The organism is Bradyrhizobium sp. th-b2, assembly GCF_000426785.1.
Taxonomy (GTDB): Bacteria; Pseudomonadota; Alphaproteobacteria; order Rhizobiales; family Xanthobacteraceae; genus Bradyrhizobium; species Bradyrhizobium septentrionale.
The window spans coordinates 113,598-170,131 of record NZ_AUGA01000009.1; the positions used below are offsets into that span (position 1 = coordinate 113,598).

49 protein-coding genes, 1 tRNA gene and 1 pseudogene (2 of these 51 cut by a window edge) are annotated in these 56,534 nt (G+C 63.9%); 24 read left to right on the top strand and 27 right to left on the bottom strand.

The features are described 5' to 3' along the window. Positions 1-392, bottom strand: the start of a protein-coding gene (locus tag K359_RS0115735) for an ImpA family type VI secretion system protein (protein WP_029080202.1). Its footprint begins 922 nt before the window's first position; only the first 392 of its 1,314 coding nucleotides appear in the window; it begins with the start codon at positions 390-392; its stop codon lies beyond the left edge, outside the window. Between the two features lie 353 nt (positions 393-745). Between K359_RS0115735 and K359_RS0115740 the strand changes: the two genes are divergently transcribed. The 9 genes from K359_RS0115740 to K359_RS0115780 all read left to right on the top strand — a co-directional run bounded on the left by K359_RS0115740 (position 746) and on the right by K359_RS0115780 (position 14,355). Next, the gene (locus K359_RS0115740; RefSeq protein ID WP_029080203.1) at positions 746-2,614 is read left to right on the top strand and encodes a type VI secretion system Vgr family protein; all 1,869 of its coding nucleotides are present in this window, start codon (positions 746-748) and stop codon (positions 2,612-2,614) included. A gap of 5 nt (positions 2,615-2,619) precedes the next feature. Then, positions 2,620-3,183, top strand: coding sequence for a hypothetical protein (locus K359_RS0115745; RefSeq protein WP_029080204.1), 564 nt, complete (start codon positions 2,620-2,622; stop codon positions 3,181-3,183). A gap of 12 nt (positions 3,184-3,195) precedes the next feature. Then, complete coding sequence (tagH, locus tag K359_RS0115750) at positions 3,196-4,572, top strand: type VI secretion system-associated FHA domain protein TagH (protein WP_029080205.1); 1,377 nt, start codon at positions 3,196-3,198, stop codon at positions 4,570-4,572. Between the two features lie 48 nt (positions 4,573-4,620). Then, complete coding sequence (tssK, locus tag K359_RS0115755) at positions 4,621-5,958, top strand: type VI secretion system baseplate subunit TssK (protein ID WP_029080206.1); 1,338 nt, start codon at positions 4,621-4,623, stop codon at positions 5,956-5,958. 302 nt (positions 5,959-6,260) lie between these two features. Beyond that, complete coding sequence (gene tssL / locus K359_RS0115760) at positions 6,261-7,475, top strand: type VI secretion system protein TssL, long form (RefSeq protein WP_256375156.1); 1,215 nt, start codon at positions 6,261-6,263, stop codon at positions 7,473-7,475. Positions 7,476-7,520: 45 nt separating this feature from the next. Next, a complete protein-coding gene (gene tssM, locus K359_RS0115765; protein ID WP_029080208.1) occupies positions 7,521-11,069 on the top strand; it encodes a type VI secretion system membrane subunit TssM in 3,549 nt (1,182 codons plus the stop codon). Further along, the gene (tagF, locus tag K359_RS0115770) at positions 11,066-11,767 is read left to right on the top strand and encodes a type VI secretion system-associated protein TagF (RefSeq protein WP_029080209.1); all 702 of its coding nucleotides are present in this window, start codon (positions 11,066-11,068) and stop codon (positions 11,765-11,767) included. Before tssM ends, tagF begins: the two co-directional genes overlap by 4 nt. A gap of 6 nt (positions 11,768-11,773) precedes the next feature. After that, on the top strand, positions 11,774-12,550 hold the full coding sequence (locus K359_RS0115775) for a PP2C family serine/threonine-protein phosphatase (RefSeq protein ID WP_029080210.1): 777 nt from the start codon (positions 11,774-11,776) through the stop codon (positions 12,548-12,550). Then, positions 12,547-14,355, top strand: coding sequence for a serine/threonine-protein kinase (locus K359_RS0115780; protein ID WP_029080211.1), 1,809 nt, complete (start codon positions 12,547-12,549; stop codon positions 14,353-14,355). The genes K359_RS0115775 and K359_RS0115780 overlap by 4 nt, the downstream gene beginning before the upstream one ends. Positions 14,356-14,363: 8 nt before the next feature. Here the strand turns inward: K359_RS0115780 and K359_RS0115785 are convergent, their stop codons facing one another. Both K359_RS0115785 and K359_RS0115790 read right to left on the bottom strand, forming a co-directional pair. Continuing rightward, entirely contained in the window at positions 14,364-15,344 is a 981-nt protein-coding gene (locus K359_RS0115785) for a DUF4424 domain-containing protein (protein WP_029080212.1), read from the bottom strand. An 89-nt stretch (positions 15,345-15,433) separates the two neighbouring features. After that, on the bottom strand, positions 15,434-15,715 hold the full coding sequence (locus tag K359_RS0115790; protein ID WP_029080213.1) for a hypothetical protein: 282 nt from the start codon (positions 15,713-15,715) through the stop codon (positions 15,434-15,436). Between the two features lie 156 nt (positions 15,716-15,871). Here K359_RS0115790 and K359_RS0115795 point away from each other — a divergent pair, with 156 nt between their 5' ends. From K359_RS0115795 to K359_RS0115805, 3 genes are all read left to right on the top strand, one after another. Continuing rightward, the gene (locus tag K359_RS0115795) at positions 15,872-17,593 is read left to right on the top strand and encodes a hypothetical protein (protein ID WP_029080214.1); all 1,722 of its coding nucleotides are present in this window, start codon (positions 15,872-15,874) and stop codon (positions 17,591-17,593) included. Between the two features lie 140 nt (positions 17,594-17,733). Then, positions 17,734-19,512, top strand: a complete 1,779-nt coding sequence (locus K359_RS0115800; RefSeq protein ID WP_035976638.1) for a caspase family protein — start codon at positions 17,734-17,736, stop codon at positions 19,510-19,512. 5 nt (positions 19,513-19,517) lie between these two features. Further along, on the top strand, positions 19,518-20,180 hold the full coding sequence (locus K359_RS0115805; protein WP_245284623.1) for a DUF4384 domain-containing protein: 663 nt from the start codon (positions 19,518-19,520) through the stop codon (positions 20,178-20,180). Between the two features lie 217 nt (positions 20,181-20,397). Here the strand turns inward: K359_RS0115805 and K359_RS0115810 are convergent, their stop codons facing one another. From K359_RS0115810 to K359_RS0115820, 3 genes are all read right to left on the bottom strand, one after another. Further along, positions 20,398-22,164 (bottom strand): caspase family protein, encoded by a 1,767-nt coding sequence (locus tag K359_RS0115810; protein ID WP_029080217.1) that lies wholly within the window; start codon positions 22,162-22,164, stop codon positions 20,398-20,400. A 644-nt stretch (positions 22,165-22,808) separates the two neighbouring features. After that, entirely contained in the window at positions 22,809-25,217 is a 2,409-nt protein-coding gene (locus tag K359_RS0115815) for a calcium-binding protein (protein ID WP_029080218.1), read from the bottom strand. Positions 25,218-25,409: 192 nt separating this feature from the next. Then, a complete protein-coding gene (locus K359_RS0115820) occupies positions 25,410-26,330 on the bottom strand; it encodes a LysR family transcriptional regulator (RefSeq protein WP_035976640.1) in 921 nt (306 codons plus the stop codon). A gap of 129 nt (positions 26,331-26,459) precedes the next feature. On the opposite strand from K359_RS0115820, the gene K359_RS0115825 reads away from it, so the two are divergent. Then, the gene (locus tag K359_RS0115825; RefSeq protein ID WP_029080220.1) at positions 26,460-27,815 is read left to right on the top strand and encodes an MFS transporter; all 1,356 of its coding nucleotides are present in this window, start codon (positions 26,460-26,462) and stop codon (positions 27,813-27,815) included. Between the two features lie 33 nt (positions 27,816-27,848). Continuing rightward, positions 27,849-29,093 carry an amidohydrolase family protein gene (locus K359_RS0115830; RefSeq protein WP_029080221.1) on the top strand — a complete coding sequence of 415 codons (1,245 nt, stop codon included), beginning with the start codon at positions 27,849-27,851 and terminating at the stop codon, positions 29,091-29,093. A gap of 342 nt (positions 29,094-29,435) precedes the next feature. Here the strand turns inward: K359_RS0115830 and K359_RS52090 are convergent, their stop codons facing one another. The 3 genes and pseudogenes from K359_RS52090 to K359_RS66190 all read right to left on the bottom strand — a co-directional run. Next, entirely contained in the window at positions 29,436-31,304 is a 1,869-nt protein-coding gene (locus K359_RS52090) for an autotransporter outer membrane beta-barrel domain-containing protein (RefSeq protein WP_371261160.1), read from the bottom strand. Further along, positions 31,282-32,172: an autotransporter-associated beta strand repeat-containing protein gene (locus K359_RS52095; protein ID WP_198031150.1), complete on the bottom strand. Its 891-nt coding sequence runs from the start codon at positions 32,170-32,172 to the stop codon at positions 31,282-31,284. The genes K359_RS52090 and K359_RS52095 overlap by 23 nt, the downstream gene beginning before the upstream one ends. 75 nt (positions 32,173-32,247) lie before the next feature. Continuing rightward, a pseudogene (locus tag K359_RS66190) lies at positions 32,248-32,292 on the bottom strand (hypothetical protein); the annotation flags it as partial. Positions 32,293-33,186: 894 nt separating this feature from the next. On the opposite strand from K359_RS66190, the gene K359_RS0115840 reads away from it, so the two are divergent. Next, positions 33,187-34,377 carry an adenylate/guanylate cyclase domain-containing protein gene (locus K359_RS0115840; protein WP_029080222.1) on the top strand — a complete coding sequence of 397 codons (1,191 nt, stop codon included), beginning with the start codon at positions 33,187-33,189 and terminating at the stop codon, positions 34,375-34,377. Positions 34,378-34,450: 73 nt separating this feature from the next. Here K359_RS0115840 and K359_RS0115845 read toward each other — a convergent pair whose 3' ends face one another. Beyond that, positions 34,451-34,846, bottom strand: a complete 396-nt coding sequence (locus K359_RS0115845) for an NUDIX hydrolase (protein WP_029080223.1) — start codon at positions 34,844-34,846, stop codon at positions 34,451-34,453. Between the two features lie 340 nt (positions 34,847-35,186). On the opposite strand from K359_RS0115845, the gene K359_RS0115850 reads away from it, so the two are divergent. From K359_RS0115850 to K359_RS0115855, 3 genes are read left to right on the top strand one after another with little or no spacing between them, the layout of a single operon-like run. After that, complete coding sequence (locus tag K359_RS0115850) at positions 35,187-35,483, top strand: hypothetical protein (protein WP_029080224.1); 297 nt, start codon at positions 35,187-35,189, stop codon at positions 35,481-35,483. 13 nt (positions 35,484-35,496) lie between these two features. Beyond that, complete coding sequence (locus tag K359_RS58855) at positions 35,497-35,676, top strand: hypothetical protein (protein WP_084518414.1); 180 nt, start codon at positions 35,497-35,499, stop codon at positions 35,674-35,676. Next, positions 35,639-35,866 carry a hypothetical protein gene (locus K359_RS0115855; protein WP_029080225.1) on the top strand — a complete coding sequence of 76 codons (228 nt, stop codon included), beginning with the start codon at positions 35,639-35,641 and terminating at the stop codon, positions 35,864-35,866. Before K359_RS58855 ends, K359_RS0115855 begins: the two co-directional genes overlap by 38 nt. Positions 35,867-36,308: 442 nt before the next feature. Here K359_RS0115855 and K359_RS0115860 read toward each other — a convergent pair whose 3' ends face one another. From K359_RS0115860 to K359_RS52100, 3 genes are all read right to left on the bottom strand, one after another. Next, positions 36,309-36,518 carry a hypothetical protein gene (locus K359_RS0115860; protein ID WP_029080226.1) on the bottom strand — a complete coding sequence of 70 codons (210 nt, stop codon included), beginning with the start codon at positions 36,516-36,518 and terminating at the stop codon, positions 36,309-36,311. 252 nt (positions 36,519-36,770) lie between these two features. Continuing rightward, entirely contained in the window at positions 36,771-37,157 is a 387-nt protein-coding gene (locus tag K359_RS0115865; protein WP_029080227.1) for a VOC family protein, read from the bottom strand. Between the two features lie 15 nt (positions 37,158-37,172). Then, entirely contained in the window at positions 37,173-37,532 is a 360-nt protein-coding gene (locus K359_RS52100; protein ID WP_035976643.1) for a MerR family transcriptional regulator, read from the bottom strand. A 249-nt stretch (positions 37,533-37,781) separates the two neighbouring features. On the opposite strand from K359_RS52100, the gene K359_RS0115875 reads away from it, so the two are divergent. Then, a complete protein-coding gene (locus K359_RS0115875; RefSeq protein WP_029080228.1) occupies positions 37,782-38,579 on the top strand; it encodes a lytic transglycosylase domain-containing protein in 798 nt (265 codons plus the stop codon). Positions 38,580-38,666: 87 nt separating this feature from the next. Further along, the gene (locus K359_RS0115880; RefSeq protein ID WP_084518404.1) at positions 38,667-39,089 is read left to right on the top strand and encodes a hypothetical protein; all 423 of its coding nucleotides are present in this window, start codon (positions 38,667-38,669) and stop codon (positions 39,087-39,089) included. A 73-nt stretch (positions 39,090-39,162) separates the two neighbouring features. Here K359_RS0115880 and K359_RS0115885 read toward each other — a convergent pair whose 3' ends face one another. Continuing rightward, complete coding sequence (locus K359_RS0115885) at positions 39,163-39,549, bottom strand: YciI family protein (protein ID WP_029080230.1); 387 nt, start codon at positions 39,547-39,549, stop codon at positions 39,163-39,165. Positions 39,550-40,096: 547 nt separating this feature from the next. Between K359_RS0115885 and K359_RS0115890 the strand changes: the two genes are divergently transcribed. Continuing rightward, a tRNA-Gly gene (locus K359_RS0115890) sits at positions 40,097-40,170 on the top strand. Positions 40,171-40,175: 5 nt separating this feature from the next. Here K359_RS0115890 and K359_RS52105 read toward each other — a convergent pair. Continuing rightward, a complete protein-coding gene (locus K359_RS52105) occupies positions 40,176-41,204 on the bottom strand; it encodes a GlxA family transcriptional regulator (RefSeq protein ID WP_051346147.1) in 1,029 nt (342 codons plus the stop codon). A gap of 150 nt (positions 41,205-41,354) precedes the next feature. Between K359_RS52105 and K359_RS52110 the strand changes: the two genes are divergently transcribed. Both K359_RS52110 and K359_RS0115905 read left to right on the top strand, forming a co-directional pair. Next, positions 41,355-42,044: a DJ-1/PfpI family protein gene (locus tag K359_RS52110; RefSeq protein WP_035976644.1), complete on the top strand. Its 690-nt coding sequence runs from the start codon at positions 41,355-41,357 to the stop codon at positions 42,042-42,044. A gap of 75 nt (positions 42,045-42,119) precedes the next feature. Beyond that, complete coding sequence (locus tag K359_RS0115905) at positions 42,120-42,476, top strand: DUF6616 family protein (protein WP_156928514.1); 357 nt, start codon at positions 42,120-42,122, stop codon at positions 42,474-42,476. A 51-nt stretch (positions 42,477-42,527) separates the two neighbouring features. On the opposite strand, the gene K359_RS0115910 is transcribed toward K359_RS0115905, so the two are convergent. The 8 genes from K359_RS0115910 to K359_RS0115945 are packed head-to-tail and all read right to left on the bottom strand — an operon-like array spanning position 42,528 to position 50,954. Beyond that, positions 42,528-43,583, bottom strand: a complete 1,056-nt coding sequence (locus K359_RS0115910) for a low specificity L-threonine aldolase (RefSeq protein WP_029080232.1) — start codon at positions 43,581-43,583, stop codon at positions 42,528-42,530. A gap of 17 nt (positions 43,584-43,600) precedes the next feature. After that, on the bottom strand, positions 43,601-45,238 hold the full coding sequence (locus tag K359_RS0115915; protein WP_029080233.1) for an iron ABC transporter permease: 1,638 nt from the start codon (positions 45,236-45,238) through the stop codon (positions 43,601-43,603). Beyond that, positions 45,235-46,296, bottom strand: a complete 1,062-nt coding sequence (locus K359_RS0115920) for an ABC transporter ATP-binding protein (RefSeq protein ID WP_029080234.1) — start codon at positions 46,294-46,296, stop codon at positions 45,235-45,237. The genes K359_RS0115915 and K359_RS0115920 overlap by 4 nt, the downstream gene beginning before the upstream one ends. A gap of 4 nt (positions 46,297-46,300) precedes the next feature. After that, on the bottom strand, positions 46,301-47,308 hold the full coding sequence (locus K359_RS52115; RefSeq protein ID WP_084518405.1) for an extracellular solute-binding protein: 1,008 nt from the start codon (positions 47,306-47,308) through the stop codon (positions 46,301-46,303). A gap of 31 nt (positions 47,309-47,339) precedes the next feature. Next, positions 47,340-48,518, bottom strand: a complete 1,179-nt coding sequence (locus K359_RS0115930) for an alanine--glyoxylate aminotransferase family protein (protein WP_063618932.1) — start codon at positions 48,516-48,518, stop codon at positions 47,340-47,342. Further along, positions 48,515-49,012 carry an alpha-IPM isomerase gene (locus K359_RS0115935; protein WP_029080236.1) on the bottom strand — a complete coding sequence of 166 codons (498 nt, stop codon included), beginning with the start codon at positions 49,010-49,012 and terminating at the stop codon, positions 48,515-48,517. The genes K359_RS0115930 and K359_RS0115935 overlap by 4 nt, the downstream gene beginning before the upstream one ends. Then, entirely contained in the window at positions 49,009-50,271 is a 1,263-nt protein-coding gene (locus K359_RS0115940) for an aconitase/3-isopropylmalate dehydratase large subunit family protein (RefSeq protein WP_029080237.1), read from the bottom strand. Before K359_RS0115940 ends, K359_RS0115935 begins: the two co-directional genes overlap by 4 nt. Positions 50,272-50,273: 2 nt before the next feature. Further along, a complete protein-coding gene (locus K359_RS0115945; RefSeq protein ID WP_029080238.1) occupies positions 50,274-50,954 on the bottom strand; it encodes an RraA family protein in 681 nt (226 codons plus the stop codon). Positions 50,955-51,045: 91 nt separating this feature from the next. Here K359_RS0115945 and K359_RS52120 point away from each other — a divergent pair, with 91 nt between their 5' ends. Continuing rightward, positions 51,046-51,780 (top strand): IclR family transcriptional regulator, encoded by a 735-nt coding sequence (locus tag K359_RS52120; RefSeq protein WP_051346150.1) that lies wholly within the window; start codon positions 51,046-51,048, stop codon positions 51,778-51,780. A gap of 51 nt (positions 51,781-51,831) precedes the next feature. On the opposite strand, the gene K359_RS0115955 is transcribed toward K359_RS52120, so the two are convergent. The 4 genes in view from K359_RS0115955 to K359_RS0115970 are tightly spaced (at most 22 nt apart) and all read right to left on the bottom strand, a layout consistent with a single transcriptional unit that may run on beyond the window. After that, positions 51,832-54,201 (bottom strand): xanthine dehydrogenase family protein molybdopterin-binding subunit, encoded by a 2,370-nt coding sequence (locus K359_RS0115955; RefSeq protein WP_029080239.1) that lies wholly within the window; start codon positions 54,199-54,201, stop codon positions 51,832-51,834. A gap of 14 nt (positions 54,202-54,215) precedes the next feature. Further along, a complete protein-coding gene (locus tag K359_RS0115960) occupies positions 54,216-54,674 on the bottom strand; it encodes a (2Fe-2S)-binding protein (RefSeq protein ID WP_029080240.1) in 459 nt (152 codons plus the stop codon). A gap of 22 nt (positions 54,675-54,696) precedes the next feature. Next, positions 54,697-55,572: a xanthine dehydrogenase family protein subunit M gene (locus K359_RS0115965; RefSeq protein ID WP_084518406.1), complete on the bottom strand. Its 876-nt coding sequence runs from the start codon at positions 55,570-55,572 to the stop codon at positions 54,697-54,699. Continuing rightward, on the bottom strand, positions 55,569-56,534 hold the 3' portion of the coding sequence (locus K359_RS0115970; protein ID WP_029080242.1) for an ABC transporter permease. Its footprint extends 48 nt past the window's final position; only the last 966 of its 1,014 coding nucleotides appear in the window; its start codon lies beyond the right edge, outside the window; its stop codon occupies positions 55,569-55,571. Before K359_RS0115970 ends, K359_RS0115965 begins: the two co-directional genes overlap by 4 nt.

The window sequence follows — 56,534 nt, forward strand, 5'->3', positions numbered from 1 at the left end:
GCGCGAAAGGCATAGTCGCCGTCCTCGCCCCTCGGGTGAACCGCTTCCCATTGTTCGCGGAGCAGCAAGGTGGTCGCCTTCAGGCAGCTGAGAAAGCCGTCGAGATCGCGGTTCAGGATGGAGAATTTGGCGAGCAGCATGGTCAGCCGCAGATCGCGGGTGCGTGCCAGGAGGGGCTGCGCGGCGGCGAACTGGCCGGCAATATCGATGGCCTTCGGGTCGAAGCGTCCGCGCTCTCCGTTGGCGTTGACGACCTCGAAATACGACATCGGCAGCAGCGATTCCGCACCTGCGAAGAAGTTCAGGTACTGGACATCCCCGGTCGCATCGAGGTCAGGCCCGCAGGGATCGTCCGGGGCTATGGGCTGGGTCAGGGATGTGACATCGAGCATGCAAAGATGGTCCGTCTGCGGGGCCCTGGCCCCCTTTTGCCAAGTCCGTCACATGTGGCGGATCAGGCGGGGATCATGATCCTATTGTCTGTTAGGTCAGATCAACGATGACCTCGGTTCATTCCCGGCGGCCACGACCGTTTCGCGTGAACCAACAAGCTCTTGGAGCCGACTACAAGAGTGCCGGGATGGTTCCATCGGGCGCGTCCTTTGGCGCGTCAGGAGAGGGCGACACCGGGCGGACTTGTCGGTCATCCCACCGATGGCTGGCTCGGATTCGGTTGTTTCGTGCTTGACGACCTGATGCGCCGGTTGCGCGGATCGTGCGGTCAACGAAGGAGTTTAACGCCCACATGGGCCAGCTTACCCAGGATACCCGCCTTTGCGAGCTCAAGACCCCCCTTGGCAAGGACGTTCTGGTTTTTGTCAGGTTCGAGGCCTCTGAAGGTCTGAGTGAACTGTTCGAATATCGTATCGAGTGCCTCAGCGAGGACGCCGATCTCGACTTCGATCGCGCAATCGGCCAGCAGTGCACGCTCACCATCAAATTGCACGGGAAGGAGCGCGAGTTCAGCGGCATCCTCACGGAAGCGCAATGGCTCGGGGTCAAGAACGACTATTTCAGCTACCGGATCGTGCTGAGGCCCTGGTTATGGCTGCTGTCGCGCACCACCGATTGCAGGATTTTTCAGGACAAGAAGGCGCCCGACATCATCAAGGACGTCTTCAACGAGCGCGGCTTCACGGATTATGAGTCCAAGCTTACCGAAGAGGGCTCATGTCCGAAGCTCGAGTATTGCGTTCAGTATCGCGAGACCGATCTGGATTTCGTGTGCCGGCTGATGGAACAGCACGGCATCTACTACTTCTTCAAGCATGAGGGTGGCAAGCACACGCTGGTGCTGGCTGACTCCAAGTCCTCGCACAGCCCAATCAACGGTCTCGCAAAGATACCCTATATCCCGCTGACCGGATCCGACCGTCGCGAGGAGCAGCATATTTATGAGTGGGTTTCCGAGCGCCGGTTTCGCACCGGCAAGTTCGAGCTTAACGACTACAACTACCAGAAACCCAACGCGCAGATGATCAGCGACGCCAAGGGCTCCGAGCACTACACACGATCCGAGATGGAGGTCTACGACTATCCCGGCAAGTTCAAGGAGAAATCCGACGGCGAGCGATACGCCAAGATTCAACTCCAGGCCGAGCAGGCGATGGATCGGCGCCGCCGCGGCAACGGCGACGCCGTCAGCCTGTTCCCCGGCGGACTAACCAAGCTCGAGAAGCACTCGAAAGACTCGCAGAACGTTGAATATCTCGTCGTACGAGCAGCTCACTCGTTTTCCATCGAGTCCTATCGCACTGGCGGTCCCGGCGACGGCGGACAGCACGTCTACTTCGGCAGCTTCGAATTTCTGCCAAGCGATCGGCCGTTTCGATCCCCCATGATGACGCCGAAGCCGAGGATCAATGGTATCCAGACGGCCAAGGTCGTCACCAAGGACGACAATTCGAGCGAGGAAATCGACGTCGAGTCGCTGGGCGAAATCTATGTTCGCTTTTTCTGGGATCGAAAGAAGAAGCGGTCGTGCCGGTTGCGCGTGGCCCAAGTCTGGTCCGGCAAGCGCTGGGGCGGTCAGATCATCCCGCGCGTCGGGCAGGAAGTCGTCGTGGAATTCCTGGAAGGAGACCCCGACCGGCCGTTGGTGATCGGCACGGTGTATAACGATGAATACAAGCTGCCCTACGATCTGCCGTCCAAGAAGACGATTGCGGGATTGAAGTCCGACTCGACCAAGGGAGGAGGCGGTTATAACGAATGGAACTTCGAGGACAAGAAAGGGTCCGAGAAGATCACCCTGCACGCCGAAAAGGACCACGACGTAACGGTCCGCGACACCGAGACCAGGACCATCGGTGAAGCCGCGTTCGGCGGCGATACCCGCAAGACCACACTCAAGAACGGCAATGACAAGCTTGATATCGAATTGGGTGGTCAGCACATCAAGCTGGCGATGGATCAGTCCGTCAATGCAGGGCTGAGCATCACGCTCATGGCCAATGTCAACATCACCCTCCAGGTTGGTCCCAGCCAGATCATCCTGACTCCCGCCGGAATCGTCATCAACGCCCCGACCATCACCATGACCGCGCAGGCCGCCATGGCACTCGCGGCCGGCGGCCCGTTGGTTGCCCACGGCACACCAACCATTGTCGGCTGACGGCCATGGGTCAGGTTCGGTTCAGCACAGTCCGCGATCTGTTCGAAGCCTATCCGCTGGCGCGCTACGACGTCGGCAAAGCCTCCGCGGACAAGTTGTCGCTGGATTTCCTGCAGGAGGCCGCTGATGCAGGCAACTGGCACCAGGCTGTATCCTTCTGCGCGTATCTGCTCCCCAGGCGCGTGGCCGTCGCTTGGGGATGTCGCTCGTTGCGCCAGATGTTCGACCATTTCGACGGCAACGAAGGCAGGTCGCTCGGCTTTGCGGAGACCTGGGTCCGCCAGCCAGACGAGCAATCGCGTAACAAGGCGTTGGCGGTCGGCAATGCCAACGATCCCGAGCAGCCGGCGACTTGGCTGGCGCTGGCGGCGGGCTGGTCTGGCGGAAGCGTGGTCCCAGCGGAATTTGCCCCGGTCGAAGCCAAGCCAGATCAGACGGCGCGGGCGGTTCGCGCAGCTCTTTTGATCGGACTTTGCCGGCTCACCCGCGAGTCCAGGGACCGGATAATGACGGCCTGCCTGGAGGATGGTATTCAGTTGGCACGCGGCGAACCGCGCCCTCTGCGCTGACGAGACGATGTGATGGTGCTTCGCTTCAACATCGAGAACGAGCCCAACCTCCCCGATGGCGGACCTGTGTCATTTACGGTCACCGGAAGGCGCTCGGTCGATATAGGCCGCGATCGTCATCTCGATTGGACATTGCCCGATCCGTCTCGGATGATTTCGGGGAAGCATTGCGAGGTCCATTTTCGCGACGGCGGCTATTGGTTGCACGACGTCTCGACCAACGGCACGTTTCTCAATGGGGCCGACCAGCGCATACGGGGAGCGCATCGGCTGCGCAATGGCGATCGGCTCGTCATCGGCCACTATGTCATTGGCGTTTCGCTGGACCTGGACGAGCGTGCCGAGGGCACTCCGAGCCATGGCGCGCAGCAGCAAGCTCCGCCCGCGCAGCAGCACGCCGATTACCAGGAACTGTGGGCTCCCGGTCGCGACGTGCCGCCGCCAATCGACCCCCAGCAGTTGAGAAAGCCGCGCGAAGCAGCGCGGCCGGTCAATGCGGAATTCCTGGACTGGGCGGCGAGCGTTCCGCCGGCGGGCGTCGACCCCGTCCGGCATTCGCCGCAGATGCTTCCACGGGAGTCGCCCCTGCGCGACGACATGAGCTGGGCAGCCGGTCCCGCCGCCATGCCCAAACCGCCGGTCGACGTGCTGCACGCGATGCCGACGCCGCGCCGACCATCGGTCTGGGCCGATGATGAAGCGGCTGCCTCGCCACCGCCGGCGCCGCCACCGGCAGGGCATGCGGGAGCGCCGCGGCCGCAGATGGTCGAGCCGGCACCGGCCACGGCCGCGTCGATCGGCAATCCCGAGTTTGCGCGCCTGGTGGCACGTGCTGCGGGACTGCCGGACAATTTCTTTGCCGACAAGACCGAGGCCGAACTCGCGGAGCAGCTGGGCATCATCCTGCGCATGACCGTGGAAAACTTGATGGCTCTGCTGCAGGCGCGGACCCAGGCCAAGCAGCTGACGCGCAGCACCAGTCAAACCACCATCCAGGCCATCGAGAACAATCCGTTGAAGTTCTCGCCGACAGCGGAAGACGCGATGCGTATCCTGTTCGGGCCGCCGACGCGCAGTTACCTCGATGCGCCGCATGCCTTCGCGCAGGGCTTCAAGGATCTCAAATCCCATCAATTGAAGACCTATGCGGCAATGCAGCATGCCGTCAGCGGGCTGATCGCCAGTATCGATCCGACGCTAATGGTGCGCGAGCTCGAGCTTCAGCGCGGCGCAAGATCCTTTTTCGGCTCGAATAAGAGTAAGTTGTGGGATGAATTCCTGACGCGCTGGAAGGCGCATCTCGGTCGCGACGAAAGCGCGCCGATCGATACCTTCATGCTGCATTTCTCTGAATATTACGACCGCGCAGACAAGTCGGGGTCAAAGTGAACTGTCGGTGACGATGCCGTCGCCGATCATTGCCAAGTGGATGCAGGAATGTCCTGGTACAGCAAAGTTTTCTGGTCGGAAGGTCTGTTTCTGCGGCCGCATCATCTGCAGCAGAACGATCGCTATCTCGAGCATCTGCTGGAAAAGCGCGTTCGTTACACAACACCGTACCCGTGGGGCTTTGCCCAGCTCGAGATCGACAACGACCTTACTCAACAGAGCAAATTCGCCGTGCGCAGTGCGACCGGCGTCATGCCTGATGGAACGCCGTTCGATATCCCTGCTGACAGTCCGATCCCGGAAGCCATCGAAGTGCCGGATTCGGCCGCAGGCCAGATCGTCTGGCTGATGATGCCGGTCGCGGCGCCCAATACGCGGGAGGTGGATGAGGATCGCACCGACAGCGCCAGTCGTTACGTTCGGACTTCCGAAACGTTTATCGATTCGACCTCGGCGCTGCGCATCGAGGAAGAGATCGACATTGTTTATCCGCGGCTGTCGTTCGAGCTACGCAAGACCAGCAAGCCGGGATACATGGGTCTCGGGATCGCCCGCATCCTCGAGGTACGCGACAAGAATATCCTGTTCGACGACAAGTTTGTGCCGCCGATGCTGGTCTGCGCCGCACATCCGGTCGTCGATGGCTGGCTCAATCGCATCATTGGCTGGGTTGAGACCAAACTCGACGAGCTTGCACGCTACGCGGTCGATCCTTCGTCCGGCGGCGGTTTGCAGAGCGTCGATTACCTGGTGCTGCAGGTTCTGAACCGGACCATTCCCGTACTGACTCATTTCAAGCGGTCCGGCAGCGTACATCCCGAGCGGCTGTACGAAGAGCTACTGAGGTTTGCTGGTGAGCTTGCGACCTTCGCGACGACCGAACGACGCGCGCGGGACTACCCGGCATATGATCACGACAACCTCGAATACGTCTTCACGCCGCTGGTGCGCGACATCCAGGATTTCCTGAGCGCGCGGCTGGGCAGGCGGGCGATCCGTCTGGAGATCATCGAACGCGCCCAGAACGCATTCGTATCGCCGATCCGCGATCGCGCGTTGTTCCGAAATGCGACCCTCGTGCTGGAGGTCGCCGCGCGGCGGCCACTGGTGGAGATTCAGAACGAATTCCCGCACCTGTTCAAGGTCGGGCCCAATACCAAAATGACCGAGATCGTGCACGCAAACCTGCCGGGTTTGACCTTGGTGCATCTGCCGACGCCGCCACCGCACATCCGAGCCATCACAGACCACGTTTATTTCTACCTCGATCGCAAGTCGCCGCTGTGGCCCGAGTTCAGCACTGCGGCCTCGATCGGGATGCATTTTTCCGGCGACTGGCCGGAGCTTGAGTTGTACCTTTGGGCCATCCTGGAAGAGCGGCCATGACCGACAGGGACAAGCCGGTTAATCCTTTCGGTCGGGGTGAGCGGACCATCATCCGTCCGAACCCCGGCGGGAAGATGCCGCCGGCTCCGGCTCCTCAATCTCCGGCGGGCGAGGGACCTGCAAGCCGTCCAGCGTATTCGCCATCGCCCGTGGCTTCGCCTGGTGCCCCTTCGTCGCCGTCATTTTCTCCTGTACCGCAGGGCGCAAGCTACGCCGCCCCGCCGACCAGCCAACAGTCCGAGGAATGGATTTCGACACCGGCGCAGGCTCAGGCGCCGCAACTCTTGCCGCCCGGACCGCCCTTGCGGGTCGACGATCTGGTTGCGCCAAATGCCAATCCGGTGATGCGCGCCGGCGGCCCTTTGCTGCAGTTGCTTGGCCGGCTGCGAGTAGCGTTGATGCGGGCGTCATTCGCGAGCCTGATGGAGCAGGTCGCCGACGCCATCAAGTTCTTCGAGAAGGATATCCGCTCGGCCGGCATTTCCGAGCACCAGGCCAATACGGCGAAGTATATCCTGTGCGCCACCGCCGACGATATTGTGCAGCACATTCCGACCGACGACCGACACGTCTGGGCCCAATATTCGATGCTCAGCCGGTTCTTCGGCGAACGCGTGGGCGGCGTACGCTTCTTCGAGATCCTCGACCATTTGAAGACTGATCCGCTGGTCAACTATCCGGTGCTCGAACTCCAGCACGCCTGCCTTGCGCTCGGGTTCCAGGGCATTCACCGGACGTCGCCGGGCGGGCTTGCGAACCTCCAGGTGATCCAGCGCAACCTCTACGAAACGCTGCGCCGGGTTCGGCCCAAGCCGACCAACGATTTGTCGCCGCACTGGCGCGGACAGGCCTTGGCCGGTCGGCGGAAGCACCTGCGTGTTCCCGTTTGGCTGGTGGCGGCCGTGGTCGCCGCGTTGCTAACGGGATCCTATTTTGTCCTGCGGACGTTGCTGGCTGGTCGTGCAGAGAATGCTGCGGAAGTCGCGCTGGCACTGCATCCCGGCGATCCGATCGAGCTGAAGCGCCGGGTCGTTGCGCCGCCGCCACCTCCGCCTCCGCCGCCACCCCCGGACCGCATCACCCAGCTGCAGCGGATTCGCAACGCGCTTGCACTGGAGAAGACGGCTTGCGCCATGACGGCGGATCAGACGGCGAGCTTCATCGTGATCAGGGTCTGCGACCTCGCATTGTTTGCCTCGGGCCAGGCAACCATCCTGGATGGTTTCAAGCCGATCGCGACCCGGGTTGCGGCGACGCTCGACAAGGAGCCCGGCCGAATCCGGGTGGTTGGCCATACCGACAGCTCGCCGATCCGCACCGTGCGTTTCCCCTCGAATTTCGAATTGTCGGTGGAACGCGCCAAGGCGGTTGCCGCCGCGCTGAAACCCGGCCTGGCCGATGGTTCGCGCGTCGACGTCGACGGCAAGGGCTCGGATTCACCAATTGCCAGCAATTCGACACCCGAGGGGCGCGCCAAGAACCGTCGGGTCGAAATCTTCATCGAACGTAGCGAATAGGCGGACGTCACAAGCTCACGCGATAAGCGACAGGTACCGGTAAATATGCTCGCCAAGGACATTCTACGCATCGTTCTCTACGGAGTCGGGCTCAGCTCGCTTGGGGCGGTGATCTACCTTGCCGGTCCCTTCATTGCTTTCGGCGACTGGCATCCGTTGGAAAACCACATCATTCGCCAGATCGCGATCCTGCTGCTCGGCGCCGCGGCAGCAGGTGTCACCGGTCTTCATTTCTTCAAGCGACGCAAGAAAGCCAAGGAAATCGCCGACGGCGTCAGCGGTGCGGATCAGGCTGTCAGCGACGAGCCGGTGCTCAAGGAGCGCATGAAGGATGCGCTCTCAACACTTAAGACTGCGAGCGGCAACAAGTCCGGTTATCTCTACGATCTGCCCTGGTATGTGATCATCGGCCCGCCCGGCGCCGGAAAGACCACGGCGCTGGTGAATTCGGGGCTCAAGTTTCCGCTCGCGCGAGGGGCAACGCCGGCGGCGATCGCCGGGGTCGGCGGCACTCGCTACTGTGATTGGTGGTTCACCGAGGAAGCGGTGCTGATCGATACTGCCGGTCGCTACACAACCCAGGATTCAAACAGCAAGGCCGACAAGGAAAGCTGGATCTCCTTCCTGGATATCCTGAAGAAAACTCGATCGCGCCAGCCGATCAACGGCGTTCTCGTCGCAATCAGTCTGGAAGACGTGCTGACGCTGCCGAAGCAGGAACTCGCGCTTCATGCCGATGCCATTAGGATGCGGCTCCTCGAGCTGCATCAGCGGCTGAAAGTGAGCTTCCCGGTCTACGCGCTGTTCACCAAGGCCGATCTCGTCGCCGGCTTCACCGAATATTTCGCGTATCTCGGCGAGGCCGGCCGGCGCCAGGTCTGGGGCGCCACTTTCCAGACCGCCGACAAGACCCAGAACCTGGTGGGGCAGGTCCCGGTCGAGTTCGATCGCCTGCTGGAGCGCCTGAGCGAGGAAACGCTCGACCGTCTGCAGGACGAGCCGACGCCGCAGCACCGGGTGCAGTTGTTTGGCTTCCCGGCGCAAATGGCGCGGCTCAAGCCGCAGATCCACGATTTCCTCAACCAGATTTTTGAGCCGACGCGATATCACGTGAACGCCAATCTGCGTGGGTTCTATTTCACATCGGGCACTCAGCAGGGTACGCCGATCGATCAATTGATCGGATCGCTGGCGCGTACATTCGGCGCGGAGGAAGTCGGTGCAGGAGCCTACTCCGGAACCGGCAAGAGCTATTTCCTCGCCGATTTGATTTCGAAGGTCATCATCGGTGAGGCTGATTGGGTCTCGACCGACCGTGCTGCGGTGCGCCGCGCCCTGATCCTCAAGACCGCGGCGCTGTCGGTGATCGGTTTGGTGGCGATCGGACTGATCGGTGCGTGGCTGACCAGCTACAAGCGCAACTCCGACCTGATCGAGCAGAGCTTGCAGGCGGACAACGAGTATGCCGCCGCCGGTGCGCCGCTCATCAAGCAAACGCTGATCGCCGATCACGATCTCGACAAGGTGCTGCCGCTGCTCTATCGGCTGCGGAACGCCCCCGCGGGCTACGCCTCACGGAATGAGCCGGTAGCACTCTCGGCGCGCTACGGGCTCAGTCAGCACGCGCGCCTGTTATCGCCTGCAAAGGCGGCCTATCACACCGCGCTTGAGCGCATGTTCAGGCCTCGGCTGTTGTACCGTTTGGAGGAGCAGCTCAATGCGCGCATCGCCGAGCCTGCCTTCGTCTATGAGGCGCTGAAGGTCTACCTGATGCTCGGCGGCCTGCAATCCCCGGACCGCGAGCTCATCCGCTCCTGGATGCAGCGCGACTGGGCGGACAACCTTTATCCTGGCGCGACCAACGCGGAAGGACGGCGTCTGCTGGATGAAAATCTCATGGCAATGTTCGACCTCGAAACCGAACAACCGCCGCTGGTCGAGCTTGATGGCCGGCTGATCAAGCAGGCCCAGAATTCATTGGCGCGCCTCAGCGTATCGCAACGTGCCTACGAGTTCCTGAAGTCGGAGGCTCGTGGATCGGCCGCTGGCGACTGGATCGCCAGCCGCCGAGGCGGACCTGATGTCGCAGTCGTGTTCGAAACCACGACCGGGCAGCCCTTGGACAACGTGCGGGTGCCCGAGTTCTTCACCTATAACGGCTTCAATCAGAAGTTTATCGCTCGACTGCCCGGATTGTCGGAGCGCATGAAGCGGGAGCGGTGGGTCTTGGGTGACGCCGGCCAGCAGTCGGCAATTGACCAGCAGTATGACAACCTGGCTGGCGATCTGCTCAGCATCTACTCCAATGATTTTGTAACGGCGTGGCGTACTGCGCTCGGCAGCCTGCGTCTGAAGAAATTGCTCGCCGACAAGCCGAAATACGAGGTGCTGAGGGCGCTTTCGGCGCCGACCTCGCCGATGCGGCAAATCCTGGAATCGGTGCGCGATGAGACCATGCTGACCAAGGAACGCCCGAAGCCGGCGAGCACCGGAACGCCGGCCGTGCCGCCTGCGGTGACCACGCCGGCGCTGTTCAACAATGCCCAGGATGGTACACCGGGCGCGACGATTGAGTCGCAGTTCAAGCCCTACCATGCAGCGCTTGAGGGGGAGAGCACCCGCCGGCCGATCGACTCGACGATCGCAAACCTGAACGACATTGCGCAAAATCTGACGCTGATGATCGAGAATCCGCAACTGACGGCGCAGGCAACTGCGGGGCTTCAGACCCAGGTTGCTGCGCTGCGCAACAATGCCTCGCGTATGCCGCCGCCATTTTCAGATATGCTGCGGGCGGCAGCCGCGGAGTTCGAAGGCAGCATCGCCGCCTCCACGGCCGGTCAAATATTGCAGTCGCTGCGCGATCAGGTCACGCCGGTCTGTCAGCAGACGGTGACCAACCGCTACCCGTTTGTACGCAGCAGTGGTCAGGAAGTCCCGCTCGCTGATTTCGCCAAGCTGTTCAGCCCGAACGGCATCATGGACAAGTTCTTCACCCAATTCCTGGCGCCTTATGCCGATACTTCGCGCTCGGACTGGGTCTGGCGGAAGGAGAGCCCCGTCGGACGATCGTTCTCGCCCGACACGTTGAAGCAGTTCCAGAATGCCGCCTATATCCGCGATGCGTTTTTCCAGACCGGAGGCGGCGTGCCGGCAGTGTCCTTTGCGATCCGACCGCCGGCTGCGGCCGGACCGGGCATCACAGTCAAGACCGAGATCGGTGGCACGACGATCAACAGCCCCACCACACCAGGACCAGCCGCAGCTCCCTCCATGTTTGGCGCGCCGCAACCCGCCGCTCCGTCGCCGCCGCAGAGCAATTCGCCGACGACGGTCCTCTGGCCCGGCCCATCGCCGCGGACGGCAATTTCGGTCAGCAACGAGTCCGGCTCGCCATCCGTACTTGAGCGCATCGGCCCCTGGTCATTGTTCCGAATGCTGGAGGCCGGCTCGCTGGTCGCCAAGGCGGAAACCGCCAGCGCAACCTTCATTGTTGCCGGACGTGAGCTCAACTATCAGATTTCCACCGGATCGTTGCGCAATCCGCTAAACCTGTCAGTGCTCCGCGAGTTTCGTTGCCCGACCGGAATATGACCATGCGATGCGGCTTATTCGGCAAGATCGGCGCGAAGCGCGATTTCATCGCGATCGCGACGCCGCGCAGCTTCCTGGAAGTCTGGGAGCCGTGGGTGCAGGCTGCCATCTCCGCGAGCCGCCATCAACTCGGCTCCGCCTGGCAGGAAGCATTCCTGACCGCGCCGGTTTGGCGGTTCTGGCTTGGCGGCGCGATCTGCGGCACCACCGTCGCAGGAGCGATCATGCCGTCGCTTGACGGGGTGGGGCGATACTATCCGTTGACGTTGCATGCGGTGCTGGATGGTGACGCCGCGCTGCCGCCGCCGAACATCGATCCGCAGGACGAATGGTTTGCGCAAGTGGAGACATTCCTGCTCTCGACCCTGGACCGGGCGGCGACGTTCGAGCAGATCTCCGATGCGCTGGATCGTCTCGCGCTTCCGCGTCTGCGGGCGTCAGGGACTGATGGAGCGCCAATCGTGTCGCTGAGTGACACGACGCTGGGAATGGTTTCGTCGGCCGATGGGTTTGCCGAGTCGTTCGGCACGCTCTGCGGCGCGAACCCTCAAATCTATGCCGCGGCTAGTTTCTGGTGGACCGCCGGAGGCGAAGGGTTCCCGCCGATCGCACTCTGTTGCCGCGGATTGCCGGATCCGTTTCACTATTCCACGCTGCTGACCGGCGACGTCAGCCGCGCGGTAGCCGGGACGGGATGACGCGCGATGGTACACGTCCCGTCCTTGTTCGATGTCGGTAGCGTCACTCATGCCGGACGGGTGCGGGCGCGGAACGAGGATTCGTGTCTGGTCAGAACCGACGTCGGCCTATGGGCGGTCGCTGACGGCATGGGCGGTCATGAGGCAGGCGATCTTGCCAGCCGCATCGTGGTACAGTCGCTTGATGCGATCGCCGCGCCGGACTCCGCGGCGGACCTGTTGGCGCAATGCGAGGCGCGCCTGTTCAGCGCCAACCAGCAGATTTTGGCACTCAGCCAGGCAAGGCAGGGTGCCACTGTCGGGACCACAACGGCAGTCCTGCTCGTACGCGACGACCATTATGCCTGCATATGGGCGGGAGACAGCCGGGTGTACCTGATCAACCGCCATGGCATCACCCAGGTGTCGCACGATCACAGCGAGTTGGAGGAACTGATCGCCGGCGGCGCGCTATCGCGCGAAGAGGTCCAGGATTGGCCGAACAATGCCATCACCCGGGCTGTCGGCGTTGTCGCCGACCCCGAGTTCGAGGTGGTGACCGGTCCGGCCGAACCGGAAGACATCTTCGTGATTTGCAGCGACGGCTTGACCCGACACGTGCAGGATGACGAGATTCAGCAGCACGCGGCCACTCGCCTTGCCCAGACAGCATGCGACGACATGCTTGCGCTCGCGCTCGATCGCGGCGGGCTCGACAATGTTACGATCGTGATCGTGCGATTGCTCGCGCCACGATCCTCAGAGCCCACGAGGACGCCGCTCGATCAGGAGCCGCGAGCATGACCGCGAACGATCCGTTTCGATCATCCTACCGCGGTGTGCCGGCCGGCACCCGGCTCAACGGCATTTACGAGATCGAAGCGATGATCGGGGCAGGCGGTATGGGGGAAGTCTACCGATGCCGCGAGATCCAGACCGGATCGCCCGTTGCGGTCAAGATGTTGCTGCCCGACATGGTCGATAACGAGGCGGCACTTGCGCTGTTCCGCCGGGAGGCGGCGGCACTTCACAATCTTCCGCATGAAGCGATCGTTCGCTACTTCCTGTTCACGGTCGAACCCGTGCTGCAGCGCCCGTATCTCGCGATGGAATTCGTGAACGGGCGCTCGCTGTCGAACATGCTCGACGATGGGCCGCTGACCTTCGAAGCGCTGATCAAGTTGATGCAGCGGGTCGCATCGGGCCTGCAGGCCGCTCACGAGCACGGCATTATCCATCGCGATGTCTCCCCCGACAACATCATCGTGCCGCTCGATGATATAAGGCGGGCGAAGATCATCGACTTTGGTATCGCTCGGTCGACCCAGATGGGTGACAAGACCATCATCGGCTCCGGCTTCGCCGGCAAGGATAATTACGCGTCGCCGGAACAGGTCGGCTTGTACGGCAATGATGTCACCGCGAAGTCCGATGTCTACAGCTTTGGTCTCGTGCTGTTCCAAGCCTTGACCGGGCAGAAGCTCGATATGGGCGGAAGCCAGTTTCAACTGGTCGAGAAACGTCGGCGTGTGCCCGATCTCGGCGCAGTGGATCTGCGTATCAGGCCCCTGCTCGAGAGGATGCTGCAGCCGGACCCGGCCTTGCGCCCGACCATGGCGGAGGTCGCCAACTGGGCGCCGGCGGCTTCGGCTCAGCCGTCTGCCGTACCGCTCCACGGCTTCGATCCATTGGGGAAGCCGGAAGCCGGGACGTCTGCGCAGCAGGAGCGGGTGCCATCGACCACGCGGAACTCTCGCCGCATCTGGCTCGGCGCCTGCGTCGCAGGGCTGCTGCTTCTGCTGGGGGGCGGTGGGTACAGCTTCTATAAATTTGTCTGGTCGTCATCAGGTCTGGCGGCCTTGCCGCCACCGCCGAAACTCGCCGCGACACCCGCGCCGCCGAGGATCGAGCCTGCTCCGCCACAGCCAGCACGTCAGGAGCCGGTGAAGCTGCCGTCTCAGCCGACGGTGACGCCGTCTTCGTCGCCCGATGGGCCGGGTCGAGCCGAGCGCATCCGGAGATATGTCGCCCAATATGCGGGCGGCGACTGCTTCTTCATCCTGCCTGTTGCAGTGAGCGCAAGCGCAGCTGTCATTGAGGGATTCGGCGCCTCGACCGCCCCGTTCGATACCTTCGACAAGGCGTTTCGAAAGGAGCAGGGATTTGAGGCTTCGGTCGGCGTCAGGCAGGTGAATCCAGCACAATGTCCGGCCGTCAAATTCTTGAGTCAGGTCGGAAGCGATCAAGCGCGTGCGCCGCGCATCAACCTGTCAGCGACGGAGCTGAAGGCCGGCGAAACCCTGAACGGGACCATCGAGAATTTTGCCAACCGGGTGGTGGAACTGCTCATGGTCTCGGATCGAGGCGAGGTGCAAAGCCTGTCCTATCTCCTGAAGCCGGGCATCGACTCGCTTTCTTTTGCCCTGCCGATGGCACGCTCAACCGGTCCGCAGCTCCTGTTGGTCGTTGCGGCCCCACGTGTTCTGGACTCGCTGCGCCAGCCGCGACCGATGGCGGCCGACACATTCTTCCTGCAAGCGATCAGCGAAGCTCAGCGCGGCAATGTGACCCTCACGGCGGCTGCACGCTATGTGATGCTCACGAATTGAGCTGTTCTTCAGAACTTGCCGATCATCAAGATCTTCAGGTCGGCATCCGGCTTGAATTCGCTTGCCGTGAATTGACGCGCGTTGCTGGCAGGTGACGGCTTGAGCTGACCCGGACAAAAACTGACCAGACGGTCGTCGCCGCCCGGATCGATCGTCAACGTGAAGGACCGGATTGGACCCGCCCAGTTCGCACCCGTCTTGAGCACGTAGGAAATGCGCCGCTCCTGCAGCTTTGCCGCGTTGTCCTGGCTGTTGCCGGTGCGCTTGTCCAATTCGGCAAGGAACGCATCCGTGACGCAATACTCTTTCCTGTACCGCTCGACTTCCGGACCTAGCGCTGCGCTGCGACGCAGACCCGAGCGCAGGACCGTGTCAGGGCTGGAGCCGACGCTCGGGCGATACTGATGTTCGACGATGACGGTACGCGCGGGTGGAAATACTTGCTCGCGAACAGCGGAAGTCTTGGTTATCCAGCCGGGCGTGTATTGCTGGCGGCCGTTGTCGCTCATGCCGGCAGGCATGAGAAGGCCGTCATCGATCAGCTTCGTGCGGGTTGTCGCCGGCAGGTCGGCCACCCGGATCTCCCGATCACCGAGCGGCAGCAGGGGCAGCTTGAACTGACGGAGAAGGGCGGTGACATCCTTATTGCCGACCATGGCGCGCTGGTCGATGGTCAGCGGCACCGGGTTGCCGTCGATCCTGGTCTCGAACTCAACGAAGTTGACCGGATTGCTCGATGGAAGCGCAATGTTCTCGGCCTCGGACAGGTCGATATCGGGCAGCGGAAAAGCGACAGTGAGTGCAACCGGCTTGCTCGTCTGGTTGACGAATTGGTAGCGAACGCTGACCTTGTCCAGCCCGATACGAAGCTCCTCGCTCGCCATGGTCACATCCTTGGTGCGAACGAATTGCAGCCCGCCGATGGACAATTCGGCGGCGGAATCGTTTGCCCGCGCGGGCCAGCTGGTTGCGGCCAACAGGGCGATCATCAGGGCGCGCGATCTCAAGGACGGCCCGCTTAACGCTCCATTTGCCATGCCGGCCTCCATGCGGCGCCGCAGCGTCTGCCCGTGTGGGGTCAATCGATCGCCTGGTAAAGCTCTCCCCATTCCGGCTTCCAGACGCCATCCCGGTCGCAAACCACGATCGCGAGCTTCATGTCGTTGGCGAGCCGGATTGCGCCGCGAAAGGCGTCCTGGGCGGGCATATGGGCGCTGACCTGGTCGCTGCTCAGGCGTCCCCCGCTTGCGGCGGCTGGCAACACGATCGACCCGGAGGCGCCCCCATCGTCGCGCCTCAAAACCAGAGTAATCGCGTCGGGCTGGATTTCGCTGACTTGCTCAAATCTGTTTTTGGCCATGATTTTGCACTGCAAGCTGAAGGAGTTCGGACTATCACCGTCCAGTGAAAGAGTTGAACGGGATTGGGGTTGCTCGCCACTAATTGACGCTGCGCTTGCGCAGTCTTGGATTAGTCGGACTGACGCCGCATTCGGTTCGGTTACATTGAGGCGGATATGTTTCGTCGATCTAGCTGGATCTGGCTCCCTATCGTCGGCGCGGCCTTCGCTGCAACCGGTGCAAAGGCCGACGATGCCGTCGTGCGAAGCTTTGCCGGCGGTTCGGCTGCCTCCATGGTAGGGATCGTCCCGGCCGGCCAGGACGTCGAACTCGGGGGCCCGCAAGCGCTCAGCGCTGACGGGCAGGGAAACCTGTTTGTGCTTGATCAGGTCAACGGCCGCATTCTGCAGTTCGACCCCAAGCAACCGAACACTGCGCCTGACATCCTCAAGATGCCTGGCGATGTCCAGCCCACCGACCTCGTCGTCCGTAACGACGACATCATGGTCTGGGACGGCGGCGTACGGATGCTGAAGGCGGCACCGGGACAGTCCACGCGCGGGGTAGGTGGAGACGTGATCCAGCTTGAGGAAGTTTCGTCCCGCGGCACGGACGACCAGGTCGCCGTTTCGGCCTTCGCCCAAATGGGCTCGCAGGCGCTGAGCAGTCCAACCGACTTGCTCGATCAGAATACCCGCGCGGCCATCGTAAGGACGACGCGACAGCCCGACCGGCAGTATATCGCCTCGCGCAGCAAGGGATCGGTGATCGCTGATATTATTCCCGACAAGGGCAATGCCAGCGTTCGGGTCGAGATCCAGACCATGGTCAGCAACGAGACCATCGGTCAGCTCGGCCTGCGTGTGCGCAACCAGCTCGGCACCGTGGAGTTTCTCGAGATCGACAACAGTGATCGCTTCTACGTGCTGGCCGAGGACATTCCGCCGTCGGGCAAGAATGCCTCCACATTCGTCGCACGCTATGCCTCGAACGGACGCCTGGAGGGCATCTACGAGTTGCCCTTGGAGAACACGCCCGTGACCCGGCGGTTCGTCACTGTCTCAGGCGACGGCGATGTCTATTTTCTGCGTACCAAGCCGGAGGGCGTTGAGGTGGTTGGTGTCGGCTTCCGGCCCATGGGGAAGGTATCCGTCATTGACGTCAGGCCATCGCGCACTCCGGCCGCACCGGCGGCGCAGCCGGATATCAAGTTCAATGCGACCGCCGCCGTGCGGCCGTCCAATCGCCAGCAGGCGATCGAGACGGCCTTCGCCTTTGAGGGTGTCCAGTGGAAGTTGACACAGGCGAACTACGGTAGCGATCCCGACAGCCAATGCTCCGGTTTCAGCCGTATTCGCCGGCCGTGGTATCTGCAGGGCAAGGTAAACCAGGAAGTGCGCGGCGTGCCCTATTGCTGGGGTTGCCACGGTTCGCTCGCGAACTTCCGGCAGCGGATCGAAAGCGGGACGCTGGCAGGCAATGTCTGCACCCGTAACGAGCCACGGCCGGATGTGGCCGGCGTCGACTGTTCGGCATTCGTCAGCGCCGCGTGGGGACTTTCCGTCCACTACACGACCGCCGCCATCCCCGCGATCGCTGCACCCGTGACGAACCCCTGGGACCTCAAGCCTGGTGACGCCCTGAACAAGCCGGGTTCCCACGTGATGTTGTTCCTGCGGTTCACGCCGGATCGCAAGGCGGAGGTCATGGAATCCTCGACGGGCGGCTGCAACGGTCGCGTCTGCCGCAACGTCTATCCGTTGGCAAGCCTGCTGGCGCGCGGCTACGTTCCGGTCCGCTTTCGCGCCTTCGCAGATGATCAGACGACTGTTTCCGCGAACGCCTATCAGGAGAGCGAGGCGCCGGCAGGCCGCAAGACAGCGAACAAGCGGCGCTGAACCTGGGAACTTGCTCGGGCTACAGATGAACATGGATCACTGCCTGCGGGCTGGTTTCTGGAGGTCTGGACGGCATCCTGCCGCTCTACCTTACCGGTGTGGTTCCAGGGCAGACCTGCTTGATATCGAGGTGGATCACGATGCGAAGGCTCAAGGGCTTTGATCAAAAGACCGGTTGGCTGTGTAGCGCCATCCTGCTCGCTACGTTGGTCGGCCTGCCACTCCAGCGCGCGCATGCGGCGGGAGAACTGTCGATAAGTAACCCGGACGGTGCGGCCCTCCGGGCGCTCGTCATCGGCGTCGACGACTACCAGCATGTACGCAAATTGAAGGGCGCGGTCGCCGACGCCAATGACATCGTGTCCAGCCTGAGGACCATGGGCGTCAGCGATGTGGTCGAACTGACCAATGCACAGGTCGATAGGGCAAGCGTGCTGCGTGAGATCAGCTCACTGGTGGAGCGGACAAAGAGCAACGACCTCATCTTCCTGTCGATCGCAGGCCACGGCACGCAGGAGCCGGAGCGCATCAAGGGCTCCGAACCCGACGGAATGGAGAACGTGTTCCTGCTGCCCGAATTCGCTACCACGCCAGCCGGATCGGCCGAGCGCATTCTGGGAAGCGAATTCAACCATTTCATCCGGCAGTTCGAATTGCGTGGCGCGAAAGTGATCTTCGTTGCGGATACCTGCCACGGCGGTGGAATGGTGCGCGATATCGATCCGCGTGCGGCAGAGATGAGTTTTCGACAGGTGCCGCGCTACACGCTGCTGGTTGATGAATTGAAGCCGGTGTCGAGCAGCGACGACCCGAAGTCAGAACTCGATCTCGACCACACTGCGTTCATCGCCGCCGTCGATCGAAACACCAAGGCGCCGGAAGTGCGGATCCCCGGGATCGATGGCCTGCGCGGCGCACTGAGTTATGCCGTCGCGCGGGCAGTGGAGGGCAGCGCGGACATCAATCATGATGGCAAAGTGACTCTGAAGGAGCTTTTCAGCAATGTTCGGCAGGTGGTCTATCAACTGTCCGACCAACGCCAGAACATCGTGACGGTATCGTCGCCGACGCAGAGGCCGGAAACCGACGTCGCCTTCGAATTGACGCGCGGCGTGGTGCTGATCCAGGGGACGGCCGCGAGAGCTGCCTCCGGTCAGGCTGCTACCGTTACGCCCGCCGAGAAACAAACCCCCACGCCGCCGGCCGTTACGGCCACGTCACAGACCGCTCCAACCGGCGTCGCCGCGACCGGCCCGGCCGCGCCCAGTGCCGCACTGCCGCCCTTCCGTCTCACCACGCCGATCCGTTTGGCGGCGCTTGACGGCAAGATGAACTATTTCGCCGGCGTCAAGCCGCAGGATGCCAGCGTGCAGGCCGTTCAACCAACTGATAATCCCGACCTGATCTGGGACCCCGTGTCGCATGACGTCATCGCCTGGGGCGATGTGGTCGCTTATGGTGTTGACGTTGGCGACTTGACGACAGTGGTCAACCGAACTGCAGCCATTCGGGAGCTTAAGCGCATGGCGACGCGGTCGCCGCAGGTGATGCGTATTTGGCCGGATGATCGACAGCAGCGTAGCGGCCAGACCGTTGAGGTCGAATTGTCCGACGTCGGTTCACGCGCGGTGCTGCTGTTCAACGTGTCCGGTGATGGAACTATCCAAATGCTGTATCCGGTGGGTTCTGATGCCGCGCTGGCGCGATCGGCAAATCTGCGGCTTCCTCTTCGGGTAGGCGAGCCGTTCGGTGCCGAGCAGATCGTTGCGGTGACCTCGCAGCAGCGGATGGTTGACCTGGAGACGGTCCTGATGCAGCTCAACCGGCGTCGCGCCTCGGGGCAGGTCATCAAGAGTCTGGAGCGCTACCTGCCGGCGGACGCGCGGATCGCGTCGATCGGCTTTTTCAGCGTTCCCTGACAAACTTGGGAAAGCAGGTCATGTCGCCAGCGGAACTGGTTTGCCGCAAGCAATCATGGCTTGCGATCGTGCTGGTGCTGGCGGGAAGCGAGGTCGCGTGCGCGGCGCCGCTGCCATCGGCATCTCCATCTGCAGGTGCGACGAACGCTCAATCGGTCCGGCGCGTACAGGCCCCGCGCAGCCCGGCAAATGCCGCCAGCGTGTCGCTTGAAATCCTGCCGGGTCCAACTGTCAACATTGGCAGCAAGGTGTCATTCGGCGTCACCGCCAGGAAGCCTGGGTATCTCATGCTGGTGGATGTCGATGCGGAAGGGCGCATGTCCCAGATCTTTCCGACTGCCGAGCTATTGGCACAGTCGGTCGGAGCCGACATGAATCTTGTCAAGCCTGGCGTCCAATTCATTGTTCCGACCCCGGCGGCACAGCAACGCGGATTTGAGTATGTCGTCGCGCCGCCGGCCGGGTCCGCTGTGATCGTTGCGATCCTGAGCGAGCGGCGTGCGCAATTGCTCGATTTGCCAGACATTCAGCGCAAGCTTCAGGGGCCGGCCGATACGTTGAGCTATCTGTCGGATTGGACCAGTCAGCTGCGTGTACCGGACAGCGGCAGCGGAAAACTGGTGCCGAACAATTGGTCGTTCGACATCAAATCATACTCCATCAAGTAGGTAAGCGATCGCGTTGCTGCAGCTTGCTCAGGCGGCTGAAGGACCGCCCCGCGCGATCATGTGGTGAGGCTGACGTTCAGCTTCTTCAACGCAGCGCTCTGCGGTTGAGCTCCGTTGCCATCAGGCGTCGCCAAACCACGCCCCATCAGATTCCAGCTTTACCGATTGCGGGAAGAGGCGGCGACCCGATCTCGGGCGCGCCGCCGTGCATGCCGTCCTAGTTGCAGACCTCAACGTTGCCGGTACCGCCGCCGGGACCTCCGCCGCCACGGTAATCGAGATGACATCCGCGACGGACCGGGCGGCATAGATATGCATCACACATGATCTGACCGCTGCCACCCGAGGGCCTTGCAGTCGCCTGTCGTCGTCGAGGAATATCGGCTTGCGGCTCGGAGATATCGCGTAGCGAACGATCCGAGCGCGACGCGCGCGACGGGCGCTCATCCATGTTGCGCTTCGCCACCGGCTTTTTCCCGCGGCGCTTCTCGCATTCGTTGTCCTCGTTCAGGAACGAGCCCTCGGCGCAGGTGATCTTGCGGCACTGATCGCCGTCCGCCCTGTAGCCTTGCTCGCAGATCAGCGGGCAAACTCGGGCCGGTTTCAGCTTGATCGCATCGAGCGCATCGAGGCTTGCGAGCTTGACGTCAAATTTGGTCCCGGCGTGCCGGTTGAACAGGGTCAGGGAACGACGCGATGCCGCGTTCCACTCACCGTCGACGGAGCCCGTGAAACAGCCGACCCGGCTCAATTCGCTCTGTACTGATTTGGCAAGATCCTCCTGCGGCGCCGCCGGGTTCAAGGCGGCAACCTTCGTGCCCTCGCTAGTCTGGGAGGGGGGTGCCGGTGCAAGATCATCCGGCCTGGCGCTGTCGAGGGCAGGTCCGTTCGGGGAAAGCATGGCGACCGTTGAGGATTGGGATGCAGTCCGCTTCCGTTCGGCCTCGGTTGCTTGTTCCTGCGCTGCCTGCTTTGTTCTTTCAGCCGCGATCCGGGCATCCTCCGCAGCCTTGAAATCTGCGGCGGCTTTTTCCTGCTCGGCCCGCTGGGCACCTTCGGACACAAGCCGAGCTTGCTGCTGCTCCGCTTCCTGCGCTTTCTTGGTCGCGGTAACGCGTGCGTCCTCGGCGTCGATCTGATTGAGCTGAAGCTTGGCCAGATTTGAGTAATAGCCGTCGGGATGCTGGGCGAGGAACGCGCTCATGGCGGCCTTGTTGCCGACCTGCAGGGCCAATTCGTAGTCACGACGAGTCTCCGACGAGGCGTTAGCCGGCGACGGCGCCGGTTCCTCTGCCTTTGGCACGAGCGCAACGTCGTCGCCGCCCAACGAGCCGTAGACGTATGGCTCCTGTCGATTGCCGGTAGCTTGCAAGACATCGTCGCGGACGAAGCCGAAAGCCCTGCGCAAATCGAGTCCAGGCTTTGCGATATACTTGACCAGTGCTGTCGCGTATGGACTGTTCGTGCTGTTGCCGTCGAGCGCAGTCAGTCCGGCTTTTGCCGCAAACGCGATCAGCGTATTGGATACGGCGGGTTCCACCCGGGCGAGCCCGCGGCTGATCGCGCGCGAAGCGACGGTTCGTTTCATCGTGTCGGCAAATGGATTGTTGCGACAGGCGTCAACGATCACGACGCGCAGCTGCCTGGCGGGCTCGATCGCCAGCAGGATTCGATCAAGCGAGAAGGCCTCGTCATAGATATCGGTGTCGCGTTCAAGTCTGGCATCTGTCGGGATCAGATAATTCGTCCCGTCGATCTCGATGCCATGACCTGCATAGTAGACCACGGCAACGTCTGCATCGCGGGCTTGATCGGCGAAATCCCTCAGTGCCCGCCGCATGTCGCTCGAGGCCAGGTTGAGCCGGGACTCTACCACATCGAACCCGGCGCCCTTCAGGGTCGCGGCGATAGCGGCAGCATCATTGGCAGGATTCGGAAGCAGCGGCGCGTTTTGATAATTGGAGTTTCCGACGACCAGAGCCACTCGCTTCGTCGCCCAAGCTGGCTGGGACGCCAGGAGAACTGAAGCAGCAAGAAGGACAAAAACTCTGAGGTGTGTGCACAAGCGCATGGCGAACGTCCGAATTCGGCCCGAAACAATGGCAGCTTTATCGAAGATGGCCGCGCACAGACTCCACTGCGTCAAGCGTTACGAGCGCGCCGGCCTACCTCCGTACAGTAACAATCTTGAGTCTAATCCATTCCTGATGTTGTCGTTCGGGGCAGGGAGGACGTTCAAGCGCACACGGAAGAGTGTAGGGTTCATGGCGAGCATCCGAACGATATCGAGCGGCTTGTAAGATGTTGAAATAGTTGTATTTTTGTCTTTTGAGCAGGGCGGCTGGGAGTGCCGGCAACCGGCCAGGCTCGCCAGGCGAAGTTCCATCCTGATAGTGAACTCGGAATTGAGTGCGCATCGCCCGATGCGCAAGCGATGCTCGTCAGATCGTGAAGTTGGGACGGGCGCGTTGTTAGTTCCTGTGGCGAAGGTTCAACCGGCTGGTCTCGACTGTTTGTCGCAGCCGCGAGCCTGTTCCAGGGGACCGCGAACTGCGCTCATCTGGACGCAACGCCAATCCGCTCAAGCTGAGACCCGTGGGCCCAGAACAAGGATCGCGGCGCGACTGCTCAGGAAAATCTGAACATGCTCGCGTCGAGCTGTCCCGGTGTGATCCCGATCAGCCAGGCCGCGTTGCCTGCGGCATCGGTGATGATGGTCGAGGCGATGCCAGCGGCGTAGGTCTCGGCGGCCTGCACATCGGCAAACGAATGCAGCGATGTACCCGCGAAGTTCAGGATGTCATTGACACCGCCTGCATTGAAATCCTGGATGACCATGACTTCCGACGTCGTGTCGTCGATAGTGAATATGTCGGAGCCACCACCGCCCCAAGCGTAGTCGACGCCACCGCCGCCATTGATCACATCGGCACCGGTGCCCATCAGAAAGACGTCGACGCTACTGCCGCCGGTAACTGTATCGCCGCCATTGGAGCCGTAGATGTAATTCTGCCCTGAACCGCCGTAAATGACGTTGCCGTCGGTCTCACCCGAGGAGATGAAGATGTTGAGACCTGCGCCGCCATACATCGTATCGATGCCTGCGCCGCCATAGAAGTAGTTGGTGCCCATGTCGCCGTAGAGCACATCGTTTCCGGCTTCGCCGTACATCACATTCACGTCCGATGCCGACGCTCCACCAGTGCCATCGAGCAAATCATCGCCCGCGCCACCGAACAGGTAATTGAAGCCGGCGCCGCCGTAGAGGACATCGTTGCCGTCTTCGCCGAGCAGCACATCGAGGCCGTCGCCACCATAGACGGTGTCATCGCCAGCGCGCGCATAGGTGTAGTCGTTGCCGGCGTTGAGATAGAAGATGTTCGCGTCGGACGTGCCGACAAGCACGTCGTTGTAGGCGCCGCCAACCAATCCTTCGATCGAATTGAGCTGATCCGTGCCCAGTCCGGGCGCGGTGACGACCGGGTTGGTGAGATAAATGAGAAGATTGCCCGTCGCGCCCGAGAAGTCCGCGAGATCAAGTCCGCCACCGCCGTTGAGGGTGTCGTTTCCAGGTCCGCCGCTCAGCGTATCGCCTTCCGCGCTGCCGTTCAGCGTGTCGTCTCCGTCCAGCCCTTCGAGCCAGCCGCCGTAGGATGGCGCGGTGAGCGTCTCGGCCGCCGACGTTCCAAGCGTCACCAGCGATAAGGTCTGGTCTGAAAACTGCAGCGTATTGACGCCAATCAGAGTGGCGCTGCCAAGCGGCGATCCCGGGCGTGTGTCGGTGAGGATGAAGGAGTTGCCGCTGCCGCGCGATATCTGGAAGGCGCTGAGCGGTGCAGCGAAGGTGGCCGTATTCTGGGCAAGCGGGTCGCCGTAGGCGGTATCGTTGCCGCCGCTCAAGATGAACGTCTTGGTCCCCGAGCCGCCGTAAAGCAGATCGTTGCCTGCGCCGCCGTCGAGCGTATCGTTGCCGTTCCCCCCGTAAAGCACGTCGTTGCCGGCGCCGCCGGCGAGTGCATCGTTGCCGTTAGCTCCGTAGAGCCGGTCGTTGCCTGCGCCGCCAGCGAGCGTGTCGTCGCCGTCGCCGCCGTAAAGCAGGTCGTTGCCGTCACCGCCGTCGAGAAGATTGCCGCCTTCATTGCCGATCAGCCGATCGTCGCCGTTGCCGCCGTAGAGCGAGTCGGCGTCGGTGCTTGCCGTGAACGCAAGACTCGACGTGGCATAGATGAGGTCATTGCCATCGTCGCCATAGAGCTGGTCGGCCCCGCTGCCGCCGTTGATCGTATCGTTTCCGGCATCACCGTGGATGAAATCCGCGTCGCCGCCATCGCCGCCATACAAGCTCCAGCCGGGTGTGTCGCCCCACAGCTGATCGTCGCCGACGCCACCGTAGATGACGTCCTTGCCGGCATCGCCGGTGATGTAATCCGCACCCGCTTCGCCGAGCAGGATATCGTCTCCGGCGCCTCCCGACACCGAGTCGTTGCCATTGCCGCCGTAGACAATGTCGTTCCCGGAATTGCCGTTCAGCGAGTCGTTGCCATCTTCGCCGTAGACGACGTCGTCCCCGGGGCCGCCGCTCAGATAATCGAACGCGCCGCCACCGACGACGGTGTCGTTGCCGGCTTCACCCGAGAGAAAATTGTTGGCGGGGTTGTTCGCCAGAACCGTATCGTTGCCGGCCAGGATTGCGCGCCACAGCCCTGAAATATCGAGGCTCGACGTGATGGTGTAGCTGACCCCGGTGATCGATTCCCAAAGCGACGCCCCGTCGCTGGACGTCCAGCTAATCCCGGTGACGACACCGCCTGTCAGACTGCTTCCGCTATAGGTCAGCCCAGTCCCGATGATGTTGATCAGACCGTAGGTGGAGCTGGGCAGTCCACTCGGATAGATGGGATCAAAGCCGAACTGCAAACCCCAGGGTTCCGCGATAAAATCGGTTTGCGGTTCGACGATCTGCCAAATCGGATCGCCGTTGGGAAACGACGCAAACATGAACGGTTCGGGATGAGGATTGATCGTATAAACGGCCATGCTCAACTCCGGCAATATGGCGCCAACGAGGGCGCTCATTAAAACCTTAGGTTACGCATTGCGGGGCGGTTGGAAAGACCCAATTGGGTGATGCACCGGGCCCCGATGCAGTTCCGGCACACGGGGTCGGGCGAGGGCTGCCGCGCCGAAGCCCAAAGGGCGAAGGCGGGCGGCGTCCGACGTCCCGCCCGCTCACGCCATCCGCGCAAACAGCTCGACCAGCGTCTCGCGCAACCAGCGTTGCGCGGGGACGGTGTCGTTGCGCTGGTGCCAGAACAGGCTGACAACGCGCGGCGGGGCCGGCAGCGGCACCGGCATCGCGTGCAGATCGGGTGCTTGGCGGGACTGCGCGCTGAGATCGCGCGGCAGCACGGCGATCAAATCGGACTGCCGCAGGATTTCGTAGGCGGCGTTGTAGTGATTGACAGTGGCGACCAGATTGCGCGACAGCCCGCGCGAGGCGAGAAACTGGTCGTAGGTCGGCAGCGTCCTGCCGGCGAGGCTGACATCGACATGCTTGGCGGCGAGGAAGCCGCGCGTGCTGAGCCGCTTCTGCCTGGCGAGCGGATGATCCCGCCGCATCATGCAGGCATACTCGACGGTCCACAGCGAGCGTGAGCGGATCACGGCCGGCGGATGCTGCGCCTCGTTGACATAGACGCTCAGCACGCAATCGACCCGGTTGTCTTCGAGCCGGTCGCCGATCTCCAGGATGGTGTTGGGCATGGTGTGGATGCGCGCGGACGGCGCCACATCATTAAAGCGGTTCAGCAGCCGCGGCATCACAAGCGAGGAGACGTAATCCGACATCGACAGGCTGAATTCAGCCTGGGTGCGCCGCGGATCGAAGGCATCCTCGTCGAGCGCGTGGCGGACGTTTTCCAGGGCGTCGCCGATCGGCTCCCACAGCGCCACGGCGCGCTGCGTCGGGCGGATCCCGCTGGCGGTGCGGACGAACAGGGGGTCGCCGAGCGCGTCACGCAACCGGGCGAGCGCGTTGCTGACCGCGGGCTGGGTCATGGTCAGCGCGCTCGCGGCGCGCGTGACGCTGCCCTCGGTCATCGGCGCCTCGAAGACTTTCAGAAGGTTGAGGTCGAGCGTGCGGAAGGCCATCGGCAATATTCACGTTGGTGATGTACTAGATAATAATTATAAATTATTGCCATAATGTCGATTTGTCTATCATTCCCCGATTGACCCCGCGGCGCGTGCCGAACCGTGGGGCGCCGAGGGGGATGTTTCATGTCGATGATATCGGCGCGCATCGAGCGCCTGCCGTTCGCGCGTTTCCATGTTCACCTGCTGCTGATGGGCGGCCTGGGCTATCTGTTCGACGCGATGGATGCCGCGGTGCTGGCGTTCATCCTGCCGGTGCTGCGCACCGCGTGGGGGCTCACCAATGTCGAGACCGGCGTGCTCGGCAGCAGCACCTTCGTCGGCTATCTGTTCGGCGCGCTGTTCGCAGGGATGCTGGGTGACCTGATCGGCCGCCGCGCGGTGATGATGTCGGCGCTGGCGCTTTACAGCGCGGCCTCGCTGGCGAGCGCGGCGGTGGACAGCTGGCCGTCGTTCTTCGCCGCACGCGTCGTCGCCGGCATGGGCACCGGCGCGGAGAGCGCGATCATCGCGCCATACCTCGCAGAGTTCGTGGCGCGGCGTTACCGCGGCAGCTTCACCGGCGCGCTCGCCGGCTTCTTCTCCTTCGGCTTCGTCGCCGCCGCCTTGCTCGGCTATTTCATCGTGCCCGCCTATGAGAACGGCTGGCGCATCGTACTGGTCATCACTGCCGTGCCGGTCGTGATGCTGCTGTGGTGGCGCCGCTCGCTGCCGGAATCGCCGCGCTGGCTGGAAAGCCGGGGCAGGGTGCAGGAAGCTGAGGCGGTGCTCGACAAGATCGAGGCCAGCTTCGCGCGTGAAGGCCGCGTGCTGCCGCCTGCGGTCGCGGAGCCCGCTACGCCGGCCGCATCGTCGGGGACGCTGCTCAGCAATTTTGCGGCGCTCCTGGCCGGCCGCCAGGCGCGGATCACCACCATGACCTGGATCATGTGGCTGTCGATCACGTTCAGCTACTATTCGTTCTTCGTCTGGATTCCCGGCCTGCTGGTCCAGAACGGCATGAGCATAACCAAGAGTTTTGGCTACTCGCTCGCGATGTATTGCGCGCAGGTGCCCGGCTATTTCACCGCCGCCTGGTTCAACGAGCGGATCGGAAGGCAGGCCACGATCGCATCCTACATGCTGCTCGGTGGCGTCGGCGCGATGGGACTCGCATTTGCAAAAAGCGACGGCGAGATCATGCTGGCCGGCCTGGTGCTGTCGTTCTTCATGAACGGCACCTATGCAGGTGTCTATGCCTACACCGCCGAGGTGTTTCCGACCGCGATCCGAACCACGGGCGCCGGGCTCGCATCCGCGATCGGCCGCATCGGTGCGATCATCGCGCCGATCCTGGTCGGCTATCTCTATCCCAATTTCGGCTTTGCCGGCGTGTTCGGCGTCACCACGTCCGTGCTGGTGATCGGTGCCGTCACCGTCGTGCTGATGGGCGTGCCGACGCGCGGTCGATCGCTCGAAGACATCGCAACCGAAGCTGCGTGATCACGCAGGCCGCGTCCTGACAAGGAGACCATCATGTCCACCATCCTCTTCAAGAATGCTGCGCTGCTCGATCCGCTGCGGCCAGATCTCCTCGAAGGCCATCACGTGCTGGTCGAGGATCGCCTGATCAAGGAAGTGTCCGATCGGCCGATCGAGGCCGCCGCGGACCGGGTCATCGACCTCAAGGGCAAGACCCTGATGCCCGGTCTGATCGACCTGCATGTGCATGCGGTTGCCGTCGAGCTCGACCTGTCGCAGCAGGCGCGGATGGCGAATGTGCTGGTGACGCTGCGCTCGACCATGCTGCTGCGCGGCATGCTGAAGCGCGGCTTCACCACCGTCCGCGATGCCGGTGGCGCCGGCTATGCGCTGAAGCAGGCGATCGACACCGGGCTGACCGATGGTCCGAGGCTGTTCGTCTCCGGCCGCGCGCTCAGCCAGACCGGCGGACATGGCGACGGGCGCGCCCGCTCGGACTATCTGAACGATCCGATATGCTCCTGCTGCGTGCGGGTTGGCGCGATCGCACGCGTCGTCGACGGCGTCGATGCCGTGCGCAAGGCGGTGCGCGAAGAGCTGCAGATGGGCGCCGACCAGATCAAGATCATGGCGTCCGGCGGCGTCGCGTCGCCGACCGATCCGATCGGTGCCTTCGGCTATTGCGAGGACGAGATCCGCGCCATCGTCGCGGAGGCGCGGGCGCGTCACACCTATGTGCTGGCCCATGCCTACACCGCCGAGGCGATCGAGCGTGCAGTGCGTTGCGGCGTGCGAACCATCGAGCACGGCAATCTGGTCGATCTGCCGACCGCGCGGCTGATGGCCGAGCAGGGCGCCTATGCGGTGCCGACGCTCGTCACCTATGAGGCGCTGGCCACCGAGGGCGCGAAATACGGCCTGCCGGCGGCGAGCGTCGCCAAGGTCGCCGACGTGCGCGATGCGGGGCTGCGCTCGCTCGCGATCTACCGCGAGGCCGGCGTCAGGATGGGATACGGGTCCGATCTGCTCGGACCGTCGCAGCGGCTGCAGAGCGACGAGTTCCGGATCCGCGCCGAGGTGCTGGGTGCGCAGGCGGTGATCGAAAGCGCGACAATTGTCGGCGCCGAAGTGCTCGGCATGGCGGGCAAGCTCGGCCGCATCGTGCCGGAGGCCTTCGCCGATCTCCTGGTGGTGGAAGGCAATCCGCTGCGCGACGTGGCGTGCCTGCTCGGCCAGGGCGAGCACATCCCGCTTGTCATGAAGGCCGGCAAGGCCGAGGTCGATCGGCTGGGCGGGTAGGGCCTCCTTGTCACCTCGCCCCGCGTGCGGCATGGCGATCGCATATGGCGCTTGCGGGCTTCTGCAACTGAGGTGTCCACGCTGTCATGGCCGGGCTATGGGACGAGGCTGATAGCCGGATGCGATAGCCTGCCGTCGCAGGGAGGTAATGCCAAAATATCGAAAACAACCCCATGCAAAGTAGCCGGCGGCTGCCGGCGGACACGGCAGCTTGACTCGTCGGGCAACTCAGCGGCATTATTCGATTATACAGAAATCGTGCAGCTTCGCTCGTCTCGACCCCGCAAGCGGGAGAGGTGCAGCCAGTTCAGTCTGACTTCAGTGTGCTTTAGTCTTCGGTTCTCACCACACCACGCGGAAGCCGGCGGTGCCCTTGTAGCTGTGGTTGTCGCCGGCATCCTGCAGGCTGGCGCGATAGGTCGCTTCGCCGAACAAAGTGTAGCGGCCGTTGGCCCAGCTGTAGCTGCCGCCGCCGCCGATGCTGCCCCACAGGCGATCGTTGGCACTGGCAAAGCCGGTGCCCGCGACATCGACATTGCTGCCGTCGAGGAATTCGTAGTGCAGATTGCCGATCGCGTAGAGGTCCGAGCGGACGATGCTCGTCCCGTCATACCAGCTCTTCTGGTGATTGAGCATAAGACCGACGCGGCCGAGCAGGCTGTCGGCGTTGGTGAGCGAGACCAGCGCGCCGAAGCGGTCGGTGAAGCCGTCGAAGTCGACCTTCGAATAAGCGAGCTGCGCCTGCGGCGTCAGCGAAAACCCGTTGCTGACATCGAATCGCTTGCCGCCTTCGATACTGAAGGCATAACCGAGGCCTTCATTGCCGTGAGCCATGTTGCCGACAAGATCGGAAGTGAGATCGCCGCGGTAGAACATGGTCTGCATCTGGCCGTCGACGTAGACGCCGTTGTCGCCATACCAGGTGGCGGTGGCGCCGACGCCGGTGCCCTCGGCGCGGATGCGGCCGTTGCCGAACAGCGAATTCACATAGGCCGTGGTCAGGCCGTATTGCAGCGTAAGCCCGACGATCAGGCGCCCATAGCTGTTCTCGAGCGCAAGGCCGTCGAGCCCGGCCTGCGCCTTGAACTGATCGCTGTTGGTGGTCGAGCCCGTGGTGTTCGACGGCCGCAGGCTGGATTGACCGCCCTCGACGCGGCCCCAGAATGCCGACTGCGTCCACGAACTGTCCGCCTGCGCCGCCGGCGTGACGCCCATCCGCGCCATCGCCTCTCCGGCGCCGCCACCCCAATAGCGGTTGCCGACGCGTTCCTGCAGCGACGGCAGTTCGTTCATGCCGAGCAGCACCCCGGCATAGTTTTCGTAAAGCGGCACGCCGGGCTGATAGAGCGGACCTGCGATCACGGGCGGTGTCGTCGGATCGCTGGGATTGGCGAGGCTGGAGCGCAGATACCAGTCGCCATCCGATGGCGTCGAGATGCCGTTCTTCTGCAGCGTGTAGCCATAGGCGCCGGCGACGATCGCCTGCTCGCCCTTCAGCACATAGTCGCCGGCCAGCGCGAAGGTGCCGTTCGAGGCGCCGGCGACGTCGATCAGCCTGATGCCGTCAACCGTCTGCACGCCGCCGCCGCCGAAATTGGTGACCTTCACGGTCGAGGTGCCCGAAGTGCTTCCCAGCACGAAGAGGCGGTCGGTGGCTGAGCTATCGCCGCCGAGCACGGTGTTGAACAGCAGCGTTCCGCCATTGCCGGCGTAATTGCCGGCGACCGTCAGCGTGGTCCCGGGCGTCGTGCCGAACCGCAACGTGCCGGCATTGCTGAATCCGCCCACGACCTGGCTGAAGCCGTTGAGGTCGATCGTGGTGCCGGCGCCGGCCGTGACGGCAGATACCGAGCTGAAGGCATCGGCCGCACCGGCGCGCAGCGTACCGCCGCTGACCGTGGTGGCACCGCTGTAGCTGTTGATGCCGGACAGGATTTGCGTGCCGCCGGTGAGTGCAAGCCCGCCGGTGCCCTTGATCGCACCGGCAAACGTGTCGCTGGCATTGGTGAGTGTCAGCGTCTTGGCGCCGAGCGCGACATTGCCGCTGCCGGCCAGACTCTGGATGCTGGTGCCGGCGCCGGTGAGTCCGGAGATATCGAAGACCGAATTCGCCACCACATGGCTCGAATTGCTGATCGATCCCGTGCCTGCAAGCGCCAGCGTGCCGCCGGAGATCGTGGTCAGGCCGCTATAGGCGTTGACGCCGGACAGCGTCTCGGTGCCGCCGCGTGAGCGTCAGGCCGCCGCTGCCGCCGATCACGCCGGCGAACGTGTCGTTCGCGGCCGTCAGCGTCAGCGTCTTGGCGCCGAGATCGACGCCGCCGGTGCCCGACAGCCGCTGGATGCTGGTGCCGGCGCCGGAGAGCCCTGCGATGCTGAACGTGCCGTTCGCGATCACCTGGCTGGAGGCGGCAATATCGCCACCGCCGGTCAGTGACAGCGTGCCTCCCCCGATCGTGGTCGCGCCGCTATAGGCCTGGACGCTCGACAGCGCCTGCGTGCCGCCGGTGAGCTGCAATCCGCCGGTGCCGCTGATCGAGCCTGCAAACGTATCGTGCCCATTGGTGATGATCAGGTCCTTGGTGCCCAGCGTGACGCTGCCGGCGCTGCTGCCCGCGAGGCTCTGGATGTGCGAGGCGGCATCGGCGATGCGCGAAATGTCGAAGGTTGCATTCGCGACGACCCGGCTTGAGTTGGCGAGGGCATCGCTGGCGCCGGCGATGACGCCAATCGAGAGCGTGCCCTGCTGGATCACCGTCTCGCCGGTGTAGGTGCTGCCGCCCCGGAGGAACAAGGTTCCGGCGCCGGTCTTGGTCAATCCGCCGACGCCGCTAAGGCCGCCGGCGCTTGAAGCGATGACAGTGAACCCGTTGGTGTCGAAGGTCAGCCCGCCCGCGGCGATGTTGTTCTGGGCGGCCGTTCCGCCGAAGAAGTTGGCGTTGTTGCCGACGGCGCGGACGAGGGCGTTGTCGTAATTTACCTGGCCCCCGGCGTTGCTGATAGCGATGTTGCTTGTCTCCAGCGTGCCGCCGCTGATGTTGAGGGTGCCTGAGCCGGTGCCGGCAGGGCTGGTGACCACGATCCTGCCTCCGGTGACAACAGTCGCACCGTTCTCGATGTTGAGGGTGTTTGTGCCAACAGCGGTGATATTAAGTATGCCGTTGATGTTCCATCGCGATCCGGCTCCGGTCACGGTCACGGTGGATGTCGTGCCAGTGGTAGTGCCGATCGAAAGGGAGGCGCCGGTGGTGGTCAATATCGCGCCGTTTTGAATTGTGAGATTGGCCGTCGCTCCAGCTATGGGGCGAACACTGAAATTGCCTGTCGTGCCGGTCGCCCCGGGGGCTACGCCGAGGACGACGTTTGCACCCGAACCAATGGCAACCGCTCCGCCAGCGACCGGGGCCGTTCCCGTGCTCCAGTTCGAGCCGACCGTCCAGTCGTTGCTGGTGGCGCCGAGTCCACGCCTGCGCCGCCGCGGATCGCGGCGACAGCGCCGCGAGCGCGGCTACCGAAGCGCTCATCAACAGCAGGCGTTGGAAATGCACGCGTCCGCGGGATGGTGATGCAGTTCGTCGCGCACTTAGGCGAAGCTTGTCATCCGTCTGTCGCTGTTTCGTCGCAGCCCCGATGCATTCGCGCATGGTGCTTTGGCCCCTTGTTCTTGCCGCTGCCCGGCAGGTTGCATTCCGGCAAACATTCGCCGACAGCGGATGTGTGTTACGCTATGTGACTCACTGTGAGCTGACAAATGAAGGTTGTATCGTGGGCAACGAAGCGGAGCGCGGTGTGCTCGCGATGCAACGTCCGCGCGCTGCAATTAATCGATCGCTAACCAGTTGAGTCGCGTTGGGCACGGTACCGTGCGCAAGCACATGTCAGAGGCCGCCGGGCAAGGTCGCAATCGCAGGGGTAACGCCGTTCGGAGAGACAGGTAACAGATCGTCGGCATGGAGGGGGCTTGGGCAGGCCCGCATGCGGTGCCTCGACCGCTAGACGCGCACGATCACATTACCGCTGGCAACGTTGACGTGGCCGGGCGGACACACGACATACCGCCTGCCTGATCCCACTCGCCGCTCCGGAGCAAGAAATGAACGCGCCCAACATCGATTCCGTCGCTCCGCAGTCTGACGGCGACATTGTGCGCTGGCTGACCAACGAGACGCGCGACCAGCGCTTCATCGACAACATCTTCGCCGAGCTCTGCCTGCGGCTGCAGCGTGCGGGCATTCCCCTCAAGCGCGCGACGATGAATCTCCTGATCCAGCATCCGCAATGGCTTGGCGCCCGGATCATCTGGGCCGACGGCAAGCGCGAGGCCGAGATCACGCGGGTCGACTACGAGGTCAGGGAGCGCTCGGAATATATCGGCAGTCCGGTCTATGAAATCCATGAAGGGGCGACCGAAGTGCGCGAACGGCTCGAACGCGAGCCGGGCCGCAAGCACGCGCTCTATGACGAGATGCGCGCGCAGGGATTGACGGACTATGTGGCGTGGCCGCTGCTTCATACGCTTGGCAAGCGGCATGTCGTGACGTTTGCGACCGACCGGCCCGGAGGTTTCGACGATGCGCAAATCGCCAGCCTCTCGAAGCTGCTGCCGGTGCTGGCGCTGGTCAGCGAAATCCGGATGAAGAACCGCCTGGCGCGGACGCTGCTCGAGACCTATGTCGGGTCGCATGCCGGCGAGCTGATCCTGGCGGGTGCGACGCGGCGGGGCAGCGGGACGACGGTGCGCGCCGCGATCATGATCTGCGATCTCAGGGACTTCACCCGGATATCGGACAGCTGGCCGCGCGACGACGTGATCGATCTCCTGAACGATTATTTCGACGCGATGTCGGAGCCGATTGCGCGGCATGGCGGGGAAATCCTGAAATTCATCGGCGACGGACTGCTCGCCATCTTCCCGCTCAGCGACCCAAAAGCCTGCGCCAATCTGCTGCACGCCGTGTCCGAGGCGCGGCTGGCGATGGCGGCGCTGAGCGAAAAGAACAGCATGATGGGCCGGGCGCCGATGAATTACGGCATCGGCGTCCATGTCGGCGACGTCATGTACGGCAACATCGGATCGCGCACCCGGCTCGACTTCACCGTGATCGGACCTGCGGTGAACATGGCGTCGCGCCTCGAAGCGCTCACCAAGCAATTGGGAAAAAACGTGCTGCTGTCGCGTGCGTTCGCCGACCTCGTCGAACGCGATTTCCGGCTCGAACGCGTCGGCGAACACGCGGTGCGCGGCTTCAGCGAGCCGATCGAGCTGTTTGCATTTCAAGGGTGAGGGCCGGGACGTTCGGAGAGAGGCCAATCCGTAGCGTGGACGTCAGCTCCCGCTACAGCGAATCTTCCGCCGCCTATCTCCGAGGCCGCTGCTTTCTGGGAAACAGCCGATCGCGGATGTAGCGCGAGGTCGGCGTCAGGCGGAGGCCCCGCGGCTTCTGCCAGGCGGCGCGGTCGATCTCCTTCTTGTCGCCGATCGCCAGCCTGCCCTTGGCAAACTTGGCGATGAAGATCGCGTCGCTCATCCGGCGGCCGGAACGCTTGTTCTTGGCCGTGACTTCCTTCCACAGGCTGAGCCGGCCGAGCTTGAGCTTCGGCAGCTCTTCCTTGATCTCGCGCCGTAGACAATCCTTGCCGGTCTCGCGCGGTCGCCGCCGCCCGCCGGGGAACATCCACAGGCCGTCGGATCGGCGTCGTACCAGAAGAACCTTGCCGCGCTTCGCGGCGACCAGCTTGGAGGACTTGGGCATGTACTGTGCAATGATCGAAACAGAATCGCCGTCATTTTAATTTGTCTATTTGAGTAGACAAGTTCGATGGCGCATTGTTCCACTGCCTTTGTTGGCTGTTCGCCGACGACGCGGGCGTGACGATTGAGGAGCTTGCGACGGTGCGCGTCCTCTGTCGATCAGGGTATTCATCCCCCAACAGCCCCACGTTGAAGTCGTGACAACTGTCACCCTCGGGGTTCCGGCAGAAGGAACTCGCCGGATCGAGTTCGGCAACCGTGTCCCATGATAAGCGGGTGTACCGCTTGACTCAATGTTCTTGTTTTGTTCTAATTGCCTCCACCGTGAACAGGAGGCCGCCATGGACAACCGTATCAGTGAAATTCGCAGGCAGATCAGGGCGCTGCGCGTCAGCATGCTGGAGGCCGAGGCCATCATGCGCGAGCAGCTCAACCGGGACGAGGATTGCGCCTTCGTGGCCGGAGACCTGCTGAAGATGCGTCTCGTCATGAGCCGTCTGGTCGAGGAGCGCGGCGTCCTTGGCGACCGCGAGCCGATTATCGTGCATGCGAGCGTGGCGCCGCGGCGCCGCACGACGGCACCCGTTTCCATTCGCCCGGGGAGGCCAGCGCTGGTCGCCAGCGAAGCGCGTGCGTGATGACGCGCTCAGGATGCTGCGGCTGCGCGCCGAGTTGCGCGAGCTCGACGCATCCGTGAACCGGCTCAGGCGGGCCGGGCGCGACAGCGCGTCGGCGCAGCTTCTGCTGTCGCGCAAGCGCGCCGAGCTGGAAGACGTGATCTGCCGGAGGAAAGATGAGAGAGCCGCTTCGGTATTTCCACGACAGCGATGATCACGCGCCCTGGATCAAGGCGCTGGCCGAGGTTCGGCACCGGGCAACGCGGGAAGGCTGGTGCTTTCACCACGTGCAGGCGATCATCGTGGCGATCGATCAGTATGCGGAGGCCGCGCTCGGCAACCGCGAATTCTTCCTCAACCGGCCGCAAACCGTCGGCCCGCGCAGGCGAGGCGATGTGCCATAGCACGCCGCCCAGGCAGTTGATGTCATCCGATGACTTGCTTGCGAGTATTGCGTGGGGCAGGGTTGAACGGCCCCGGCGAGATGTCGTGATCGCCGGAGCCGTCCCCGTCCTTGGTGTTTTCTCCCAGAGCGTGGATTATAGTCGGGAAGAAATGGCAATTGGAATGCCCGCTGTATTACGGGTGTGGATTGTGCTCGCCTACGAAATCCCGACGCCTTGTGCGCCGGGGCCGGTCGTTCGTCGCTGGGCTCGGCAGGTTCGCTCGCCGATTGCCGTTCTCGTTTCGGAGACGGACCCCGGCGTTGCAAAATCGAGAGGGGAGAGAAGAAAGGGCCGCGTTTTCGCGGCCCCTCTTTGTGCAATCAATTCGAAATATGAAGCAGGCACCGGATCAACGGGGCTACGTTACGTCATTACCCAACAGCCTTGAAACACCGTTAAATTATGGGTGTGGACGCATCAATGATGGAGACGGCTCGTCCGGCCTGCCGCCTGCGAGCCGTTTCCGGATCACCGACAGCCGGCAGTTCACAGCGGCCTCCGTGCGTCCAAGCTCCTGGGCGATCTCCCGCTGCGTCAGCAGCGTCTCTCTGAGCAACTGCAACAGCCGGTGCTCGTCCTCCGTGGTCCACTGTGCCGGCTTGATCTGCATACCCGTATTCCCGGAAAGATCGATGAAGCATGTTACGCGATCAGCCAAGACGTCCCGATTGAAGGAACCCCATTTTGATCGTGAATGCCAGTTGTAGCTAGGAAAAACCGGCAATTGGAAATCCGGGACAATACGGGGCCCTCCTGACTGAACGGGACGCGAGCAGACCACCGACCAATCCGTCTCGCTCACGCACGACCGACAGTTCTGAGTAGCGAGCGGCCGTCCGTCATGATCTCGTGGCGGCAATGCTCAGGGCAGCACATCGGCCGGATGCTTGTCGCGATGCTCGACATATTCGACGCGAGTCTGGTCCGGATGCAGCACCAGCATGTTGCGGCCGGTCGGGACCGGCTTGGGAGCCTCCAGCACCGTGGCGCCGACGCGGGGGAGGTGGGCGGCGAACGCGTCGACGTCATCGACCAGAAACGTCAGGTGCGTGGCCGTGAACGGCTTCAGGCTCCGCTCGGTCCCGGCAATGAACAGGATCGAGGCGACCTGCGCGAGCCTCAGATCATATTCCGGATAGTCGAAACGAAGGCGCGCCGTCTGGCCGATCAGGGCTTCATGGAAGGCCACGGCCTCATCCAGACCGTCAAGCGGCAGGTAACGTCTCGCCAGGATATTGAGTATCTTCATCGCCAGGTCCTCATCTCATGCGTTGCTGCGGCTGCGATCCGGCTCGGTCAACCGGCGCGACAAGGCGCGCCGCCGCTGGCGCAGCACCGCAATCGCTCGATCGATCTGGTCGAGCTTCTGCTGCATCACTGCGGAGCAGTTCACGCGAGCGCCGCGCCGGCCGCCTTCCAGCGCGCTCAAGAGATTGCGAAGTTCGCGGGTCGAGAACCCCGAAGCGATCAGGTCTCGCACCCACGCGGCCCGTTCGATCTCCGCTGCGGAGTAGATTCGGTAGCCGTTCGAAATCCGCTGCGGCACGATCAGCCCCGCTGCCTCATAGTGCCGAAGCACCCGGGCACTCACGCCAAGATGGCGCGGCGCCTCCTGAATCCTCATCGCGATCTCCTGTCGAGGGTCGGCCTAGCACCTTGTCATTAATGTCAATGTCAAGCGCAGTGGCGGCCGCAGGGGCCAAATGTCCCGGCCTGGCGGTGGCGGCCGGGATGGCCAATCCGGTCCTCGCGACATATCGTGGCGATCCGCGGCCGAATCTGAGGCGGATTGTTCATCGCCGGGTCATATAAATCCGGCCATCGTCAGCGCCGCGCCCGGAGGGCGGCGGCACATTTGCGGAGGAGGTTTCGGATGGTGAGGGGCTGGCTGATTGCGGCATCGGCGTTCGCTGCTGTCGCGATGGTTGCAACGCTGGGCGTTGAGGCGAACGCGGCGCAGTGCGGCAACGGACCTGGCGGCTTCGAATCCTGGAAGGAGCAATTCGCCGGCGAGGCAAGGGCCAAGGGCGTCGGCGGCACGGCGATCGACGCGCTGATGCAGTCGCATTACGCCAGCGCGACGATTGCCGCGGATCGCGGCCAGCGCAGCTTCGGCCTGTCGCTCGAGCAGTTCATGGCCAAGCGGGGCTCTGCGACCATCGTGGCGCGCGGCCGTTCGCTCAAGCAATCGCAGGCGGCGTTGTTCGCCTCGATCCAGCAGCGCTATGGCGTGCCGCCGGGACCGCTGATTGCGATCTGGGGCATGGAAAGCGGCTTCGGCAGCCAGCGCGGCAACCAGAACATGCTGTCGTCGATCGCAACCCTTGCCTATGACTGCCGCCGTCCGGAATTCTTCACCGACCAGCTCTATGCCGCGCTGAAACTGATCGACCGAGGCACGCTCTCGGGAAGCACGCGCGGTTCGATGCATGGTGAGATCGGCCAGACCCAGTTCATGCCGAAAAACGTTCTCGGCTATGGCACCGGCAATCTCGACGTCGCCGCCAACGCGCTGAACTCGACGGCGAACTTCCTGCGGGCCCATGGCTGGCGCGCCGGCGCCGGCTATCAGCCGGGGGAACCCAACTTCGCCGCGATCGAGGCGTGGAACGCCGCAGGGGTCTATCAGAAGGCGATCGCGATCATGGGGCGGCAGATCGACGGCCAATAAGCGCAGGGCCCAAATTCTTCACATCCAGGTTCCTTCACGCCCTGTTAACGCAACGGTGCCCAGATCGTTTGCGGTGAAACGGAGCAAATGGAAACAGGCTCCATGCTCAAGAACGGCACCTATGCGGCGTGGTTTCGAACGTCGCTTGCTGATGGCACCGGCATCGTCCACGTGGCCGATGGCCGGCTGTGGGGCAGCGATGCCATCATGCTCTACAGCGGCACCTATGAGGTCGACGGCGAGCGCTTCTCCGCGGTTCTGACCACAAGGCGGCACTCCGATGGACATGCGACCGTGTTCGGCACCGACGATCTCGTGGTGCGGCTCGAGGGTGTCTTCAGCGGCGCGATCGCGACCTGCACGGGCAGGGCGGATGCCATCCCCGATCTCGCCTTCGAGGTGACGCTGATTCCGAGCCAGGAGGTGACGCCCGAGCCGCCGCCGGATCTGCCGCTGCCGAAGTTCGATCCGAGCAGGCTTCCGAAGCTGTCGAAACGCTCCAGCCGCTGAGCCGAAGCGTTTTCGAGCGAAGTGGCTACCGGTTCGCGTGAAGAAAACGCGTCAAAAAGAATCGAGCACCCCTCTACGCGTCGCTGGGCCCTGCGGTCTCCGGAAACGGCGCGCCGGGGATGTAAACCTTGAGCGCGCGGATCTCGTAGACTGCCGACGGGTTGACGCTGCGTAGGTCGCGCGCCGCTGCGATCGCCGCTGCTTCATCGGCGCAATCGATCACATAGAAGCCGAGCAGCTGTTCCTTGGTCTCCGAGAACGGGCCGTCGATCACCATGCCGTGGCCCGGCCCGCGCAGCGTGCTGGCCTTGCGGGTATCGCCGAGCCGTACGGCCGGGCCGAGCCGGCCCTTCAGCCGTTGATGGACCTCGCGCAGGCCCGTCATCACGGCGGCGTCCTCTTCGGCGGTCCACGATTTGACCTCGGCTTCGACGTGATAGGCCAGGATGGCATAAAGCATCTATGTGCTCCTCATTTCTGATGCGGCAGGCCGAAGGACGTCTCGCGGCAACCCACGCCGACATTTACCTTGTAGCGGACCGGATCGTTTTTGTGGTGCGACAAGGTATCCCGCGAGGCGCCGCTGGCTGCCGCGCTGGCTCCGCTTTTTCGGCCTCTGATTCGATGTCCGCGTTTGGGGCAGGGGGCGCTAATCGCTCAGCCCGGACCGCAAAAAAGGCGCGGCGGAATTGCTTCCGCCGCGCCCCGTTTTTGTTGTCTCGCTGGTCAGGGCTGAGAGCGCCCCGATGCCAGGCTGATTACTCAAAGCCTAGCGGGCGATCCCAGCGAGGTGACAGCGCTTGAGACAAGACACTAGATCACCTCCTTTCTTTGTTGATGGGACTCACAATATAGGCGGCGAATCCGCCGCTGTTAAGGCCGCCGTCCGGCCCATCCGCGCCAGAAACCGACCGGATTTATAGAAATATGCTCCGTTGACCGGGGAATTGGGACGCGAACCGAACCAGTTGAGGCGGCCGTCCGGCCGTGTTAGGTGATCGCCTGACGCGGGTGTAGCTCAATGGTAGAGCAGCAGCCTTCCAAGCTGAATACGAGGGTTCGATTCCCTTCACCCGCTCCAGCCTCCTATTTGGTGCGGCTTCGCCTTGGTGCTTGAGAACCAAAGGGATCACGGGAGTCGGGGAGGGACGCGGCTTTCGAAACGGTCGTCGCACGCCTGAGCGCGCGAGGCGGTTGGCCGTAGATCCGCAGGAAGGCGCGCCGCATGCGGTCCTTGTCTCCAAAGCCGACTTTGCGGGCAACGATGTCGATCGGCTCCGTTCCCTCCTGAATGCGCGGAAGCGCCGCTTCGGCACGCAGCCGCTCCACGACCCGGGCGGGCGTATCTCCGGTCTCCTTCAGAAAAAGGCGGGCAAACTGCCGTGCGCTGATCCGGGCCGCCGCGGCCATGCGGTCGACGGGAAGCGGTTCGTGCAGGTGCTCGCGCGCAAAATTCAATGCATCCCTGACGCGATCGGATGAGGGCTCCAGTTCAAGCAACGTCGAGAACTGCGATTGCCCACCCGATCTGCGATGATAGACCACCATGTCCCTTGCAACGGCCTTCGATACCTCGATCCCGAAATCGTCCTCGATCAACGCGAGCGTCAAATCGATGCCTGACGTGATCCCCGCCGATGTCCAGACGTTGCCATCCCTCACGAATATCTTGTCCGCATCGACGCGCACGCGCGGAAACCGCCTTTGCAACCCGGCGGCATATCTCCAATGCGTCGTAACCGATCGCCCATCGAGCAGGCCGGCGGCGGCCAGCAGGAAGGCTCCCGTGCACACGCTCGCCACGCGCCTCGCCCGCGGCGCCAACTTCCTGATCAGCGCGACGGTGTCGGCATCACCGTCGACGGCGCTGTCGGGGGCGCCTCCCACGATCAAGAGTGTGTCAACGGATCTGCCTCGCGAAGCCTTCAAGGTATGGATCGGCACGCCGGAAGCGCTCGCGATTGTGCCGCCATGGACGGAAATCACCTCGAGCCGATAGGGAGCACGATGAATCTCCGACGCCAGATTGAAGGCGCATAGGGGACCGCTGAGGTCGAGCAACTCGAAGCCCGGGAACACCAGGACCGAAACACGTCGGTTGATCTCCGCGGACATGAGATTCCTTGTAGCGGACCATGCTCACAACCGGCACCTGGTCAGGATGGCAGGATTTGCCGTTTATATGTCATTTCTGACATGAGCATTCTCGGCTAGCTTGCGCCGGATTTCAACGCGAATTCACAAATTCAGGCGAACGAGGTAGCGATGAAGGTACTGGCGCTTGCTTTTCCTGGCTTCACATTCATCGACCTGGCCGGTCCGATGCAGGCCTTCATGATGCTTCCGGGATTCTCCTCGCAGATCGTGTGGCAGGACAAGGGCATCGTCGATTCCGACGCCGGTGTCAGCGTGCAGGCGACGGAGGATTTTGGAAGTTGCTGGAAGGATCCGGACATCCTGTTCGTCCCTGGCAACACACGCTCTCTTTTCAAGCAGCTGCAGGACGACCGGACCCTCGACTTCATCGCCGGTGTCGGTAGTCGCGCCACGTGGATCACAAGCGTGTGCAACGGCTCGCTGTTGCTCGGCGCGGCCGGACTCCTGAAGGGATACAAGGCGGCCTCCTACTGGTACACGCGGGAGCATCTCGCTCTGTTCGGGGCAATTCCGACCGACGCCAGATACGTCATCGACCGCAACCGCGCGACGGGCGGCGGCATGACCGCGGGGATCGATTTCGGCCTTGCGATGATCGGCCAAATCGCCGGAGAGGCCGTCGGCCGCGTCGCCGAGTTGTCATTTGAGTACGCGCCGCGACCTCCTTTCGGAACCGGGCGCCCCGAACTGGCCGATCCTGCAACATTGGCTCACACGACGGAAATCGTGAAGCAGCTGATGCCGGTTCAAGAGTTGGAGGGTGTGAGAGCCCGCTGTTCGACGATGGGACGGCTCTAGGGGCCGTCTCGTCCGGTGCCGTAGTTTGCGGATATTCTGTGGTGTAAACCGTCGTTCTTCAGAAGGATGCGCGTCATGCAGCAAATCTTCATCGAGCTCTATAACTACCGTCCCGCCTGGGCCAAATGCCCGGAAAGCGAGAGAACCGACTTCGTGACGAAAGTGGCCGAGGCGGTCAAAGGTCTGAAGTCCGCCGGTGTCGACGTCGTCGCCTATGGTTTGAACTCTCCTGCGACCGATCGTCGTGCTCCGTACGATTTCTTTTGCGTCTATCGTGTACCGAACGTCGAGTTTCAGCGCGAGTTTGAGCGGCAGGTCGCCGCGTCGGGTTGGTACGAATACTTCGAGCAGGTGAATGTCAGCGGCGACGCCGACGACTTTGAAGCCGTGCTGCTCGGAAATGCCAGGATGGTTCGACCAGCTTCGTCCTGACTTAGGGCTGCGCATCGGTCTCCAGAATAAGCGATTACGGAATAATCGCTCTCAGCTTTCCGAGATCGCGCGATGGACGAGTGCGATGACCTCGTCCGCCTCCTGTTCGGTGCTGTCGAAGCGGGCGACGAACCGGATCACGTCCTGGCCGCGTCGCGCGAATTGCAACCCGTTCGCCGCGAGCCGGTCGATGGCCAAAGCGGGCAGGTTGACGAAAACCAGATTGGCTTCCACCGGGGCAACCAGCCGCACGTCGGGCAGAGCGGCGAGACCCGCTCCGAGGCGGGTGGCTACGGCATTGGCCTTGGCCGCGAGCCGCAGATAAAGGCGATCCTCGATGTAAGCGAGCAGCTGCGCAGCCGCAAAGCGCATCTTTGAGAAGGTCTGGCCGGCACGGCGAAGCCGATAGGACAGGGGTTCGATGAGATCCTGGTCGAACACCACGATCGCATCCGCCGACATCGCCCCGTTCTTGGTCGCCCCGAACGACAGAATGTCGACGCCGGCGCGCCAGGTCATGTCGGCCGGGCTGCAGCCGAGCCGCGCCAGCGCATTGGCGAACCGGGCGCCATCCATGTGCAGCGACAGATTCCTGTCGTGGGCGATTGCTCCAATCTCGGCGATCTCGGCGAGGGGATAGATCGTTCCATACTCGCTGGCCTGGGTGATCGACACCGCATCGGGCTGGGAGCGGTTGCGGACTCCCCAGGCCGCCCGGCCCAGCGCCTCGCGCAGGCTCGACGGCTCGATCCGAAAGTTCCGGCCGGACATGGCGACGAGCTTCGCGCCGCCGGTGAAGGCTTCGGCCGCGCCGCCTTCCGCGGTGTGGATATGCGCTTCTTCGTGACAATAGATGGCGCCATAGGGGCGCACGCAGCTCGCGAGCGACAACGCATTGGCCGCCGTACCGGTCGAGACCGGGAATACGGTGACCTCGGTCTCGAACAGCTCCGAGAAACGCGCATTCAACAACTTCGAATAATCGTCATCGCCGTAAGCGGCGGCCGGGCCGCGATTGGCCTCGGCGATCGCCCGCAGGATCTCGGGGCTGACCGGCGCGACATTGTCGCTGCGGAAATTCGGGAGCGTCGGGGCTGCTTCGTTCATACTGTCCTGTCCTGCCGTCATATCACCGTCGTTTCCTGCTTGTTGATGCGCCGGTTGATCAGAAGCAGCGGGATTGCGGTGACCAGGATGAGCACCGCCGCCGCGGCGGCCGCCAGACCCGCGCCGGTGCCCTCGATCGCATGGTACATCACGACGGTCGTGGTGACCCAGCCGCTCGCATAGAGCACAATGGTCGCGCTCAACTCGGATGCGGCGGTGATCCAGACCAGTACCAGCCCGCCGACAAGGCCGCTCGCCATCAACGGCACTGTCAGGGTCGCGAAGGTTTTGGCCGGCGAGACCCCGAGATTGATCGAGGCTTCCTCGAGCGAGGGATCGAGCTGATGCACGATTGCCGAGGAGGAGCGGATCGCGAACGGCAGCTTGCGGACGACATAGGCGATGACCAGGATCAGCCAGCCGCCCGTCAGAACCAAAGGACCGCTGTTGAACGCGATGATGAGCCCGATCGCCAGGATCGTGCCCGAGACCGCGAACGGCACCATGCCGACGAAGTCGAGCAACCCCGACAGGCGGGAGCGGTGCCGGGCCACGACATAGCCGATCGGAGCACCGATCAGCATGGTGGCGACGGCCGCGATGCTGGCGAGCGTCAGCGTGTTGAGCAGCGGCCGATAGGAGCCCGACAGCAGGGTCGCGTAATTGCCCAATCCGAACTCCCAGGTCAGGACGGGGCCGCGGAAGCGGAGGAGGGAGATCATCAGTACCGCCGCGAAAGGCAGCAGCGAGACGATCACGATGCCCCAACTCACGACCGTGGCCACGAGCCGCAGTCCCGGCGTCAGCGGCAATTTCGCGGGCGCGCTGCGCGCATTGGTCGAGAAACGGCGCTTGCCGAGATAGTGCCGTTGCACGAGAAGCGCGAGCGCCGTGCAGGCGATCAGGAGCACGCTGAGCGCGCCCGCCGCGGCCGGGTTGGCGTCGGATTCGCCGGCGAAGAGCTTGAAGATGTTGACGGCCAGGAACGGCCGGTCCTCCGCCAGCACGGCCGGCACGCCGAAATTCTCCAGCGCCTCAATGAACACCAACAGTCCGCCGGCAAGGATCGCCGGCATCACGATCGGCAGCAGCACGGTGCGGATCACATAGGGCCGTGAACCGCCGAGATTGCGCGCTGCCTCCTCCATCGAGGCGTCGACGGCCTGGAAACCGGCCAGCACGGGCATGACGACGTAGGGATAGAGCGTCAACGTGAACACGATGACGATGCCGGGCACACCATAGATCGAGCCGATCGGGATGCCGATGCCGCGCAATGCGGTGGTGACGACGCCGGCATGGCCGAACAGCAGCACCAGAGCATAGGCGCTGACGAACGAGGGCAGGACCAGCGGCAGGGACGCAAGCGTAAGCAACAGCGCGCGGCCCGGAATGTCGATCCGGGCAAGACAGAAGGCGAGCGGGATGCCGATCGCGCATGCGAAAGCCGTCGCGAGCGCGGCGCAGAACAGACTGTTGCCGATGCTGCCGAGATAGTAGCGGCTCTTCACAATCGCCGCGTAGTTCCCAAGTGTCAGGCCACCCGTGCCGTCGACCCGTATGCTGGCATCCAGAACGAGCGCCAGCGGGTAGAGCAGGAAAACCGCGAGCAGCACCAGGGCCGCCAGCGTCACGATGGTGGCAAAGCGTTTCATGGCGCCGGATACGCCGTGATCTGGGCGGGGTCGTAGGCAAGGGTGAGCGGCGCACCGGGCGCAACATCGAGCGCCTGGCCGCCGAGCGCCGCGATCCGAATCTGGGTGCCGTCCGGCAGGGTTGCGTGGAGACGCTGCATTGGACCGAGAAATTCGCGCAGCGCCAGACGCGCTTGCACACGCGGGCCATCGGAGCCGTCGCCCAGCCGCAAGGCCTCCGGCCTGACCGACAGCAACACCGGTACACCCGGCGTTGCAACTTCGCCTCTGACTGAGAACTCCGTTCCGGCTGCCGCGACATTGGTGTTGCGGCCGTCGAAGGCTCCCGCGATGCCCGGCACCATATTGGTCGAGCCGAGGAACTCGGCGACGAAGGCGGTCTGCGGCATCCGATAGATGCGCTCCGGCGTGTCCACTTGCTCGATCTTGCCGTGACGCAAGACGGCGATGCGGTCGGAGATGGCGAGTGCCTCCTCCTGATCATGCGTCACGTAGATCGCAGTCAGACCGAGCGCCTGCTGCAGCTGTCGGACCTCGATCCGCATTTCGGTGCGCAGCTGCGCGTCGAGATTGGACAGGGGCTCGTCGAACAGCAGCACGGCGGGTTCGATCACGAGCGCGCGGGCGATTGCCACGCGTTGCAGCTGACCACCGGAGAGCTGGTGTGGCGAGCGGGGACCGTAACCTGCAAGGCGCACCCGCTCGAGCGCCTTGTCGACGCGCGATGCGATCTCGGCAGGTGGGACCTTCCTGGCCTTCAGCCCATAGGCCACGTTTTCGGCGACAGTGTGGTTCGGGAAGATCGCGTAGTTCTGAAACACCATGCCGGTGTCGCGGCGATGCGCGGGCAGGGCATCGATGCGCCGGTCGTCGAACGAAATAGAGCCGGATTCGACATCGATGAAGCCGGCGATCATGCGCAGCAGCGTCGTCTTCCCGCAGCCCGAAGGCCCAAGCAGCGTGAACAGCTCGCCATGCCTGATGTCGAGCGAGATGTCGTCCACGGCCCGCACCGCGCCGAAGGTGCGGGTCAGGTTTTCAATCCGGATCCTGGTCATCGGATCAGCGCGTGTTCTGGATCGTGGTCTTCAGCCGCGCGAGCGTATCGCGCCGGGCTGCTTCCCATTTGACGTCGTCATAGGGCAGCACCTTGATCGCCGAGAAGGGCAGCATCCCGGGTGCGACTGCCTCGAGTTCGATATCCTGACGGGCAGGGCGCCGGAACGTCGCCTTCAGCAACATCTCCTGGACGTCCTTGCTGGCCAGATAGTCGACCAGCCGTTTGGCAGGCTCGGGGTTCGGTCCGCCTTTCAGGACGGCCGCGCCCTCGACGCCCGCATATGTGCCCTCGGCCGGATAGGCGACGCTCACTGGCGCACCATTATGGGCCCACAGGAAGCCGGCATATTCGAGGGTGATGCCAAGCGGATATTCGCCGCTGCCAATCCCGTCGAACAGCTGGGTCGAGCGGTTGAGCACCTTCGCATTGGCAAGCAGCCCGTCCATCTTGGTCCAGGCTGCGTCATCATCGCCCCACAGCGAGAGCAGCGTGGTCGCGGCCGCATATGAGAATCCGGAATTGGCCGGGTCGGTAAAGGCGAGCTTGCCCTTCCATTTCGGATCGAGGAGGTCGGCCCAGGATTTGGGCCCGCTGGCCTTGTCGATCGCCTTGGTGTTCTGGCCGATCACAACCACCTGGATGTTGGTGCCGAGCCAAAGGTCGTTTGGGTCACGGAATTGGGCCGGAACGGCGTCGCGGTCCTTGGCTGGGTAAGCCTGAAGGTGCGGGCTCGCCAGCCGCAGCAGCGTCGCACTGACACCCCAGATCACGTCGCCCTGCGGATTGGCGGCCTCGGAGGCGACGCGGCGCACCAGCACACCTGATCCGGTCGAGACCACGTCGACTTTAATTCCTGTCGCCTTGGCGAAGCCTTCGGCGACAAGCTTGTTCACGGTGTCGTCGTTAGCCGAATAGAGCACGACGCTCTGCTGGGCCGAGGCCAGCCCGGCCGCGAACAGCGATGCCGCGAGCGTCACGACTCGGGCGAGGATGGAGGCAGGAGATCTCATCGTGGTTCGCCCTTGCAGGTTCAGCGGTTGCTCATGTGGTTGCGGCGAGGTACTCGGTGGCCGCCTTGAGCCCGGCGCCGTGTTCGATCGGCAGGCCGAGCTTCGTGAGCGCGTCCTCGAGATGCAGAAGGTCGGTCAGGATGGTCCCCGCGCTCAAAGCACCCATCGTGCCAAACCGGATGACGCGGCCGGAGAGACGGTTTCGGGCGCCTGCGATCACCGTGCGGTGATCCTGGTAGAGCTGTCGCACGATGGCTCCGCCTTCGTGCCCGTCGGGGACCTTGAAGACCACGACCGTGCTCGAGCGCGGCTCTTCGCGGCAAAAATCTGCAAGCCCGAGCGCCGCGCCGCCGGCGCGCAGCGCGCCCGAAAGCTTCTTGTGGCGCGCGAGTACATTGGGGAAGCCTTCCTCATGCATCATCGTCAAGGCCTCACGCAGGCCATAGATATGGCTGACCGGCGCCGTGAACGGGGTCTCGTTCTGCTCCGCGGATTTCAGCGCGCGACGGAAATCCCAATAGAACACGGATCGCCCTTCGTCCTGCCCGATCACGCGCCACGCCTTGGCGCTGACGCTGGCAAGTGCGAGGCCGGGTGGGCACATCAAGGCCTTTTGCGAGGCCGAGACCACGATGTCGACGCCCCATTCGTCCTGCCGAATCTCGATGCCGCCGAGACCGCTGACGGAATCTGCGATGAGCAGCGTTGGCCGGTCGCGCATAAGCGCGCCGAGCGCCGCGAGATCGGCCACGATCCCGGTCGAGCTCTCATTGTGCACGACGACGACGGCGCGATAGGTGTGCTCGCGCAACCGAGCTTCCACCGCGGCGACATCGATCGGCTGGCCCCACTCGATCGCGACCGTGTCGACGGTGATGTTCATGGCCTTGGCGATCGTGGTGAAACGCTCACCGAATTGACCATGCTCGATCACGAGGATCCGGCTGCCCGGTCCGGCCACGTTGACGAGCGCGGCCTCCATGACGCCTGTTCCGGAGCTGGCAAAGAACAGCACGTGGTTGGTCGTGCCAAGAATCGGTCGGATCATCTCCTCCGCCTCGCCAATCGCAGTCCGGCATTCCGGCCCGCGATGGTTGACCATCACCCGAGCCATCGCCTGCCGCACCCTCTCGGGCACTTCGGTTGGACCGGGAAGCCTGAGACGGTAGCCCGTCGAGGCGATGGCGGAACGAGTATCTGTGGTGGTCATAGTTTGAAGTCACCGTTCTGACGCATGTAGGGAACGAGGCCGCCCGCGCGCAGGATCGCCAGCATGATCGGCGGCAGCGGCTCCGGGCTGAGCGTTTCGCCGCTGCGTTCGTTGCGGATCGCGCCGCTGCCGTCGGAGACCAGGATGTCGCCCTCGCGAATCCCGCCGGTATCGCAGACCAGCGGCAGCAGGCCGTTGTTGATCGCGTTGCGGTAGTAGGTGCGCGAGAAGCTTCGCGCCATCACTGCTGGAATGCCGGCTCCGAGCACCGTCGTGACCGCGACCTCCATCGCCGAGCCGCAACCGAAATTCTTGCCGGCGACCAGAATGTCTCCGGGCTGCACTGAGGCCGCGAAAGCGGGGTCGACATGCTCGAACAGGAATTGCCTGAGAACGGCGGGGTCGAGGCTCTCCCGCTTGCGGGTCGAGCTGATGATGGAGTCGGTGTTGACGTCGTCGCCAACCAGTCGCGCGCGTCCTCGCAAAACAGTCATCGCGACACCTTGCGCGGATCGGTCACGACACCGCGTGTCGCGGCGGCTGCGCAGGCAGCCGGGGAGGCGAGGTAGATCGATGCCTTAGCGTTGCCCATGCGGCCCTTGAAGTTGCGGTTGGCGGTCGAGATCACCGAAACTCCGTCTCCGGGGATCACCCCGCAGGTCCCGCAGCAGGAGCCGCAACCCGGCTCGACCAACGTCGCGCCGAAGCCGACCAGGGCTTCGAGTGTGCCATCGGCCGCCATGGCGTCGTGGACCTCGCGCGATGCCGGCGTGACCACGAGCTGCACGCCGGGCGCTACGCCTCCACCCGCCTCGAGCACCGCGAGAGCTTGATGGAAGTCGCGTAACCTGCCGCCAGTGCAGGTGCCGAGATAGACCATCTGCACCGGCGTGCCGGCCGCATCCTCGAGCGCCACCACCTGATCCACCAGATGCGGCAACGCAATCTGTGGCGCGAGCGCGTCGAGCGCGATCTCCACGGTTCGGCTGTAGCGCGCATCCGGATCCGCTGCGACCGGCTCGAAAGCCTGGCCGGTGCGGCCCTGCAGATAGGCGACGGTTTCCGCATCGGCCGGGAAGATGCCGGTCTTCGCTCCCATCTCGACCGCCAGATTGCTCAAGACGAGGCGGTCCTCCAGCGTGAGCGAGGCGATACCTGGGCCCGCGAATTCGAGTGCCTGATAGGCGGCACCGTCAGCGCCGAGCATGCCCGCGAGCGCCAGTGCGATATCCTTCGCATAGACGCCGCTCGGCAGTTGTCCGGTCAGAACGACGCGGATCGAAGCCGGCACGCGCAACCAGATCCGGCCGCACAGCATGATGGCGGCGAGATCGGACGAGCCGATCCCGGTCGCAAAGCAATTCAGCGCCCCGTATGTCACGGCATGGCTGTCGGCTCCAACGACCAGACCGCCCGGCAGCGCGCGGCCCGTCTCGACGATGAGCTGGTGGCCGATGCCTTCGCCGGCCTCATGTAATGTGACGCCGAACCGCTTGGCGAAGTCTCGCATCACGCGATGCAGTTCGATCGTCTGCGGACTCGTCGGCGGCACGTAATGGTCGAGTGCGAACACCAGTCGGGTGGGTTCGCGCACGCTCTCCCCGCCCATCGCCTTGAAATAGTCGAGCGCCATCGGAACCGAACCGTCGGTGCCGAGCGCGCAATCGACCTCGCAGACGACGAGGTCCCCGGCGCGGGCATCCTGCCCGGATTTTCGAGCGAGGATCTTCTCGGAGATCGTGCGCCCGGCCATCGCTAGACCTCTGGCATCTCGCAGCCGAGACGGCGGAGCGAGGCATCGACCCAGCTACGATCGAGCGTACCGGCTTCGATCGCCGCCATTTGCTTGGCCTCGGCAGTCTGCTTGGCTTCAGCAGCCTCGATCACCGCTCGGCAATCGTCGACGGCGACGGCCAGCACGCCATCATCGTCGCCCAGCATCAAATCGCCGGACTGGATGACGATGCCGCCGATCGCGATCGGTCCGTTGATCTCGCCCGGACCGTCCTTGTACGGACCGCGATGGGTGACGCCCGCCGCGAACACGGGAAGCGGGTTTGCCCGGATCGCGCCGGCATCGCGGATCGCGCCATGGATAACGATACCGGCGACGCCGCGCCGGGCCGCCTGCGCGAGCATCATCTCGCCGAAGATTGCGTTGCTGAGGTCGCCACCCGCGTCGACCACGATGACGTCGCCGGTAACCGCCAAGTCGAGCGCCTTGTGGACCATCAGATTGTCGCCGGGGCGGGTCTTCACGGTCAGAGCGGGACCGGCCATGCCGCCAGCCGCATGCATCGGCCGGAGCGAGGCGCCGCCCGAGGCCATGCGTGACATCACATCACTGATATTGGCGACCGGAAGGACACGTGCCCGCTCGACCCATTCGCCCGCGACGACCCGCGTGCGGGAAAGGATCCTGAACCCTACGGCCATGCTGAACCCCATTGAAAATGGAACGCCGTTACGCATAGTGTAATGGCAACGCGCCGAGGTCAACCCGGAATCGGCGAGACGGGGGATTTCGATGCCCAAGACGCAGGGGGTCGCCGCCGTGCAACGCGCGCTGGCGATCCTGGATACCTTCGCTGGAGCCGGGTCGCGCAGCCTGGCCGACATCGCCAGGATCACGGGTCTGGCGAAGCCGACCGTAATGCGCTCGCTGGTGTCGCTGGATGAAGCCGGCTACGTCGTTCGCCTCAGCGACGGCCGCTACGCGCTCGGTGCAAAGACTTTCCAGCTCGGCACCACCTATCGGGCCAATTTCAATCTCGAACAGCACGTGCTGCCGGTGCTGCAGCGGCTAAGCCAGGAGACGTTGGAGAGCACTGCGTTCCATGTGCGCGAGCGCGATAGCCGGCTCTGCCTGTTTCGGGTGGATTCGCCCCAGCTCGTGCGCGACGTCGCGCGGCCGACAAATCTTGCGCCGCTCGATTTGACCTCGACGGGACAGGTGCTGCGGACCGCCCGTTTTGCGGATCGCACGAATAGCGGTGTGCATGTGTTCGTCAGTTCGGGAGTCTACGACGCCGTGACGGCCTCGCTCTCCACCGCCGTCTTCGGACACGACGGCGCGCTGATGGGGGCGATGACGGTGAGCGGCCCCATCGAACGTATCCGCCGGACCGACCTGCAGGCGCTGGCGTCCCGCCTCACCGACGCATCGCATCAGCTCTCGCTTGTGCTCGGGGCGCCATTGCCCCGGGAGGTGGGCGCGCTGCGGATCATCAGCCTGCCATCGGCCGAAACAGTCTCTCCGTAATGCCGCTGGTCGGGTCGAACCTGACGGCGCGGGTTGGAGCTCACTCAGTTTTCACGAGCGATCCGATTGGTTGTGAGGGCGGACGAGATTGTCCGCCCAGGCCGCTGCGATGTGCGTCAATGCGAGGTCCTGTTTGCTGTCGAGCAGCAGCTCGAGCACGCGCGGCGGCGTCAGCGGCAATTCCTGGACGCGCTTTCCCGTCGCGTTTGCCACCGCACATGCCACGGCCGCGCCGACATTCAGGATCGGGACCTCGCCCGCGCCCTTGGTGCCGAGAGGCCCGATCGACGGCGCGCCCTCGTAGAGGCTGATCTCGACCGGGACGACGTCCTGCGCCAGCGGCACGCGGTAGGTCTCGAAGCCGTTCTGGCAGACCCGGCCGTTGGCGCCGATCGTCACCTCCTCGTGCAGGGCGTAGCCAAGTCCCTGCACGACGCCGCCCTGGATCTGGCCGTGGATCGCGCGCGGGTTCAGTGCGCGGCCGACATCCTGGACGACGCGATAGGCGAGCACCTCGACATGGCCGGTCTCCGGGTCGACCGCGACCTCGCAGTCATGGACGGCGAAGATCGGGATATCGATCGCGCCGATGAAGTGACCGGCAACGCATCCCGGCATCGCCTGCACGCCGGCTCCGGTGAAGGCGCCGGTGCCGGAGATCGGACCGATCTGCGCCTGGGCGCGCGCCGCGACCTCGGCGATGGTGCGGCCGGACCCCGGCGCGCCGGCGATCTCGATCCGTCCCTGGCGTATCACGAGGTCTTCAGGCGCCGCCTCGATCAAGTCGGAGGCGACCTTGAGCAGCTTGGTGCGAACCTCCTGCGCGGCCGACAGGCTCGCGGCGCCGAGCGAGACCGTGGTGCGGCCGCCGCCCACGCCGACATCATAGCCGGCGGCGTCGGTGTCGGCGGCGCGCACGATCACGGTTTCGGGGGCAATGCCGAGGGTGCTGGCAACGATCTGGGGCAGGCTCTGCATCATCGAGCCCGAACCGATCTCGACGCCCGACGTCACCAGCGTCGCCGTGCCATCGGCATTCATGTTCACGGTCGCCGCCGACGGGCCGACAAAGACGAACCAGGTGCCGACCGTGGTGGCGCGGCCGAACAGCCGGCCATCCGCAAGCGTGCGCGGCGCTGCGGCCGCATCCCGCAGCGTGTCCATCCGCTGCAGCATCGGCCCGAGCACGCTGCCCTCGAACACCTGACCGGTGGCGCCGAGATCGCCGTCGCCGAGCACGTTGCGGCGGCGGAAAGCAAGGGGATCCATGCCGATCCGCGCCGCGATCTCGTCGGTGTGCCGCTCCAGCGCGAAGGTGTTGTAGACACCGTTGCAGCAGCGGAACGCGCCGTTCGGCGCGGTGTTGGTGTAGACCGCACGCGACACCAGCCGCACCGAACCGAGCCGGTAGTTGCCGCCGAGTGTGTGCGCGGTCATGGTGGTGAGGAAGATTTGTTCGCCGCCATATGCTCCGCAGTCCATCAGCACGACGGCTTCGCGCCCGACGATCTCGCCGTCGCGCGTCACGGCCGACCGGATGCGGATCTCGGCATTCTCGCGGAACAAGCAGGTCAGCATTTCCTCCTCGCGCGAATTGACCAGACGTACCGGCCGTCCGCTGGCGCGGGCGAGCAGGGCGGCGAATGGTTCGATCGCGAGGTCGAATTTGAGGCCGAAGCCGCCACCGACCGGCGGCACCGTGACCCGCACCTGCGATGGAGCAACACCCAACAATCGCGCGGTTGCATTGCGGACGGTCCATGGGACCTGGGTCGACGTCTCGATGTGGAAACGGCCGTCCTCATAGTCGGCGACGACTGCGCGCGGCTCGAAGGCGACGTGGTTCTGGCGTCCGACGCGGAACGTGCTTTCGACGATCTCGACGTCCGGCCGAGCGAAGGCGCCATCGACATCGCCGCGGACCACGGTCGCCTCCCAGGCGACGTTGCCCGCGCGTGCGCCGCCTTCGAGCAGGATCTCATGCTCGTGCCAATCGGGGTGAACGAGCGCCGCTTCGGGTGCGAGCGCCTCGGCCATGCTGAGCACGGCCGGCAGCGGCGCGATCTCGACCTCGATCGCAGCCAGCGCGGCCTGCGCCTGGGCAAGCGTGCCGGCGGCAACCGCGGCCAGCGGCTCGCCGTCGTAGCGGATCACCTCGCGCGCGAATAATGGGTGGTCGGCGATGCCGATGCCGATCTTGCCGGGCGCGTCGGCAGCCGTCACGACGGCGCGCACGCCGGGCATGCGCGCTGCTTTAGCGGTGTCGAGGCGAACGATCCTTCCTGCCGGAACGCTGGCGCGCAGCACCGCCGCGTGCAGCATGCCGGGCAAGTAACGATCGATGGTATAGCGCGTGCGGCCGCGCAGCTTGTCGCTTGCATCGCGGCGCCGGAGATCCATGGTCGCTGAAACATCGGCCATCGCTGCGCCTCCCATCAAGTCGCCGCGAGCGCCAGCACGGCGGCGTCGATAATCCGCTCATATCCGGTACAACGGCAGATGTTGCCGGTCAGCGCCGCGCGGATGTCGTCGCGCGTTGCGCCTGATGTGGTCGTCAGAAGATGCGTCAGGGTCACCACCATGCCGGGAAAGCACATGCCGCATTGAACTGCATCGCAGGTCTCGAGCGCCTGCTGGATCGGGTTGAGCGCACCACCGCCGGCGAGGCCTTCGACCGTGCGGATCTCGCGATCCGCTGCGAGCGCCACCGGCATCAGGCATGAGGGCGCGGGCTTGCCGTCGACCAACACCATGCAGGCGCCGCAGAAACCTTCGCGGCAGACCGGCTTGGCGCCGGTCAGGTGAAACTCCTCGCGCAGGACGTCGACGAGAGGCGTGACGGGATCGGCGGTCGAGGCGAGGCGATCGCCGTTGACGCTCAGGGTGAAGACCATGCCTGCTGCCTCCCTTATCTCGTCAGTTGGCAAGTGCCGTGGCGGCCGCGCGGCGCACCAGGCTCGGCAGCACGCTCACGCGATACCAGGGCGGCACCTCGACGCTGTCCCGGCCGGTGAACTCCGCGGCCAGTTCTGCGGCCATATCGGCCACCCGCGCGGGATCGAGCACTGCGCCAAGCAAGGCATCTTCCAGCCGCGCCCAACGGCGCGGGGTCTGTTCGACGGAACCGACGGCGATCCGGACCGCCTGGACATGGCTGGCGGTATCGACATTCACGGAGAGGCTGACGATCGCGACGGGATAGTCGCCTGATTTGCGCAGCGGCAGGCGGGCATGCGCGGTCCTGCGTTCTGTCCGGGGCACGATGATCCTGGTGAGCAACCGGCCAGGCGACAATGTCGATCGCCGCTTGAGAAAGTCGACCAGGCTCATGCGCTCGCCGGCGTCACGGCTTGCAATCTCGACCGCGGCATCGAGACAGAGCAGCGCCGGCACGCAATCGGCGGCGTAAAAACCCAGCGCCGACAGATTGCCGCCGACCGTTGCCAGCGCGCGAACGGCCGGGTTGGCCGAGCTGCCGGCAGCTGCCGCGAGCACGCCGAATTCCGGAAGGCCGGCCAAGGCTGCCGCCAGCGCCGCGTGCGTCACCGCCGCGCCAATCTCGATGGCATCCTTGCCGATCCGGATCGCACTGAGCTCGCCGATCTTGCCGATCGCGACATAATTTGGCCTGAGCGGTTCGTGCCGGATCGGTGACCGCATGATCCAGGTGCCGCCGGCAAAGGGGGCACCGGCAGCGCCGTAGTCGGCCAGCGCATCGAGCGCCGCCGGCAATGAGGGGGCAACGTAGATCGATGCTGTCCGATCGTCTTGCACGTGAGACCCGGCCGTCATTGGCTTCGCTCCTGTCGCAGGCGATCGAGCAGCACGCCGATGATGACGATCGCGCCGAGCACGACCATCTGGACGTAGCCATCGATGCGGGTGAGGTTCATGCCGTTGGACAGGATGGTCACGAACAGGGCGCCGAGCACCGCAGTGCCGACGCCGCCGCGGCCGCCTGCGAGGCTGGTTCCGCCGACCACGGCGCCGGCGATCGCCTGCAGCGACAGCGAGCCACCGAGATTCGGTTCGCCGGAGCCGGTGCGCGCCGTCATCATGATGGCGCCAAGCGCGGCGAGTGCCGAGCACAGCACATAGGTCAAGGTCAGGATCCGCTTCACCGGCAAGCCCGCCACCGCCGCCGCGCGCGGGTTGGTGCCGATGATGTAAAGCGAGCGGCCAAAGACGGTGCGCACCAAGGTCAGGTGCAGCACGATCCCGACCGCAATCGTGATTACGATGGCGGCGGGGACGCCGAGAACGTTGCCGCCATAGAAGATTTGCGAGAACAGGCTTGGTACGCCTTGTACCGGCCGTCCCGCCGACAGCGTCGTTGCGACACCGATCGCGATGTTGTAGCTGCCGAGCGTCGCAACAAAGGGGTTCACGCCGAGCAGCGCGACCACCACGCCATTGAACAGGCCACAGGCGATGCCGAGGCCGAAGCCGGCGGCGAGGCCGGCGAGCAGCACCGCGGTCGTGTCGTGGCCCGATGCCGTGGCGCCCGCCATCGCCAGCGCAGTGCCGACGCTGACCATCGACACCGTCGGGCCAAGGGCGAGGTCGAAGCCGCGGGTCAGGATCACCACGGTCTGCGCCATGGCGAACAGCGCGAGATAGCTGGTCTGCTGTGCGATATTGAGCAGATTGGCGGGCGAGAGCACGCGTCCGTCGACCGCGGCAAAGCCGAGCAGCAGGATGACCAGCGCAATCGGCAGCATCGCGCGCCAGAGCAATTGGGCCGGCAGCCTCTT

What these genes read in the sequence shown, in the direction of transcription:
- K359_RS0115740 (WP_029080203.1), top strand. Translation starts at nt 746, where the DNA reads ATGGGCCAGCTTACCCAGGATACCCGCCTTTGCGAGCTCAAGACCCCC.
- K359_RS0115745 (WP_029080204.1), top strand. Translation starts at nt 2,620, where the DNA reads ATGGGTCAGGTTCGGTTCAGCACAGTCCGCGATCTGTTCGAAGCCTAT.
- tagH (WP_029080205.1), top strand. Translation starts at nt 3,196, where the DNA reads ATGGTGCTTCGCTTCAACATCGAGAACGAGCCCAACCTCCCCGATGGC.
- tssK (WP_029080206.1), top strand. Translation starts at nt 4,621, where the DNA reads ATGTCCTGGTACAGCAAAGTTTTCTGGTCGGAAGGTCTGTTTCTGCGG.
- tssM (WP_029080208.1), top strand. Translation starts at nt 7,521, where the DNA reads ATGCTCGCCAAGGACATTCTACGCATCGTTCTCTACGGAGTCGGGCTC.
- tagF (WP_029080209.1), top strand. Translation starts at nt 11,066, where the DNA reads ATGACCATGCGATGCGGCTTATTCGGCAAGATCGGCGCGAAGCGCGAT.
- K359_RS0115775 (WP_029080210.1), top strand. Translation starts at nt 11,774, where the DNA reads ATGGTACACGTCCCGTCCTTGTTCGATGTCGGTAGCGTCACTCATGCC.
- K359_RS0115780 (WP_029080211.1), top strand. Translation starts at nt 12,547, where the DNA reads ATGACCGCGAACGATCCGTTTCGATCATCCTACCGCGGTGTGCCGGCC.
- K359_RS0115785 (WP_029080212.1), bottom strand. Translation starts at nt 15,344, where the DNA reads ATGATCGCCCTGTTGGCCGCAACCAGCTGGCCCGCGCGGGCAAACGAT.
- K359_RS0115790 (WP_029080213.1), bottom strand. Translation starts at nt 15,715, where the DNA reads ATGGCCAAAAACAGATTTGAGCAAGTCAGCGAAATCCAGCCCGACGCG.
- K359_RS0115795 (WP_029080214.1), top strand. Translation starts at nt 15,872, where the DNA reads ATGTTTCGTCGATCTAGCTGGATCTGGCTCCCTATCGTCGGCGCGGCC.
- K359_RS0115800 (WP_035976638.1), top strand. Translation starts at nt 17,734, where the DNA reads ATGCGAAGGCTCAAGGGCTTTGATCAAAAGACCGGTTGGCTGTGTAGC.
- K359_RS0115815 (WP_029080218.1), bottom strand. Translation starts at nt 25,217, where the DNA reads ATGGCCGTTTATACGATCAATCCTCATCCCGAACCGTTCATGTTTGCG.
- K359_RS0115820 (WP_035976640.1), bottom strand. Translation starts at nt 26,330, where the DNA reads ATGGCCTTCCGCACGCTCGACCTCAACCTTCTGAAAGTCTTCGAGGCG.
- K359_RS0115825 (WP_029080220.1), top strand. Translation starts at nt 26,460, where the DNA reads ATGTCGATGATATCGGCGCGCATCGAGCGCCTGCCGTTCGCGCGTTTC.
- K359_RS0115830 (WP_029080221.1), top strand. Translation starts at nt 27,849, where the DNA reads ATGTCCACCATCCTCTTCAAGAATGCTGCGCTGCTCGATCCGCTGCGG.
- K359_RS0115840 (WP_029080222.1), top strand. Translation starts at nt 33,187, where the DNA reads ATGAACGCGCCCAACATCGATTCCGTCGCTCCGCAGTCTGACGGCGAC.
- K359_RS0115845 (WP_029080223.1), bottom strand. Translation starts at nt 34,846, where the DNA reads ATGCCCAAGTCCTCCAAGCTGGTCGCCGCGAAGCGCGGCAAGGTTCTT.
- K359_RS0115850 (WP_029080224.1), top strand. Translation starts at nt 35,187, where the DNA reads ATGGACAACCGTATCAGTGAAATTCGCAGGCAGATCAGGGCGCTGCGC.
- K359_RS58855 (WP_084518414.1), top strand. Translation starts at nt 35,497, where the DNA reads ATGCTGCGGCTGCGCGCCGAGTTGCGCGAGCTCGACGCATCCGTGAAC.
- K359_RS0115855 (WP_029080225.1), top strand. Translation starts at nt 35,639, where the DNA reads ATGAGAGAGCCGCTTCGGTATTTCCACGACAGCGATGATCACGCGCCC.
- K359_RS0115860 (WP_029080226.1), bottom strand. Translation starts at nt 36,518, where the DNA reads ATGCAGATCAAGCCGGCACAGTGGACCACGGAGGACGAGCACCGGCTG.
- K359_RS0115865 (WP_029080227.1), bottom strand. Translation starts at nt 37,157, where the DNA reads ATGAAGATACTCAATATCCTGGCGAGACGTTACCTGCCGCTTGACGGT.
- K359_RS52100 (WP_035976643.1), bottom strand. Translation starts at nt 37,532, where the DNA reads ATGAGGATTCAGGAGGCGCCGCGCCATCTTGGCGTGAGTGCCCGGGTG.
- K359_RS0115875 (WP_029080228.1), top strand. Translation starts at nt 37,782, where the DNA reads ATGGTGAGGGGCTGGCTGATTGCGGCATCGGCGTTCGCTGCTGTCGCG.
- K359_RS0115880 (WP_084518404.1), top strand. Translation starts at nt 38,667, where the DNA reads ATGGAAACAGGCTCCATGCTCAAGAACGGCACCTATGCGGCGTGGTTT.
- K359_RS0115885 (WP_029080230.1), bottom strand. Translation starts at nt 39,549, where the DNA reads ATGCTTTATGCCATCCTGGCCTATCACGTCGAAGCCGAGGTCAAATCG.
- K359_RS52105 (WP_051346147.1), bottom strand. Translation starts at nt 41,204, where the DNA reads ATGTCCGCGGAGATCAACCGACGTGTTTCGGTCCTGGTGTTCCCGGGC.
- K359_RS52110 (WP_035976644.1), top strand. Translation starts at nt 41,355, where the DNA reads ATGAAGGTACTGGCGCTTGCTTTTCCTGGCTTCACATTCATCGACCTG.
- K359_RS0115905 (WP_156928514.1), top strand. Translation starts at nt 42,120, where the DNA reads ATGCAGCAAATCTTCATCGAGCTCTATAACTACCGTCCCGCCTGGGCC.
- K359_RS0115910 (WP_029080232.1), bottom strand. Translation starts at nt 43,583, where the DNA reads ATGAACGAAGCAGCCCCGACGCTCCCGAATTTCCGCAGCGACAATGTC.
- K359_RS0115915 (WP_029080233.1), bottom strand. Translation starts at nt 45,238, where the DNA reads ATGAAACGCTTTGCCACCATCGTGACGCTGGCGGCCCTGGTGCTGCTC.
- K359_RS0115920 (WP_029080234.1), bottom strand. Translation starts at nt 46,296, where the DNA reads ATGACCAGGATCCGGATTGAAAACCTGACCCGCACCTTCGGCGCGGTG.
- K359_RS52115 (WP_084518405.1), bottom strand. Translation starts at nt 47,308, where the DNA reads ATGAGATCTCCTGCCTCCATCCTCGCCCGAGTCGTGACGCTCGCGGCA.
- K359_RS0115930 (WP_063618932.1), bottom strand. Translation starts at nt 48,518, where the DNA reads ATGACCACCACAGATACTCGTTCCGCCATCGCCTCGACGGGCTACCGT.
- K359_RS0115935 (WP_029080236.1), bottom strand. Translation starts at nt 49,012, where the DNA reads ATGACTGTTTTGCGAGGACGCGCGCGACTGGTTGGCGACGACGTCAAC.
- K359_RS0115940 (WP_029080237.1), bottom strand. Translation starts at nt 50,271, where the DNA reads ATGGCCGGGCGCACGATCTCCGAGAAGATCCTCGCTCGAAAATCCGGG.
- K359_RS0115945 (WP_029080238.1), bottom strand. Translation starts at nt 50,954, where the DNA reads ATGGCCGTAGGGTTCAGGATCCTTTCCCGCACGCGGGTCGTCGCGGGC.
- K359_RS52120 (WP_051346150.1), top strand. Translation starts at nt 51,046, where the DNA reads ATGCCCAAGACGCAGGGGGTCGCCGCCGTGCAACGCGCGCTGGCGATC.
- K359_RS0115955 (WP_029080239.1), bottom strand. Translation starts at nt 54,201, where the DNA reads ATGGCCGATGTTTCAGCGACCATGGATCTCCGGCGCCGCGATGCAAGC.
- K359_RS0115960 (WP_029080240.1), bottom strand. Translation starts at nt 54,674, where the DNA reads ATGGTCTTCACCCTGAGCGTCAACGGCGATCGCCTCGCCTCGACCGCC.
- K359_RS0115965 (WP_084518406.1), bottom strand. Translation starts at nt 55,572, where the DNA reads ATGACGGCCGGGTCTCACGTGCAAGACGATCGGACAGCATCGATCTAC.